This is a genomic window from Halorubrum zhoui, assembly GCF_051194155.1.
Lineage (GTDB): Archaea > Halobacteriota > Halobacteria > Halobacteriales > Haloferacaceae > Halorubrum.
Map to the genome: position 1 here is coordinate 112,323 of NZ_JBLZNJ010000001.1, position 56,067 is coordinate 168,389.

General features: G+C 65.6%; 53 protein-coding genes and 2 tRNA genes (2 of these 55 running past the window's edge). 33 read left to right on the plus strand and 22 right to left on the minus strand.

The annotated features are described in order from the left end of the window. The 5 genes in view from pstC to ACNTAO_RS00570 are tightly spaced (at most 6 nt apart) and all read left to right on the plus strand, a layout consistent with a single transcriptional unit that may run on beyond the window. Positions 1-888 carry the 3' portion of a phosphate ABC transporter permease subunit PstC gene (gene pstC / locus ACNTAO_RS00550; protein ID WP_435159972.1) on the plus strand. The gene continues 246 nt to the left of window position 1, outside the view, so 888 of the gene's 1,134 nt are visible here — the last part of the coding sequence; its start codon lies beyond the left edge, outside the window; it ends in the stop codon at positions 886-888. Next, positions 888-2,516, plus strand: a complete 1,629-nt coding sequence (gene pstA, locus ACNTAO_RS00555; RefSeq protein ID WP_435159973.1) for a phosphate ABC transporter permease PstA — start codon at positions 888-890, stop codon at positions 2,514-2,516. Before pstC ends, pstA begins: the two co-directional genes overlap by 1 nt. A 6-nt stretch (positions 2,517-2,522) precedes the next feature. Beyond that, complete coding sequence (pstB, locus tag ACNTAO_RS00560; RefSeq protein WP_435159974.1) at positions 2,523-3,446, plus strand: phosphate ABC transporter ATP-binding protein PstB; 924 nt, start codon at positions 2,523-2,525, stop codon at positions 3,444-3,446. A 4-nt stretch (positions 3,447-3,450) separates the two neighbouring features. Beyond that, positions 3,451-4,128: a phosphate signaling complex protein PhoU gene (gene phoU / locus ACNTAO_RS00565; RefSeq protein WP_435159975.1), complete on the plus strand. Its 678-nt coding sequence runs from the start codon at positions 3,451-3,453 to the stop codon at positions 4,126-4,128. A gap of 2 nt (positions 4,129-4,130) precedes the next feature. Beyond that, the gene (locus tag ACNTAO_RS00570) at positions 4,131-5,141 is read left to right on the plus strand and encodes an AbrB/MazE/SpoVT family DNA-binding domain-containing protein (protein WP_435159976.1); all 1,011 of its coding nucleotides are present in this window, start codon (positions 4,131-4,133) and stop codon (positions 5,139-5,141) included. Position 5,142: 1 nt separating this feature from the next. On the opposite strand, the gene ACNTAO_RS00575 is transcribed toward ACNTAO_RS00570, so the two are convergent. Further along, positions 5,143-6,321, minus strand: coding sequence for a tubulin/FtsZ family protein (locus ACNTAO_RS00575; protein WP_435159977.1), 1,179 nt, complete (start codon positions 6,319-6,321; stop codon positions 5,143-5,145). A 206-nt stretch (positions 6,322-6,527) separates the two neighbouring features. Between ACNTAO_RS00575 and ACNTAO_RS00580 the strand changes: the two genes are divergently transcribed. Continuing rightward, a complete protein-coding gene (locus tag ACNTAO_RS00580) occupies positions 6,528-8,360 on the plus strand; it encodes an SLC13 family permease (RefSeq protein WP_435159978.1) in 1,833 nt (610 codons plus the stop codon). A 90-nt stretch (positions 8,361-8,450) separates the two neighbouring features. Here the strand turns inward: ACNTAO_RS00580 and ACNTAO_RS00585 are convergent, their stop codons facing one another. The 3 genes from ACNTAO_RS00585 to ACNTAO_RS00595 form a co-directional block, all read right to left on the minus strand. Continuing rightward, entirely contained in the window at positions 8,451-8,633 is a 183-nt protein-coding gene (locus tag ACNTAO_RS00585) for a hypothetical protein (protein WP_435159979.1), read from the minus strand. A 117-nt stretch (positions 8,634-8,750) separates the two neighbouring features. After that, positions 8,751-10,271 carry an MATE family efflux transporter gene (locus tag ACNTAO_RS00590; RefSeq protein WP_435159980.1) on the minus strand — a complete coding sequence of 507 codons (1,521 nt, stop codon included), beginning with the start codon at positions 10,269-10,271 and terminating at the stop codon, positions 8,751-8,753. A gap of 163 nt (positions 10,272-10,434) precedes the next feature. Further along, entirely contained in the window at positions 10,435-11,217 is a 783-nt protein-coding gene (locus tag ACNTAO_RS00595) for an HAD-IIA family hydrolase (protein ID WP_435159981.1), read from the minus strand. A gap of 151 nt (positions 11,218-11,368) precedes the next feature. Between ACNTAO_RS00595 and ACNTAO_RS00600 the strand changes: the two genes are divergently transcribed. Continuing rightward, positions 11,369-12,091 (plus strand): DUF6498-containing protein, encoded by a 723-nt coding sequence (locus ACNTAO_RS00600; RefSeq protein ID WP_435159982.1) that lies wholly within the window; start codon positions 11,369-11,371, stop codon positions 12,089-12,091. Between the two features lie 186 nt (positions 12,092-12,277). Here ACNTAO_RS00600 and ACNTAO_RS00605 read toward each other — a convergent pair whose 3' ends face one another. Beyond that, entirely contained in the window at positions 12,278-12,646 is a 369-nt protein-coding gene (locus ACNTAO_RS00605) for a VOC family protein (protein WP_435159983.1), read from the minus strand. A gap of 112 nt (positions 12,647-12,758) precedes the next feature. On the opposite strand from ACNTAO_RS00605, the gene ACNTAO_RS00610 reads away from it, so the two are divergent. After that, positions 12,759-15,857: an FAD-binding and (Fe-S)-binding domain-containing protein gene (locus ACNTAO_RS00610; RefSeq protein WP_435159984.1), complete on the plus strand. Its 3,099-nt coding sequence runs from the start codon at positions 12,759-12,761 to the stop codon at positions 15,855-15,857. Between the two features lie 419 nt (positions 15,858-16,276). Here ACNTAO_RS00610 and ACNTAO_RS00615 read toward each other — a convergent pair. After that, positions 16,277-16,350 (minus strand) — tRNA-Tyr (locus tag ACNTAO_RS00615). A 118-nt stretch (positions 16,351-16,468) separates the two neighbouring features. Between ACNTAO_RS00615 and ACNTAO_RS00620 the strand changes: the two genes are divergently transcribed. Further along, on the plus strand, positions 16,469-17,308 hold the full coding sequence (locus ACNTAO_RS00620) for a hypothetical protein (RefSeq protein ID WP_435159985.1): 840 nt from the start codon (positions 16,469-16,471) through the stop codon (positions 17,306-17,308). 116 nt (positions 17,309-17,424) lie between these two features. After that, the gene (locus tag ACNTAO_RS00625) at positions 17,425-20,190 is read left to right on the plus strand and encodes an ATP-dependent helicase (protein ID WP_435160217.1); all 2,766 of its coding nucleotides are present in this window, start codon (positions 17,425-17,427) and stop codon (positions 20,188-20,190) included. A gap of 34 nt (positions 20,191-20,224) precedes the next feature. Here ACNTAO_RS00625 and ACNTAO_RS00630 read toward each other — a convergent pair whose 3' ends face one another. Further along, positions 20,225-21,199 (minus strand): formyltetrahydrofolate deformylase, encoded by a 975-nt coding sequence (locus tag ACNTAO_RS00630; protein ID WP_435159986.1) that lies wholly within the window; start codon positions 21,197-21,199, stop codon positions 20,225-20,227. 207 nt (positions 21,200-21,406) lie between these two features. Between ACNTAO_RS00630 and purS the strand changes: the two genes are divergently transcribed. Next, positions 21,407-21,658, plus strand: a complete 252-nt coding sequence (purS, locus tag ACNTAO_RS00635) for a phosphoribosylformylglycinamidine synthase subunit PurS (RefSeq protein WP_435159987.1) — start codon at positions 21,407-21,409, stop codon at positions 21,656-21,658. Further along, on the plus strand, positions 21,655-22,341 hold the full coding sequence (gene purQ, locus ACNTAO_RS00640; RefSeq protein ID WP_435159988.1) for a phosphoribosylformylglycinamidine synthase I: 687 nt from the start codon (positions 21,655-21,657) through the stop codon (positions 22,339-22,341). Before purS ends, purQ begins: the two co-directional genes overlap by 4 nt. Before the next feature lie 24 nt (positions 22,342-22,365). On the opposite strand, the gene ACNTAO_RS00645 is transcribed toward purQ, so the two are convergent. Next, positions 22,366-22,845, minus strand: a complete 480-nt coding sequence (locus ACNTAO_RS00645; protein WP_435159989.1) for a hypothetical protein — start codon at positions 22,843-22,845, stop codon at positions 22,366-22,368. 283 nt (positions 22,846-23,128) lie between these two features. On the opposite strand from ACNTAO_RS00645, the gene ACNTAO_RS00650 reads away from it, so the two are divergent. The 4 genes from ACNTAO_RS00650 to ilvD all read left to right on the plus strand — a co-directional run bounded on the left by ACNTAO_RS00650 (position 23,129) and on the right by ilvD (position 27,457). Then, positions 23,129-23,404 (plus strand): hypothetical protein, encoded by a 276-nt coding sequence (locus ACNTAO_RS00650; protein ID WP_435159990.1) that lies wholly within the window; start codon positions 23,129-23,131, stop codon positions 23,402-23,404. A 1-nt stretch (position 23,405) separates the two neighbouring features. After that, positions 23,406-25,103 (plus strand): histidine kinase N-terminal 7TM domain-containing protein, encoded by a 1,698-nt coding sequence (locus tag ACNTAO_RS00655; protein ID WP_435159991.1) that lies wholly within the window; start codon positions 23,406-23,408, stop codon positions 25,101-25,103. 87 nt (positions 25,104-25,190) lie between these two features. Next, positions 25,191-25,583, plus strand: a complete 393-nt coding sequence (locus ACNTAO_RS00660) for a VOC family protein (protein WP_435159992.1) — start codon at positions 25,191-25,193, stop codon at positions 25,581-25,583. Positions 25,584-25,663: 80 nt separating this feature from the next. Continuing rightward, positions 25,664-27,457 carry a dihydroxy-acid dehydratase gene (ilvD, locus tag ACNTAO_RS00665; RefSeq protein ID WP_435159993.1) on the plus strand — a complete coding sequence of 598 codons (1,794 nt, stop codon included), beginning with the start codon at positions 25,664-25,666 and terminating at the stop codon, positions 27,455-27,457. Positions 27,458-27,466: 9 nt separating this feature from the next. Here ilvD and ACNTAO_RS00670 read toward each other — a convergent pair whose 3' ends face one another. Then, on the minus strand, positions 27,467-27,742 hold the full coding sequence (locus ACNTAO_RS00670) for a DUF7999 family protein (protein ID WP_435159994.1): 276 nt from the start codon (positions 27,740-27,742) through the stop codon (positions 27,467-27,469). Between the two features lie 138 nt (positions 27,743-27,880). Further along, on the minus strand, positions 27,881-28,747 hold the full coding sequence (locus tag ACNTAO_RS00675; RefSeq protein WP_435159995.1) for a sulfurtransferase: 867 nt from the start codon (positions 28,745-28,747) through the stop codon (positions 27,881-27,883). Positions 28,748-28,903: 156 nt separating this feature from the next. Here ACNTAO_RS00675 and ACNTAO_RS00680 point away from each other — a divergent pair, with 156 nt between their 5' ends. The 3 genes from ACNTAO_RS00680 to ACNTAO_RS00690 all read left to right on the plus strand — a co-directional run bounded on the left by ACNTAO_RS00680 (position 28,904) and on the right by ACNTAO_RS00690 (position 31,321). Continuing rightward, positions 28,904-29,776 (plus strand): sulfurtransferase, encoded by an 873-nt coding sequence (locus ACNTAO_RS00680; protein WP_435159996.1) that lies wholly within the window; start codon positions 28,904-28,906, stop codon positions 29,774-29,776. 287 nt (positions 29,777-30,063) lie between these two features. Continuing rightward, positions 30,064-30,687, plus strand: a complete 624-nt coding sequence (locus ACNTAO_RS00685) for a rubrerythrin family protein (RefSeq protein WP_435159997.1) — start codon at positions 30,064-30,066, stop codon at positions 30,685-30,687. Between the two features lie 70 nt (positions 30,688-30,757). Further along, entirely contained in the window at positions 30,758-31,321 is a 564-nt protein-coding gene (locus ACNTAO_RS00690) for an NYN domain-containing protein (RefSeq protein WP_435159998.1), read from the plus strand. Between the two features lie 37 nt (positions 31,322-31,358). Here ACNTAO_RS00690 and ACNTAO_RS00695 read toward each other — a convergent pair whose 3' ends face one another. Beyond that, positions 31,359-32,051, minus strand: coding sequence for a S26 family signal peptidase (locus ACNTAO_RS00695; protein WP_435159999.1), 693 nt, complete (start codon positions 32,049-32,051; stop codon positions 31,359-31,361). A 194-nt stretch (positions 32,052-32,245) separates the two neighbouring features. Here ACNTAO_RS00695 and gcvT point away from each other — a divergent pair, with 194 nt between their 5' ends. Both gcvT and ACNTAO_RS00705 read left to right on the plus strand, forming a co-directional pair. After that, positions 32,246-33,421, plus strand: coding sequence for a glycine cleavage system aminomethyltransferase GcvT (gene gcvT / locus ACNTAO_RS00700; protein ID WP_435160000.1), 1,176 nt, complete (start codon positions 32,246-32,248; stop codon positions 33,419-33,421). Between the two features lie 68 nt (positions 33,422-33,489). After that, entirely contained in the window at positions 33,490-35,217 is a 1,728-nt protein-coding gene (locus tag ACNTAO_RS00705) for a tRNA uridine(34) 5-carboxymethylaminomethyl modification radical SAM/GNAT enzyme Elp3 (RefSeq protein WP_435160001.1), read from the plus strand. Between the two features lie 18 nt (positions 35,218-35,235). On the opposite strand, the gene ACNTAO_RS00710 is transcribed toward ACNTAO_RS00705, so the two are convergent. After that, on the minus strand, positions 35,236-35,466 hold the full coding sequence (locus ACNTAO_RS00710; protein ID WP_435160002.1) for a DUF7860 family protein: 231 nt from the start codon (positions 35,464-35,466) through the stop codon (positions 35,236-35,238). A gap of 119 nt (positions 35,467-35,585) precedes the next feature. Here ACNTAO_RS00710 and rqcH point away from each other — a divergent pair, with 119 nt between their 5' ends. Both rqcH and ACNTAO_RS00720 read left to right on the plus strand, forming a co-directional pair. Next, a complete protein-coding gene (gene rqcH / locus ACNTAO_RS00715) occupies positions 35,586-37,772 on the plus strand; it encodes a ribosome rescue protein RqcH (protein WP_435160003.1) in 2,187 nt (728 codons plus the stop codon). A gap of 37 nt (positions 37,773-37,809) precedes the next feature. Continuing rightward, on the plus strand, positions 37,810-38,187 hold the full coding sequence (locus ACNTAO_RS00720) for a DUF5820 family protein (RefSeq protein WP_435160004.1): 378 nt from the start codon (positions 37,810-37,812) through the stop codon (positions 38,185-38,187). A gap of 82 nt (positions 38,188-38,269) precedes the next feature. Here the strand turns inward: ACNTAO_RS00720 and ACNTAO_RS00725 are convergent, their stop codons facing one another. Next, positions 38,270-38,743, minus strand: coding sequence for a hypothetical protein (locus ACNTAO_RS00725; RefSeq protein WP_435160005.1), 474 nt, complete (start codon positions 38,741-38,743; stop codon positions 38,270-38,272). Between the two features lie 251 nt (positions 38,744-38,994). Between ACNTAO_RS00725 and ACNTAO_RS00730 the strand changes: the two genes are divergently transcribed. Beyond that, positions 38,995-41,052 carry a cryptochrome/deoxyribodipyrimidine photo-lyase family protein gene (locus ACNTAO_RS00730; protein ID WP_435160006.1) on the plus strand — a complete coding sequence of 686 codons (2,058 nt, stop codon included), beginning with the start codon at positions 38,995-38,997 and terminating at the stop codon, positions 41,050-41,052. 259 nt (positions 41,053-41,311) lie between these two features. Here ACNTAO_RS00730 and ACNTAO_RS00735 read toward each other — a convergent pair whose 3' ends face one another. From ACNTAO_RS00735 to ACNTAO_RS00745, 3 genes are all read right to left on the minus strand, one after another. After that, positions 41,312-42,676 (minus strand): restriction endonuclease, encoded by a 1,365-nt coding sequence (locus ACNTAO_RS00735; protein ID WP_435160007.1) that lies wholly within the window; start codon positions 42,674-42,676, stop codon positions 41,312-41,314. Positions 42,677-42,854: 178 nt separating this feature from the next. After that, entirely contained in the window at positions 42,855-43,289 is a 435-nt protein-coding gene (locus ACNTAO_RS00740; protein ID WP_435160008.1) for a PIN domain-containing protein, read from the minus strand. Continuing rightward, positions 43,290-43,541 carry an AbrB/MazE/SpoVT family DNA-binding domain-containing protein gene (locus ACNTAO_RS00745; RefSeq protein ID WP_435160009.1) on the minus strand — a complete coding sequence of 84 codons (252 nt, stop codon included), beginning with the start codon at positions 43,539-43,541 and terminating at the stop codon, positions 43,290-43,292. Between the two features lie 104 nt (positions 43,542-43,645). Between ACNTAO_RS00745 and ACNTAO_RS00750 the strand changes: the two genes are divergently transcribed. Then, positions 43,646-43,792, plus strand: coding sequence for a hypothetical protein (locus tag ACNTAO_RS00750; protein WP_435160010.1), 147 nt, complete (start codon positions 43,646-43,648; stop codon positions 43,790-43,792). Here the strand turns inward: ACNTAO_RS00750 and ACNTAO_RS00755 are convergent. Beyond that, positions 43,778-44,086 (minus strand): hypothetical protein, encoded by a 309-nt coding sequence (locus ACNTAO_RS00755; RefSeq protein ID WP_435160011.1) that lies wholly within the window; start codon positions 44,084-44,086, stop codon positions 43,778-43,780. The two genes, ACNTAO_RS00750 and ACNTAO_RS00755, sit on opposite strands and share 15 nt — an antisense overlap. Before the next feature lie 530 nt (positions 44,087-44,616). On the opposite strand from ACNTAO_RS00755, the gene ACNTAO_RS00760 reads away from it, so the two are divergent. The 3 genes from ACNTAO_RS00760 (at position 44,617) to ACNTAO_RS00770 (ending at position 47,679) form a co-directional block, all read left to right on the plus strand. Beyond that, positions 44,617-45,651: a tyrosine-type recombinase/integrase gene (locus tag ACNTAO_RS00760; protein ID WP_435160012.1), complete on the plus strand. Its 1,035-nt coding sequence runs from the start codon at positions 44,617-44,619 to the stop codon at positions 45,649-45,651. 152 nt (positions 45,652-45,803) lie between these two features. After that, complete coding sequence (locus ACNTAO_RS00765; protein ID WP_435160013.1) at positions 45,804-46,805, plus strand: homing endonuclease associated repeat-containing protein; 1,002 nt, start codon at positions 45,804-45,806, stop codon at positions 46,803-46,805. Between the two features lie 70 nt (positions 46,806-46,875). Further along, positions 46,876-47,679 carry an HNH endonuclease signature motif containing protein gene (locus tag ACNTAO_RS00770; RefSeq protein ID WP_435160014.1) on the plus strand — a complete coding sequence of 268 codons (804 nt, stop codon included), beginning with the start codon at positions 46,876-46,878 and terminating at the stop codon, positions 47,677-47,679. 356 nt (positions 47,680-48,035) lie between these two features. On the opposite strand, the gene ACNTAO_RS00775 is transcribed toward ACNTAO_RS00770, so the two are convergent. Then, positions 48,036-48,109 (minus strand) — tRNA-Ile (locus ACNTAO_RS00775). A 102-nt stretch (positions 48,110-48,211) separates the two neighbouring features. Continuing rightward, complete coding sequence (locus ACNTAO_RS00780; RefSeq protein ID WP_435160015.1) at positions 48,212-48,769, minus strand: FxsA family protein; 558 nt, start codon at positions 48,767-48,769, stop codon at positions 48,212-48,214. 111 nt (positions 48,770-48,880) lie between these two features. On the opposite strand from ACNTAO_RS00780, the gene ACNTAO_RS00785 reads away from it, so the two are divergent. Continuing rightward, complete coding sequence (locus ACNTAO_RS00785) at positions 48,881-49,585, plus strand: DUF1405 domain-containing protein (RefSeq protein WP_435160016.1); 705 nt, start codon at positions 48,881-48,883, stop codon at positions 49,583-49,585. Between the two features lie 25 nt (positions 49,586-49,610). Further along, on the plus strand, positions 49,611-50,657 hold the full coding sequence (locus ACNTAO_RS00790; protein ID WP_435160017.1) for an enolase-like domain-containing protein: 1,047 nt from the start codon (positions 49,611-49,613) through the stop codon (positions 50,655-50,657). A gap of 401 nt (positions 50,658-51,058) precedes the next feature. Here the strand turns inward: ACNTAO_RS00790 and engB are convergent, their stop codons facing one another. Beyond that, positions 51,059-51,679 (minus strand): GTP-binding protein EngB, encoded by a 621-nt coding sequence (engB, locus tag ACNTAO_RS00795; RefSeq protein ID WP_435160018.1) that lies wholly within the window; start codon positions 51,677-51,679, stop codon positions 51,059-51,061. Between the two features lie 24 nt (positions 51,680-51,703). Then, the gene (locus ACNTAO_RS00800; protein WP_435160019.1) at positions 51,704-52,378 is read right to left on the minus strand and encodes a DUF4013 domain-containing protein; all 675 of its coding nucleotides are present in this window, start codon (positions 52,376-52,378) and stop codon (positions 51,704-51,706) included. Between the two features lie 85 nt (positions 52,379-52,463). Here ACNTAO_RS00800 and ACNTAO_RS00805 point away from each other — a divergent pair, with 85 nt between their 5' ends. From ACNTAO_RS00805 to ACNTAO_RS00815, 3 genes are all read left to right on the plus strand, one after another. Beyond that, complete coding sequence (locus ACNTAO_RS00805; RefSeq protein WP_435160020.1) at positions 52,464-53,213, plus strand: 5-formyltetrahydrofolate cyclo-ligase; 750 nt, start codon at positions 52,464-52,466, stop codon at positions 53,211-53,213. A 111-nt stretch (positions 53,214-53,324) separates the two neighbouring features. Next, positions 53,325-54,122, plus strand: a complete 798-nt coding sequence (locus tag ACNTAO_RS00810; RefSeq protein ID WP_435160021.1) for a ZIP family metal transporter — start codon at positions 53,325-53,327, stop codon at positions 54,120-54,122. A 152-nt stretch (positions 54,123-54,274) separates the two neighbouring features. After that, entirely contained in the window at positions 54,275-54,961 is a 687-nt protein-coding gene (locus ACNTAO_RS00815) for a metallophosphoesterase family protein (RefSeq protein ID WP_435160022.1), read from the plus strand. A gap of 23 nt (positions 54,962-54,984) precedes the next feature. Here ACNTAO_RS00815 and ppk1 read toward each other — a convergent pair whose 3' ends face one another. Further along, positions 54,985-56,067 carry the final stretch of a polyphosphate kinase 1 gene (gene ppk1, locus ACNTAO_RS00820; protein ID WP_435160023.1) on the minus strand. 1,437 nt of this gene lie beyond the right edge of the window, so only the last 1,083 of its 2,520 coding nucleotides appear in the window; its start codon lies off the right edge, out of view; its stop codon occupies positions 54,985-54,987.

The window sequence follows — 56,067 nt, forward strand, 5'->3', positions numbered from 1 at the left end:
TACACGATCGCGTTGATGATGACCGTCTCGACGATCCTGATCCTCGGCCTGATCATCGTCTTCATCTTCCGCGAGTCGATTCCGGTGGTCCAGTACGAGAGCGCGACGGTGTTCGGCGTCACGGTCCCGGGGCTCCGGATGTTCCTTCAACCGAACTGGGACGCCGTCTCGCCGCCCATCCGGTACTCGATGGTGCCGATGATCCACGGGACGGTGATGGTGACGCTCATCGCGTCCGCCGTCGCCGCACCTCTCGGCGTCTCTGCGGCGCTGTTCCTCTCGGAGATCGCGCCGACGACCGTCCGTGAAGTCGTCAAGCCGGGCGTCGAGATCCTCGCTGGCATCCCCTCCATCGTCTACGGATTCATCGGCTTCACCGTGCTCTCCCCGTGGGCGTCAGACCAGTTCCAGACGACCGGCCAGGGATCGTACCTGTTCGTCGGGATCGTCGTCGGACTGATGGCCCTGCCGACCGTCGTCTCCGTCGCAGAAGATGCGCTGAGTAGCGTCCCCGAGTCGATGAAGAGCGGCTCGCTGGCGATGGGAACGACCGACTGGCAGACGATGACCTCGATCACCCTGCCGGCGGCGTTCTCCGGCGTCTCGGCGGCGGTGTTGCTCGGGGTCGGCCGGGCCATCGGCGAGACGATGGCCGCGACCGTGATGCTCCGCGGCGTCCCTCGGCTCACGGAACCGCTCGTCAACGTCTTCTACGGCCAGGAGACGCTGACGTCGATCATCGCCCGAAACTACGGCGAAGCCGACGGGCTCCAGATGGACGCGCTGTTCGTCGCCGGCGTGATCCTCTTCATCACCGTCCTCGTCATCTCGGTCGGCGCACAGTACATCGAGTGGCGCATGCACAAACGGCTCGGAGGTGAGGTCTGATGGCCGACGCACGCGCCACCGGCACCCAGCTGGTCGAAGACGAAACGACCGAAGCGGACGCCACCGCGGCGCTGGCCATCGGCGTCTCCGCGACGCTGTTCGCGCTCGCCGTCGCGGCGATGTTCGGACGAATCACCCTCACCGGAACGCTCGCCGGCGTCCAGACCGTGACGCTTCTTGGTGGACTCCTGACCGTGCTCGGTCTCACGGTGATCGCCCTCGGCGCCGGGTCGCGGTTCGGCTACGTCGAGTCCACTCCCGACCCGAGCGCCGGGCTGATCGCTGGCGTTGGCGCTGCGGTCCCCTGGGCGCTGATCGGCGGCAGCGTCGCGAGCGAGACGCTCGGGCTCGGCACGGGTGGCGGGGTCGTCGGTGCCGTCGTCGGCGGCGGCGTCGCGCTCGCGGCTACCGTCCTCCCACGCGAGGACGTGGGGTCGACGGGCCCGCTCGGGGCGCTCCTCGTGGTGACAGGGCTCGTCTTCTCGACCGGGGTCATCGGCCCGACGTGGGTCTGGGAGCTCGGCTGGGAGCAACAGGCCGCCATCACCGCCGACTTCCTCATCCCGGTGGCGACGTTGTTCACCACGCTGTACGGCGGGTGGGCGTCGGCGAAGGCGTACGGCGGCTTCGGCGCCCGCGGCCGGCACATGGGCGCGTACGTGCTCGTGTACCTGAACGCACTCTCTATCGTCGCCTTCCTCTTCATCCTCGTCGCGTACGTCGTCATACAGGGAGTCCCCGGCCTGCTGACGGGATTCGAACTCGGACTCGGCACCGGACCGGAGACGACGATCTTCGGCGTGTCGGTCGCCCTTCCGGTCTCGATCCCGTTCGTGATGAACGGCGTTGCCCTCCTGAACGACTTCCAAGGCGTCCTTCCCGCCATCGTCGGCACCTTCTGGCTCGTGATCGGCGCGGTGCTGTTGGCGGTCCCGCTCGGCGTCGGTGCGGCCGTCTTCCTCACCGAGTACGCAGAGCGCGGTCGCTTCACGCAGGTCGTCGAGGTCGCCACCAACGGACTGTGGAGCACGCCGAGCATCGTGTTCGGTCTGTTCGGCTTCGCCTTCCTCATCCCGCGGTTCGGCAACGGCAAATCGCTTTTGTCCGGGATGATCACGCTCGGCTTCATGCTCCTCCCGCTCGTCGTCATCACCTCCCGCGAGGCGATGCTGTCGGTTCCCGACGAGTACCGGGACGCGAGCGCCGCGCTCGGCGTGTCGAAGTGGCAGACGATCCGCAGCGTGGTGTTACCCGCCGCGCTCCCAGGCGTCGTCACCGGGGTCATCCTCGGCGTCGGCCGGATCGCCGGCGAGACGGCACCGATCCTGTTGACGATGGCCGGCGGGACGTTCGTGCCGGGCTCACAGACGGTCGACGTCGTCGGCAGCTTCCAGTTCACCTCGGCGCCGCCGTTCGTCGCGAACCCGGCGCTGCTCGAAGCCACCTCCGCGCTCCCGTACCAGCTGTTCGCGCTCATCACCGCGGGCGTCGGCCTCGGGAGCAACGTCTCCGATCCGAACGCGTTCCGCTGGGCGACGGCGCTCGTGCTCCTGGTCGTCGTGCTCTCGTTTTACGCGATCGGCATCGTGACGCGCTACTACTTCCGACGGCGGCTAAAACACACCTGATCCACAATGAGCGAGAATCAGAACCCACAGACGAACCAACGCACCGTGACGACGACTGCCGAACAGCCCCGCACCACGACCGCCGGCGAGACGGACGAGCGGACCCGCGACGCGTGGACGGCGTACGACTTCGACGGCGATGCGAAGATGACGGTCGAAGACCTCGACGTCTACTACGGCGACGACCACGCGCTGAAGGGCGTCTCGATGGAGATCCCCGAACGGAGCGTCACCGCACTGATCGGTCCCTCTGGCTGCGGGAAGTCGACGTACCTCCGGTGTCTGAACCGCATGAACGACCGGATCCCGTCCGCGCGGATCGACGGCTCCGTCCGCTTCGACGGCCAAGAGATCTACCAGGACGGCGTGAACCTCGTCGAGCTTCGCAAACGGGTCGGGATGGTGTTTCAGTCGCCGAACCCGTTCCCCAAGTCGATCCGCGAGAACATCGCGTACGGGCCGCAAAAACACGGCGACCTCGACACGGGTCTCCTCGCACGGCTGTTGAACCGCAGCGACGCGGCGGAACGCGACGAACTCGTCGAACGCTGTCTCCGAGACGCAGCGCTGTGGGACGAGGTGCACGACCGGCTCGACGACAACGCGCTCGGGCTCTCCGGCGGCCAACAACAGCGACTCTGCATCGCGCGCTGTCTCTCCGTCGACCCGGAGATCATCCTCATGGACGAGCCGGCGTCGGCGCTCGACCCGATCGCCACGGCGAAGATCGAGGACCTGATCGCCGACCTCGCCGAGGAGTACACGGTCGTGATCGTCACCCACAACATGCAGCAGGCCGCCCGCATCTCCGATCAGACCGCGGTCTTCCTCACGGGCGGCGAGCTCGTCGAGTACGGCGACACCGATCGGGTGTTCGAAGATCCTCACAGTGAACGCGTCGAAGACTACATCACCGGGAAGTTCGGGTAGTGCGATGCCCCGCGATCGCTATCAACACTCGCTCGACGAGCTCCGATCCGACGTCCTCTCCATGGGCGAGACGGTCACCGAGCGACTCGACGAGAGCCTTGAGGCCCTCGAACGCCGGGACGACGCACTGGCACGGGCGGTCATCGACGGCGACGCCCAGGTGAACGAGACGTACCTGGAGCTCGAAGAGCAGTGCGTCGACCTGTTCGCACTCCAACAACCGGTCGCCGGGGACCTCCGGTTCGTGACCGCCTCGTTCAAGATCATCACTGACCTCGAGCGCATCGGCGACCTCGCGGTCAACCTCGCGAACTACGCGCTCGCCGCGAGACAGACGGTCACGCCGGACGTGGAGATCGACGCGCTTGGGACGGCGGCACACGGCCTGGTCGAGCGCAGCCTCGCGGCGTACGAGACGGCGGACGCCGCCGCGTGTAGGGCGGTCGCCGCGGCGGACGACGAGGTCGACGCCCGCTGTCAGCACGCCAACGAACACGTCACCCGGGCGCTCATCGCACGCACCGACGGTGCCGACGACCGATGGAGCGTCGAGCGGCTGTTAGACGACGTCTCGCGGGTGTTGTTGACGATCCGTGACTTAGAGCGCGTCGCAGACCACGCCGTGAACATCGCTGCCCGCACGCTGTACATGATCGAAAGCGATCCGGAGCTGCTGTACTAACCATGGAGACGCGAAAGGTGCAGACCGTCGGAAACGGCACGTACACCGTCTCGTTACCGAAGGGATGGGCCGAGTCTCACGACCTTACAGCCGGCGAGACCGTCACCGTCCACGAGCACCTAGACGGAGTGCTCGCGCTCCAGACCGGAGACCAGTCGGACGGCGAGGTGCCCGCGACCGCCGACGTCGACACGACCGACCCGGCCGTCCTCGAGCGAGCCCTCCGGGCGGTCTACGCGTCGGGCGTGCGTGAGGTCACGATCCACCACGACGGACCGCTCACCGAAGCCCATCGAGACGCCGTCGAACGCGTCACTCGGGAGCGGGTTGGGATGTCGATCACCGCGGAGTCCGACGCGGCGACGACAGTGCAGATCTTACTCGACTCAGCGGAAGTGTCGGTGAGCCAGTCGGTGCGTCAGCTCTCGTTCGCCGTCCGCTCGATCCACCGCGACGCGGTTCACGCGCTCACGACGCCGCCCGCCGCCTCGCCGATCGACTCTCGTCACGACCAGGTCGACCGGCTGTCCGCGATGGTCGAGCGGTCCGTCGCCCGGGGGATGGCGGACCTCGGGGAGGTCGACGCGCTGGGGACGACTCGCTCGGAGCTGTTCGAGTCGTGGACCGCGATGCGAGCGCTGGGCCGCGTCCACGAGGCCGCGACGTCGATCGCAGACGCCGCCGCGTCGCTCGAAGACGCTCCTGTGGACACGCGGCTGGACCAGTGTCGTGCGATCGGCGACGACGCACGCGAAGCCGTGTCCGACGGCGTCGACGTCGTCCTCGGCGACGCGGACGTCACCGACGCCAGGCGTATCGTCGCCGACCTCAGACGGATTCGATGTCGTCTCGACGACTTCGACCGAACGCTAGACGACGCGACGGGTGACGTCGTAGCACTCCGCCGTGTATCCCGCGGACTCCGTCGGACCGCATCGAGCGGCACCGACGTCGCGGAGGTCGGCCTCCGCCGTGCGGTCCGGCGCGGCGACTCGATACGTGACGCCGAGTGATTCACACCGGATCTAGCTGGTCGTCGTCGTCGGTTATCAGGTCGTTCGTGGCCGACTCCCGTAGGGACGCTTGCTCCGCTATCGTCTCTTTGGCGTCGACGGCTTGGGCCTGAAGCGCCTCGACTCGAGGGACGTCGGTGACCGTCGAGAGCAACACGACCGCAGAGAGCACGTCGGCGTTCTCACGTGGATCGTCGCCGGCGAGCACCTCCGCGCTCTCGATCTCCGACTCGACCCACCGACGTCCGGCCTCCAATCCCTTTCGTGACAGCGACGACGGCGGACCAGAGAGGACTATCAGGGCCCGTTCGGCGGTGTCGACGGCAGCCGGACACGTCAATCGTGAGTTGACGGCCTCACGTATCAACCCGGAGACGACCGTCGCAGGGTCGGCGCCGTCGTCTGTGTCCGCATCGCCGTTGCCAGCGAGCCGCGAGAGCAGGCCGCGTCCCCCGGCCGATGGATCGGCCGTCTCGGCGTACGCAATCGTACTCACGCCTCCGCTTGACAGTGTGCGGTTGATGTCGCTGGCGTCCATCGCGTTCTCCGCGAGCGTCGAGCCGTCGACGGTCCCCGCCGAGAGCAACCGCACGATCCGCGTCGAGACCTCTCGGTTGGCCCGCGCGTATCCGGCCTCCAATGAGTCGTCGTTCGCCTGCCAGGCGGCGTTGTCGAAGAGGACGAGGTTGTCGGCCGCGTCGGCGAACGACCGGAGTGACCGAGCCGCGTTCAGCGCTGCGCGACCGCCTTCCGACTCGCTCGGGAGTACGCCGAGCCCGTAGACCGGCGGATCGTATCGGGCGGCGACCTGCTCGGCGACGACTGGCGCTCCACCGCTACCGGTGCCGCCACCGAGTCCGGCGACGACCCAGAACGCATCGACCGCGTACGGCGGCACCCGATCCAGGGCGCGGTCGATCTCCGCTTGATCGCTTCGGATCACGCTCGCCCCGAGGTCTGGGTCCCCGCCTGCACCGTGGCCTTTCACTCGTTCGTGTGTTTGTCCCACGAGAAAGCGGCTCTCCGAGGGCAGCTGCTCGAGGCGCGCCAAGTCCACACGGGCAGTGTTGATCGCTACCGCCGACTCGACGACAGACCGGCTCAGCTCGGCTTCGTGCCGAAGTAGCTCGTCGACGATCTTTCCGCCGGCGTTGCCGAGACCGATGAGCGCGAGTTTCACGTGTCTTGGGTTCCCGTCCGGAAAATTTGTTATGCCGCTACTACCGGCCGTTCTTCCCGGACGTTCTCGTAGGGCGCTCTTACGGAGAATCGAGGAGCAAGCCTCGCGCTTCAGCGCGGGGAGGATGTCAACGCCACTGGGTGACTGCGTCCCAGTTGGTCCCCCCTACTGAAGCCGACCCGCTGCGACTTCCACGTCGTTCCTCGATGGTGCTCGCGACCCCCTCGATGTTCATCGTCTTCGTGATCACCGGGGCGACGCTCGCGCTGCTCGTTACCGAGGTCCTCCCGCCCGATACGGTCGCCATCGGTGTCGCGGTCACGCTCGTGGCCTTGGAGCCGTGGACGGGCGTCGGCCTGGCCGGCGGGCTCTCAGGGTTCGCCAATCCAGCTACGCTCACTGTTCTCGCGATGTTCGTGCTGAGCGAAGGGGTCCGGCGAACCGGTGTTATCCGTCGGCTCAGTGTCGCCGTCGTCCGGTTCACCGGCGGGGATGTGCGACGACTGTTTCTCGCGGTGCTCGGACTCGGTGGCCTTCCGGCTGGCCTCATCAACAATACACCACTCGTGGCGGTCCTCGTCCCGCTCGTGACAGACCTCGCGAATCGACACGATATCTCCCCATCGAAGCTTCTCATCCCGCTGTCGTACGTCGCGATGTTAGGCGGAACGGTTACACTCGTTGGGACCTCCTCTAACCTCCTCGCGAGTGAGCTTTCGAGTGCCCTCATCGGTCGCTCGATCGGACTGTTCGAGTTCACGGGGCTCGGGTTGCTCGTGCTTGCTGTCGGTTGTGTGTACCTCTTTACTGTCGGTCGCCGACTCCTCCCCGCGCGTGTGCCACCAGCCGTCGACCTCGTCCGATCGTTCGAACTCGACGCGTACCTCACACGGCTCGTCGTCACCGACGCGTCACCGATCGCAGGCGAGAGCATCCAGACAGCGATCGAAGGCGGCCCGTTCGACGTCGACATCCTCCAACTCTCCCGCGGCGATGGCCTCGTCGTTGCCCCGCGGCCCGACCAGACGCTCCGCGCCGGGGATGTCCTCACCGTCCGTGCGAGCGAACGAGCGCGGGACGCGTTTGCCGAGGCGGCCGCATTGCGACCGGTACGACGCGGCGGGGCGACGGAGCGAACACTCCCTCGTGGTCACGGCACACTGGCGTCGGTCCTCGTCCCGCCGGAATCGTCGCTCGTCGGGACCGCGCTGGCAACGACCCGCATTCGCGCCCGCTACGCAACGAGCGTACTCGCGATCCGCCGCGCGGACGGGACGCTCTTGCGTGAGGGACTCGAACCGTGTTCGTTCGAAGCCGGCGACACAGTGCTCGTGTACGCCCCGCCGGAGACGATCACGTTCTGGCGGGCGACCGACGAGTTGGTGTTACTCGGGACAGTCGACGGCGATGGACTCGCGGTATCAGACGCAGAAGCCGACCTGTACCGCGGCAACAAGACGCCAGTCGCTCTCGGAATACTCGCTGCGGTCCTCGTCGCCGCGGCAACCGGCGTGGTGCCGTTGGTCGTCGCGGCGCTCGCGGGTGTCGTCGCGGCCATCGCCACGGGCGTCGTGACGCCCCGTGAAGGGTACGCGGCGGTCGACTGGCAGGTAGTGTTTCTTCTCGCTGGGATGTTTCCGCTCGGGCTCGCACTAGATGCGAGCGGCGGGGCCGCCTTCCTCGCCTCGCTCGTCGCTGAGATGTCAGCCGGACTCCCGTCACCGGTCGTCTTGGCGGGCTGTTATCTGCTCACGGTCGCGCTCACGAACGCCGTGAGCAACGCGGTGAGCGTCGTCTTCATGATCCCGGTCGCCATCGACACAGCCTCACAGATTGGCGCCGACCCGTTCTCGTTCGTCCTCGCGGTCACGTTCGCGGCGAGCACGTCGTTTATGACGCCGATTGGGTATCAGACGAATCTGATGGTCGTCGGTCCTGGCGGCTATCGGTTCGTCGACTTCGTTCGGGTTGGCGCGCCGCTACAGGCGCTCCTCACCGTCGTCGTTACCGCGGGAATCGTGCTCTTCTGGGGCGTGTGATCTGAGCTTGGAGGCGGTTTGGTATCGATATTGAGGCGCTACGCTGGGTGTCACTCACCGATCTTCGTGACGCGTGATTAGTGACGTGTCTCACGCCGAGTCGACTTGCCAGTCGATGAACCGCTCGAACCCGTAGGTGAATCCAAGAAACATCCCGACGAACACCACCCACCGAAACACGTCGAACGTTCCGGTGAACGCGAGGACGTTGAAAATATACGCTATCGATGCCCCAACGGCTGCGGCTGTGTACAGATTGCGGCGGCGGTTCATAGACGACTCTCTCTCATGGTGGGTCGGCTCCGGTAAGGTACCTCCCTTGTCTCTCACAGACTGATACGTCCACCGGTGGTGGAGGCGATCGTCTGAGCCCGGCGTTGTTGACGTCGACTACTCGTCGCTGGTGGCCCCAGGTGGTCGATTTCCGTCTTCAGCTACTCCCGTCCCCGCCGACACCGTTTCTGTCGTGTCAGCCGCAGCGTGATCCGGCTCCTCCGACGTGAGGTCTCCACCACGCCAGCCGCCTCGTTCGAACCACCCTGCCGCGAACACGGCGGCGATGACGCTCGAGACGGCGAACGCGAACCAGATGCCCGTCGGAGACGGCGACGCGAAGAACCACCGGTCGATCGGAACGAGCCCCTGGGAGGCAACGTACGCGATCGGGAGTCTGATGAATCCGAAGAGCACGACGGCGATGGTCGCCGCGGTGAGCGTCTTCCCGGCGCCGCGGAAGCCGCCGCTGTACGCCCGTATCACACCCACGAATCCGAACGTGAGCGCGATCCACCGCAGGAAGCTCGCGCCTTCGGCCACCACCGCCGGCGAGTCGTCGAAGACGCCGATGATTTGCGGGGCGGCGAGGAACGTGACCACGCCGAGGACCGAAAACAACACGAACGACGCCTTGGCGGCGAAGCGATTCGTCGCGACCACCCGATCGTCTCGTCCGGCGCCGATGTTCTGGCCCGTCATCGCTTCGACCCCGCGGTCGATGGCGATGGCCGGCATGAAGATCATCGAGAACACGCGGATGCCGACGCCGAACGCCGCGACGACCGACGTCGAAAAGAGCGTCACGATCACCAACACGGCGTTGACCGAGATGGCCCGGCCCGTGTTCTCGATCGACGCGGGGATCCCGATTCGGAGCAGCGTGCGGCTGTAGCCGAGGTCGGGAACCATCTGTCGGGGGTGGATCTGGATGCCGTGTGCGCCACGGAGCATGAGCCACATGCCGACGACCATCGCCGACCCACGGGCGAAGACCGTGGCGACGGCCGCGCCCTCGACACCCAGCTCGGGGAGCGGCCCGACACCGAAGATGAGAAGCGGGTCGAGCACGACGTTGAGCACGACGGTCCCGAACATGACGAGCATGGGGGTGACGGTGTCGCCGGCCCCGCGCATCAGCGCGATGAAGATCGTGAATCCGAACAGGAACGGCAACCCGAGGCTGATCACCTCCATGTACTCGGTCGCCAGCGTCAACACGAGCGGCTCGGCGCCGAACACTTGCAGGAGTTCGGCGACGAAGCCGTAACCGACGGCACCGAGTCCAACGCCAGCGAGCAGCGTGAACACGACCGCCTGTGAGGCGGCGTACTCGGCCCGCTCGGGCTGGTCGGCTCCCGTGTGTTGGGCGACGAGCACGCTCCCGGCGACGGTCAGTCCCAGCCCGAGTGAGATGAACAGGTACACCAGCGGGAACCCGAGGCTAATCGCCGCCAGCGCCTCGGTGCTGTACCGGCCGAGCCAGAAGGTGTCGGCGAGGTTGTAGCCGACCTGCAGGAGATTGGTGACGACGATCGGAAAGGACAGGTAGAACAACGACTGCGGGATGGGGCCGCCGGTCAGGTCGAGTTCCGACTGGCTCTTGAACAGTCCGCGTAGGTGCTGTCGCAGGCTCATCGGGAGTCCACGGGGTGACGACTCACGGAGCCGAACCGAGCGGTGACCGCATTCATTTGTTCGATACCGAACCAAGCGCCTCGCCGGCTAAATATCCACTCGTTGCCGTCGGTCATCGGTTCGCCAGGTGCCCCCTCGCCGCGTCCACGGGTCGCCAGCGCGCCTATATCTCATCGACCAGCGACTCGATCGACGCCGCGACGTGGTGTGGTCGGTACGCGAACTGCGTGACCTCGTCGCGTTCGGTCGACCCGGTGAGCACGAGGTAGGTCGTCAGCCCGGCTTCGATGCCGGCGACAACGTCCGTGTCCATCCGATCACCGACCAGTGCTGTCGACTCGGAGTGGGCCGTGATCTGGTTCAGCCCGCTCCGGATCATGATCGGATTCGGCTTCCCGACGAAGTACGGTTCCGTGCCGGCCGCCTCGGTGAGCAGTGCTGCGACGGACCCGGTCGCCGGAACCGGTCCCTCCGGTGAGGGGCCGGTTGCATCCGGATTCGTCGCGACGAAGCGCGCGCCGTCCTCGAGCAGCCGAACGGCCCGCGTGATCGTCTGGAACGAGTACGTCCGGCTCTCGCCCAACACGACGAAGTCCGGGTCGGTGTCGGTGAGCGTGTAGCCCACGTCGTGCAGCGCCGCTTTCAGCCCCGCCTCGCCGATGACGTACGCCGAGGCGTTCGGGACCTGCGAGGAGAGGAACCTCGCCGTCGCCACGGCCGACGTCCAGATCTGGTCTTCTGCGACGTCGAGACCGGCACCAGAGAGGCGAGCGGCGAGGTCACGCCGGGTGAACATCGAGTTGTTGGTGAGCACGAGGAACTGCCGATCCCGTTCGTTGAGGCGGTCGACGAACGCCGTCGCCCCCGGCAGCGCGACGTCCTCGTGCATCAACACGCCGTCCATGTCGAGCAGCCACGCGTCGGGTCGACTCTGTTGGTCGGACATACGCTCTGTGATCTCGTCTCTACGTCTGGTCGTCTGCAGGTTTGAAGCTTCGCGACGGGCGTGCGGCGGCCATGGCGGGCACGCGCCGCTCTCGAGTGTCGTCGACGGGCGGATCGGTTTTGTGGATCGGTCGAATACGTCCACCGTATCGATGTCGCGGTGGGGAGCGCGTGGCGAGCGGATCCTCGAGGCCGCACGAGCGTCTCGGCCGTTCCTGCCCGGGTTCGTGCTCAACGCTGGCCTCGTCGTCGCGGTCGTCGTCTTCGGCTGGAGCCTGCTCGAGATCGCGGTGGTGTACGTCCTCGAGGTCGCGGTGATCAACCTGGTGTACCTCGTCGTCGCGTTGTTCACGCCCCAGCCGATCGAGGACCTCGACGAGGACCGGTGGCACACGGCGCCGACACCGATTCAGCCGATCGCACAGATTCCGCCGGTGTACCCGCGAAACGTCCGGTTCGTCCTCCGGTACGTGGCGTTCGTCGGCGTGCTCGTGCCATTCTTGTTACACCGACTCGTCTCGACGTACAGGCTCGAGTCGTTGCACACGGCGTCGATCGGGATCGCGGTCGGGGGTATCGTCCTGTTCGAGCTGTCCCGCGTGTGGCGGTACTTCCTCAGAGACCGGTCGTATCGAGCGCAGTCGCCGATGGACGCGATCACCTTCGGGTTGGTCCCGCTCACCGAGCTGTTCCTGTTAGTGGTGTACGTGGTCGTCCCCGTCACGGTCGGGCTGGTGATCGTGGGTGTCGGATTCGGCATTGAGTTCGACACGCGCAGCGCGCTGGTGATCTATCTCGTGCCGATGGGCGCGGTCAGGGTGTGGATCAGCGGGCTCGACCCGCAGACGGACGACATCGAATTCAGCGTCTCGTGAGACGGAGGGGTGCGTGAGCGTCCACTCGGTCGTCGTGCGCACGATCGACGAGCACGGCCGGCCGATCCGGACCGCACGCTCTCGGGGCGATTCGCGCGTATCCGATGGTAGCCGACGGCTGAGGAACACGGTCGGACACGCGCGGCTCACTCATCGGCTGCCCGCGAGGACCGATGCGGTACACGCTCACAACGGCTCGATGAGCTCGACCGCGTGCCCGTCCGGGTCCTTCACGAACGCGGTGCGTGCTCCGGCGGCCGGCTGGTCGGCCGGCGGCTTCACGACGCCGTGGTGGTCGATCGACTCGAACGTCGCGTCGACGTCTGCGACGCCGACGGCGACGTGATCGTATCGGTCGCCGTTCGCGCGCGGCTCCTCGCCGTCCGTGTCCGAGAGCTGGAACTCGACGCCGGCGTCGCCGGAGACGTACACGTTCCGCGTGTTGCCGTCGGGGGTGGTAAACTCCCACGAGCGCTCGAAGCCGAGCTGTTCGACGTACCAGTCGGCGGTGCGATCGGCGTCGGCCACGTTGAGACACGTGTGGAGAATCTCCATGACCCCGGAGTCTCGCCGCGACGAGATAAATCCCCATGCGCGGTCGAATCGTAGCCAGCGCGAGACTATCATGAACAAAGGTTTTATTCTGACGTCGCTCCCCGGTAGTAGCATGGCAAGCGAGCCTGCACACGGGAGTGATGCGCCCGCCACCGACACCTCGGCGGCCGCACTCGGTCACGAACGACCGGACGTGCCCGCGTATCGGGCGCTCGCGAGTGACCTCCGCGAGCGCGTCGACGGCGAGGTGCAGTTCGACGAGTACGCACAGGTGTTGTACGCCACCGACGGGAGCATCTATCAGGCGCGGCCGGCCGGCGTCGTGAGCCCGTGCTCAGTCGCGGACGTACAGGCGGTGATGCGCGTCGCCGCCGACCACGGCGTCCCGGTCATCCCGCGAGGAGCGGGCTCTTCGCTGGCCGGTCAGAGCGTCGGACCCGGCTGTATCGTCCTCGACTTCTCGACGCACATGGACGACATCGTCGACGTGCGATCGGACGAGCGCCGGGCGGTCGTCCAGCCGGGCGTCGTCCAAGACCACCTCGACGACCGGCTCGCCGAAGAGGGGCTGAAGTTCGCGCCCGACCCCGCCTCCTCGGCGCGGGCGACCGTCGTCGGCGGCATCGGCAACAACTCGACCGGCGCGCACTCGGTGCGGTACGGGATCACCGACGCGTACACCGAGGAGCTGAAAGTGGTGCTCGCGGACGGGTCGCTCGTCCACACCCGCGAGGTCGTCCTCGACTCGCCGGAGTACGAGGAGATCGTCGCGAAAGACGACCGCGAGGCCGCGCTGTACGAGACGACCCGCGCGCTCGTCACGGCGAACGAAGCCGAGATCGACGAGAAGTACCCGAATCTCAAACGCTCCGTCTCCGGATACAACCTCCACAAGGTCATCTACGAGAACGACGCCGGCGAGGCGGTGATCAACCTCTCGAAGCTATTCGTCGGCGCAGAGGGGACGCTCGGGACGATCGTCGAGGCCGAGGTGTCGCTCGTCACCCGCCCCGAGGAGACCGCGCTCGCGCTTTACACCTTCGACTCGCTGGTCGACGCGATGAAGGCGGTGCCCGAGGCGCTGGAGTTCCCGGTGAGCGCGGTCGAACTGATGGACGACGAGGTGTTCTCGCTCGCGGCCGGCTCACAGGAGTTCGCGCAGTACGCCGAGCCGATCCCGGACCGCGCGGCCGCCGCGCTCATGCTGGAGTGGGACGACGAACTCGTCGACGACTTCGAGGCGGCCGTCGCCGACACGACCGTCCACTTCGTCGAGGAGGGCGACGCGTTCGACGTGTTAGAGGCGTACACGGACGACGCACAACACGACCTCTGGAAGCTTCGGAAGGCGGCCATCCCCCTCCTCATGAGCATGCAGGGCGACCCGAAACCGTACCCGTTCATCGAGGACGCGACGGTGCCGCCGGAGGAGCTCGCCGAGTACGTCGGGGAGTTCGAGGAGGTGCTCGAAGCGCATGGCACCTCGGCCGCCTACTTCGCACACGCCGGGTCCGGAACCTTACACATCCGCCCGATCCTCTCGCTGAAAGCCGAGGAGGGCGTCGAGACGATGCACGCCATCTCGGAGGACGTCACCGACCTCGTCGTAGAACACCACGGGGCCTTCTCGGGCGAACACGGCGACGGCCTCGCACGCACCGAGTTCAACCCGAAAATGTACGGCGAGTCGCTCTGGAGCGCGTTCCAAGAGCTCAAGTCGACGTTCGACCCCGAGTGGCGGATGAACCCCGGAAAGGTGGTGTACGTCGACGGCGATACCGCCGCCGAGCGGGGGTACCCAGACACCGCCGCCGACACAGACATGCGCGAGAACCTCCGGTACGGGCCGACGTACCAGTCTATTGAGCCGCAGACGACCCTCGACTTCTCCGAGGAGGGCGGCTTCTCACACCTCGTCGAGCTGTGTAACGGCTGTGGCACCTGCCGGGAGACCGACTCGGGCGTGATGTGTCCGACCTACCGCGCCTCCGAAGAGGAGATCCAGTCGACTCGCGGCCGCGCGAACATGCTCCGGGCGGCCATCAGCGGAGAACTCGACGACGACGAGCTCCACTCCGACCGGTTCCAAGAGGAGGTCCTTGGACTCTGTGTCGGCTGTAAGGGGTGTAAAAGCGACTGTCCGACCGGCGTCGACCTCGCGAAGCTGAAAGCCGAAGTCAAACACGAACATCACGAGACGGCGGGGTCGAACCTCCGCGAACGGATCTTCCGCGACATCGATCGGGTTTCGGCGCTCGGGAGCGCGCTCGCGCCGGTCTCGAACGTGGCGGCGAGAGTCCCTGGTGCCCGTGCGGTGATGGACGCGGTGGCCGGCATCGCCCCGGACCGCGAACTGCCGACCTTCCGCGCGGAGAGCTTCGAGGAGTGGTTCGCATCCCGCGGCGGGTCGCGCGTCGCCCCAGAGGCGGCGGTCGACACGGTCGTGTTGTTCCCCGACACCTACACCAACTACAGCTATCCGGCCGCCGGCAAGGCCGCCGTCGCGGTGTTGGAGGCGGCTGACGTCCGCGTGGAGGTGCCAGAAGACCTCGCGCCATCGGGCCGAGCGGCGTTCTCGACCGGCTTCCTCGACGAGGCCCGCGAGCGCGCCGCGGCGAACGTCGCGGCGCTCGCGCCCCGCGTTCACGAGGGGCAGTCCGTCGTCTTCGTTGAGCCCTCCGACGCCGTGATGTTCCAGGACGAGTACCGCGACGTACTCGACGGTGACGACGTGGCCGCGGTGTCTGCCGCCGCCTTCGGCGTCTTGGAGTACCTCGACGCCAAACGGGTCGACGAGCGACTGGCGTTCGACGCACCCGCAGAGTCGCTCGCGTACCACGGCCACTGCAATCAGAAGGCGACGAACAAAGACCACCACGCCGTCGGCGTGCTCCGTCGCGCCGGCTACGCGGTGGACCCCCTCGACACTTCGTGTTGCGGAATGGCGGGGTCGTTCGGCTACGAATCAGAGCACTACGACCTCTCGAAGGCGATCGGTCGCATCCTCTTCGACCAGGTCGACGAAAGCGACGGCGAGACGGTGACTGCGCCGGGGGCGTCGTGTCGCTCCCAGCTTGGAGACCGTGACGGCGCCGAGAATCCGCCGCACCCGATCGAGAAGGTCGCCGAGGCGGTGACCGGCCCGGCAACAGACGCGGCGGTCGACGCGAGTGCGATCGGAGCGACGACTTCGTCGCCGGCCGACGACTGAGCCGGCAGTAGCGATCAACTCACTCTTCGGGTCGGGTGAAGTCCGCTTCGCGAGTCCCTCCGGAGCCGACCGGTCGGCCGCGGCTGGGATAGACTGCTGTACGTGACTGACACGGGTGGGACACGACTCAGATTCGAATGACTGGCCGTCGCCGGTTCGTTCGGCTGTACGCGAACGCACGACGGCGGTCACCCGAGTTTGGTGCCCTGTTTAATCAAAACGGGGCGAGATAGAATCGCCCGACAACGCGGTCCGTCTCGGCTCTGGTTCGACAGGTACCGAACATCCGCCCTCCCCGATTTGAACTCGCCGAGACAGTCCGGGCGTGCGGCTCGCTGCGCTCGCCGTTCCGGGCTGTGGCTCGGCTGCTCAAATCGAGTCAGTTGGATTGTGACTGCTCACTGTGTTCACAGCAAACATCCGCCCTCCCCGATTTGAACGGGGGGCAAGCCGATCTACAGTCGGCTGCTCTACCAGGCTGAGCTAAGGGCGGTCACTTCTACGTAGCCGATGGACGCATCTTAAGCGTTCTCTTTTGAGAGCGGGCTGGCGATTTCACGGCGCCTAGCGGGCAACCATCCCTTAAGTCGGTCGCGCCGAGAGCGGTTGCCATGAGCGACGAGCGCCCCGACAGACAGGCCACCTTCGGACGCGACGGCAGCCTCGAGACCGAGACGACACCGGCGGCCGTCGGCGAGAACGACTTCGGCGAGGAGAAGGACGCGAACGAGACCGACGGCGGGTACAGCCGCTATGCCGTCTCCAGTCTCCTCCAGAAGGCGGTCCGCCGCTCCGACGAGGAGACCGCCGCCTGGGCCGCCTGGGAGCTGGCGCGGTCAGGGTACGCTTGGAACCTCTGGGACCGCCTCCACCTCTACGTCGTCGAGGACCTTCGCGCGGGCGACGAGGTCGCCCTGCTCGTGGAGCGCTACGAGACGCTCGCCACGGAGCGATTCGAACCGAGCGAGTGGCGCGGCCGACTGTGTGCGATCCACGCCGCCCTCGCGGCCGCCCGTGCCCGGTCGACCCGCGAGGCGGCAAACGCGGACGCGTACTTCTCCGCGCTCGCAGCCGACCGGGCCGAGGCGGCCGACCGTGGCGAGGAACCAGCTCACGAGAGTCCTGGCGCGGAACTCGAACCCGGCGGCACCTTCGACGTCGCCCTCGACGGGCACACCGGTGAGGGCGCCCGACTCGACCGTGGCACGCGCTTTTTCAAGACGCGCGGAGCGCGCGTCGGCCCGACCGGTGAGGACGACCAGAGCGCCAGGTGGCAGCGAATCGCCATGGAACTCGACGACGACGTGGCGTACACTCCGGAGGAGCTCGCCCACGCCGTGACGCCGGTGGACCCCGACGACCCATGGAAGGAGCCAGCATCGATCGACACGGACGATCGGTCACGCGGCCGTGGTGAGGACTCGGAGTCGCTCTCTGCGTTCACCGAGTGAGCTCGAGCGGGCGAGGTGGATCGGCTCACGTCTCTGAGTTCGATCGGGCGTACACAACGGCTTTGCAGCCGGCCCTCCTGTGATCGCCCGTGACCGACCGAACGGACGCCGAGGCGATGGCACGTGACCTCCTCGTCTCGGCCGACGCCGACTGGGCGTTCGATCCGGAGACCGTTCAGATCGACGACGCCGACGTCTTAGCGGAGCTCTCACCGCCGGTTCGCCGGTGGTGGGTCGACGCCTTCGGGGCGTACCTACAAGAGAACGGCGGGTTCTTCACGCCGCCACAGCGCGAGGCGATCCCCCACATCGACGCCGACCGACACTGTCTCGTCGCCTCGCCGACCGGGAGCGGCAAGACCCTCGCGGCGTTCACGGCCGTCCTCGACGACCTCTTCGCCCGCGAGCGCCAGGGCGACCTCGAGAACGCAGTGTACTGTCTGTACGTCTCACCGCTGAAGTCGCTCGCGAACGACATCGCACGCAATCTCGAGGCACCGCTCGAAGGGATCGCAGCGCGGATCGCCGACCGGACCGGCGAGGAGCCGACCGTTCGTCAGGCGATCCGTCACGGCGATACGAGCGACGCCGACCGCGCCGCGATGCTGGAGGAGGTACCACACGTGCTCAACACGACCCCTGAGACGCTCGCGATCCTGTTGAACGCCCCGAAGTTCCGTGAGAAGCTCCGCACCGTGGAGTACGTGGTCGTCGACGAGATCCACGCGCTCGCGGCGAACAAACGCGGGACCCACCTCTCGGTGTCGCTCGAGCGGCTCACCGACCTCGCAGACGCCACCCCGACGCGTATCGGATGCTCGGCCACCGTCGAGCCGCTCGAGACGATCGCCGACTTCCTCGTCGGCCGCGAGCGCGTCGTGGGCACGGTGGGTGACGTCGACGGGCTCGCCGTTCGTCCCCGGGAGATCGTGGACACCCGGTTCGTTCGAGAGTTCGACCTCCAGCTTCGGACGCCGGCAGCGGACCTCATAACGACACCCCGCTCGGTCGTCACCGACCGGTTCTACGACGCGCTTCACGAGCTCATCTCGACGCACACGAACACGCTTGTGTTCACGAACTCTCGGTCGGGCGCAGAGCGCGTGCTACAGGGACTCAGAGAGCGGTTCGGCTACGACGAATCGAACTCGGGCTGTCACCACGGCAGCCTCGGCGAGCGCCAGCGGGTTCGCATCGAGGAAGGGCTCAAATCCGGCGACCTCGACGTCGTCACCACCTCGACGAGCCTGGAGCTCGGCATCGACATGCCCCACCTCGACCTCGTCGTCCAGGTCGGGTCGCCGAAGTCGGTCGCGGCGCTGTTACAGCGGGTCGGTCGCGCCGGCCACAGTCCGGGAGAGACCGTCGAGGGGCGCGTGTTCGCGCTCGACCGCGACGAACTCCTCGAGTGTGCGGCGACCCTGGCACGCGCGGAGGCGGGGTTCGTCGACCGCGTGTTCGTCCCCGAGAACGCCGCCGACGTCGCCGCCCAACACGTGTACGGGATGGCGATCGCACGGATGCGTCCCGACCGCGAGGTCCGCGAGGTGCTCCGACGCGCGTGGCCGTACCGCGAGTTCGGCACCGACGCGTACGAGTCGTTGCTGCGCTACCTCACCGCCGACTACGATGGACTCACCGACAAGAACGTCTACCCGAAGGTGTGGCGCGACGAGAACGACCCGCCTCGTGGCGAGCATCACCACGAGTCGTTCCCGGTTGGGGAGACGCTGGTCGGCAAACGCGGCCGGCTCGCGCGGGTCATCTACATGACGAACATCGGTACGATCCCCGACTCGTTCAGCTGTGACGTCTACACCCGCGACGACGAGTGGGTCGGCACGCTCGACGAGACGTACCTCGATACGATCGAGTCAGGTGATGTCTTCACGCTGGGTGGCGAGCGGTTCGCGTTCCGGTATCGACGCGGCTCGAAGGTGTACGTCGACCGCACCACGGAGCGCGCGACCGTCCCGAGCTGGTACGCAGAGCGGCTGCCCCTCTCTGTGGACCTCGCTCGCGAGGTGCTCGGCGTCCGTGAGCGTCTCCTCGACCGCTTGGCGGACGGTGGACCACCGGCCGCTCGCGAGTGGCTCCGATCGCTCCCACTCGACGAGAACGCGGTGCGGGCGATCGCACGAATTTACGACGAACAAGTCACCTACGTCGGAGTCGATGGCGTCTCGACGACGAACCGAATCGTCGTCGAAGAGGTGCTCGACCGTAGCGCGTACAAGCGTCGATTCTACGTCCACACGCTGTACGGTCGACGAGTCAACGACGGTCTCTCCAGACTCGTCGCGGCCGCCTGCGCCGATCGCACCGACGCGAACGTGGCGGTCGCGGTCGCAGACGTCGGCTTCAGCCTCTCGCTGCCGTTGAACCGAAAGGTCGACGTCCCAGGCGTTCTGGCCGACCTCGACCCGTCGACGGTTCGAAGCGATCTCCGGGCGGCTATTCAGGGGACCGACCTCCTGAAACGCGGCTTTCGCGTGAACGCCGAGCGGGCGCTCATGATACTGAAGCGGTACAAGGGGTACGAGAAGTCCGCCGCCCAACAACAGGTGTCAGCAGAGATGCTGCTCTCGTTTGCGGCCGAGCTCGAAGACTTCGCTCCGATAGAGGAGACGTACCGACAGCTGCTCGAAGACGACCTCGCGGTCGACGAGATACGCGCCGTGCTCGAGGGCGTCGCCGACGGCTCGACCGACGTGGCCCATCACGTGGTCGACTCGCCCAGTCCGCTCTCGTTCGGACTCGCGACGCTCGCCGACTCGGACGTCGTACTCGCCGACGACGAGTCGGCCGTCTTACAGGAGTTTCACGATCGCGTCGTGGCGGCTATCGAGGCGGACCGAGAGACGAGCGACCACGACGACTGACGACGGTGACGACGTCAGGCCGTCGAACCCGACCCTACTCGGAGGTGGCGATGGACGACCGCGACAACGGCTCGCCGTCGACCGGCTCGTCCGGGTTCGCCGCGATCGCCGCCGGCGAGAGCCCGAGATCGGCGTCGGCGTCGACCTCGTCGCGGACGTGGACTGTGCCGCGGTGGACCACGATCGCGTCGGCCAGGTGGAGCCGGACGGCCGTCAACAGCACTTCGGCCTCGAGCGGCTGTCCGCGGCGTTTTATGCCTTCGACGTCGGCACCGTCGGGAACGTCGAACGCGCGCTGGGCGATGACGGGCCCTTGGTCGAGGTCCGTCGTCACGTAGTGCGCGGTGACGCCGGCGATGCGGACCCCAGCGTCTTTCGCCTGGCGGTACGCCTCTGCGCCCGGAAACGCCGGCAGCAGCGACGGGTGGACGTTGATGATCCGACCCTCGTATCGGAAGACGACCTCCGGTGAGAGGATGCGCATGTACCGGGCCAACGCGATCAGATCCACGTCGTACTCCGCCAGGAGGTCGAGCAGTCGCGACTCGTCCGTGCTTCCGCTCCCGTCGCCCACGTCGTAGAACGGCTTGTCGTACCGTGCCGCGAGCGACCGGAGATCGCCGCGATTGCCGATGACGACCGGGATCTCTGCGTCGCCGTCGGCGGCGAGGTCCCCGTTCGCCTCGGCCTCGAGCAGTGCCTCGGGCGCGTGCGTCTCCTTCGTGACGAGCAGTGCGACCCGGCTCGCATCACGGTCGCTCGGGAACCGGACCTGGATGTCGACGTCGAGTTCCCGCGCGAGCTCGGCGAGCGCCCGACGGAGTTCACCACGGGACGTCGTCATCTCGGCCGTGTCGACCTGCGTTGTCATGCGGAAGACGCCGTCGCGGACCGCCTGGTCGAGCCCCTCGATGTTGATTCCGCGTTCGAACAGCAGCGAGGTGACTCGCGCGATGAGTCCGGTCTCGTCTCCCCCGATGACCGTAATCTCGGTCAGCTCGCGGGTCACGCACCGATCACCTCCGCAGGTTCGAACGTCTGCATACGGCCGTACGCAAGCTCCGGAGGGGTTTGCCCCTTTCGTTCCGGTTCGTCTATGTGTCGCCACGACACTCGACACAGACCCACACGCACGGCTACCCGAGTAGTATCCACGAACGTGATCAAACACGCAGTTCCAAAACGGTTTTTACGCACGACCCCGCACGCTCGAACGATGACCGAATTCACCGCGACCGTGACCGTCCGGCTGAAGCGGGGGGTGCTCGACCCGGAGGCCGAGACGACGAAGCAGGCGCTCGAGCGGCTCGGGTTCGAGCTCGACGCGCTGCGCGTCGCCGACCGGTTCGAACTCGATCTTGAGGCGACAGACGCCGGGGCCGCCGAGTCGCGGGCCGACGAGATGGCCGAGCGACTGCTCGCGAACCCGACGATCCACGACTACGAGGTCGCGGTCGCGGAGCGATGACGGTCGCCGTCGTGCAGTTCGGGGGATCGAACTGTGACCGCGACGCCGTCCGCGCGCTCGAGCACCTCGGCATCGACGCCGAGCGCCGATGGCACGGGGACGGACTCCCGGCGGACCGAAGCGACCTCGACGGGATCGTGCTCCCTGGCGGCTTCTCGTACGGCGACTACCTCAGGGCGGGCGCGATGGCGGCTCGCGCGCCGGTCCTCGAGTCCGTTCGGTCGGCGGCCGCCGACGGCGTCCCCGTCCTCGGCGTCTGTAACGGCGCACAGGTGGGCTGTGAGTCCGGACTCACCCCTGGCGCGTTCACCACCAACGCCTCCGCGCGGTTTCAGTGCGAGCCGGTCCACCTCCGCGTCGAACGCGCGGACACCCCGTGGACCGCCGCCTACGAGCCGGGTGACGTGCTATCGATCCCGATCGCACACGGCGAGGGTCGCTTCGAGATGGACGACGACGCGTACGACGACCTCGTCGCCGACGATCGGGTGCTCTTCCGCTACTGCGACGCCGACGGGGCCGTCACCGACGCGGCGAACCCGAACGGGTCGACCGGTAACGTGGCCGGCGTGCTCGGCGAGCGCGAGACGGTGGCCGTCCTGATGCCGCACCCGGAGCGAGCGACGCTTCCCGACGTCGCGAGGAGTACCGACGGCGCCGGGATCCTCGAGGCGTTCGCGTAGACGGGACACCCGGGCGGAACAAGTTCACTCGCGTTCGGCCGCCTCCTCGCTGGAGCGCCCGCGGGTCGTTTCCGCCGATCCGCACCGCTCATACCCCTCGTCGGCCCCGCCAAGTTCGCGCTCGAGTGCCGATTCGAGCGCTGCCTCGGTGAGATCACCTCGTGTGTACGCCGACCGGATCGCTTCGATCCTGTCCGTTTTGATGTCGGGTGAGTCACCCGATGCGCGATCCGGTCGGTCCGTGTGCCACCGCCGCCGACCGACGTACCCGAACGCGACCGCCGCACCGACGAGTGCGAGCGCCGCGGGCCAAACCGTCGGTGTCGTGCTCACCGGCCCACCACCCATGCCGCCGTGCCCGCCCATGCCGCCGTGCCCGCCCATCGCCGGCTCCATGGTGCTGGTCGCCGGCACGCCGACGAGGATCAACGACCCGAGTCCGACGAGGAGTGCGACGATACCCGCTGCCGCGACGACCACGTCCCGTCGTTCGAGTGCCTCCATACCTGAACGGTGGGCTCGTCATGGCATATATACTGATCGACGACGCTACGCCTACTACAGGGTGAGGCCGACGAACCGTTTCCACTGTGTGGCCCACGACCGGCCGGTGTGGGAAGCCGCTGACGACTCGCTGACCGTCGCATGCTGAGGTTTCAACCGCTTCGAGACGCGCGTGCGGTGCGGACACAGGGATCGTCGAGAATCGCCGAAACGTGGGGTGTCTGTGCGCGTCGCAGTATCAACCGCTGGTCGATTTTCGTGAAAGCTATATGTACATTTAAACATGATCTATACTATCATACACAATTCTTCTCTCGACACCGTTCGACAGCTGATCAACGGCGCCATAGAGAAGGAGAACGATGCTGCGATCAACTACAGGCTGCGCACCGCCAGCCAGCTCGTGGACGCGATCGAACATCACGAAGAGAGGCTGTCAGAAACGCTCGAAAATGCCAGCTTCGACGACGATATAGAAGCCGATCTGCACAACATGGGTACATTGAGTGATACGGTCACCACCACACTTATTCAACCACTCGTGTTCTCCGTAGCGTAGCATGAGTATACCCCCGTTCGACGTGATTTTATTCGGGGTTCCCGCTCTCATATCTGCCGGTGTTGCGTCGTCTGCGTGGCGACATCGGGCAGACCCCGGGGGCATGTCGCTCGTTCTCCACGGGCTCGGGTCAGCAGTCTGGATACTCAGTTATGGAGCGGGTACCCGACTTGACGACCAGCTGATCGTGTCGGGTATGCTGGGTGTTTCGTGGCTCAGCGCGGTCATCGTGGCCTTCTCCGGTATGTACGTCGCCGCAGAGTACACGGAACGAATGTGGCTCAAACGGCCAGTGGGGCTGGGTATCGCCGGTGGATACGTCTGTCTGGAGGCACTGCTCATTGCGTTCAATCCCGCTGACCTGTTTTATACCCGTACGCCGACGGTCGTTCAAGGCGGGCCGCCGGTGTACGAGTTTGGCGTCTGGTGGACGGTTCATCTCATCGTGACGTTCGCCGCGGCCGCTGCTATGCTAGGGATGTTCCTCGAGGCCTATTCGGCCCAACGCGGCGGATATCGCCGACAGGCCCGTGCGATAGTCGCTGGCATCGTCGTTAGTTACGTGACGCTCATCGTCGAAGTGGCCGGACTCGAACCGTATCCCGACCTGTTGTACAATGCGACGATGGCTGGGAGTACGGTCCTTTCTGTGACGTTCCTCTGGGCGCTGTTTTACGCTGACTTCCTGAAGGTGACTCCCATTGCACACCGGACGCTATTGGCGGATATCGAGGACGCAGCGATCGTTCTCGACCATCGAGACCGTCTCGTATACGCCAACCAAGCTGTCAAAGACGTGTTCGGCGTCGATCCGAAGGATACGGGTACGTCGGCAGACGACCTCTTCGACTCGATCGCGGGTGAACGTCCCGATCGGGTCAGGGATATGGCCGGCAGCGAAGTAACGGTCGCGACCACACCTGACGGCGAGAGACGATGTTTTTCGGTGTCGGTGTCGGCGGTCGGTGACGACGAGAGGGGCCGCGCGTTCGTGTTCCACGAGATCACGGCGCAAAAACAGCACGAACGACTGGTCGAACGACAACGGGATAACCTCGAGACACTCAATCAGGTGTTGAGACACGACATCCGCAACGATCTGCAGTTGATCACGGCGTACACCGACTTTCTCGACGACGAGTGTGAAACAGCAGACAGCCAACGGTACGTCGACACGATCAGTGAGAGCGCCGACCACGCCGTCGAACTCACACAGACGGCGCGGGAGCTGTCTGCGGTTATGCTCTCGACGGGTGTCGAGGAGCAGCGAGTTGCGCTTCGAACGATGCTGATAAACGAAGTCACCGACGTGCGAGCCTCATATCCCGACGCGACGTTCGAGTTCGGGACAGAGATACCGTCGATCACCCTCACAGCAACCGAGATGATCTCCTCGGTGTTTCGGAACCTGTTGAAGAACGCCGTTCAACACAACGACAAGGACGCGGCCGAAGTGACCGTCTCGGCGACCGATCGGGAGGGTGCAGTAACCGTCACCGTCGCCGACAACGGTCCTGGCGTCCCCGACGACCAGAAAGAAACGATCTTCGGGAAAGGAGAGCGGGGACTGGACAGTTCTGGCTCCGGGATCGGACTCCACCTCGTCAACACGCTCGTCGACGTACACGACGGCGACGTGTGGGTCGAGGACAACGACCCCGTGGGAGCGAGGTTCGTCGTCGAACTGCCGACCACGTAGGTGGTTCGGCGTGACCGCTCCGTACTCGTGTACCCGCGAATCGGCGAGAGCCGACGCTTTTTCTCCGGTCACAGCGAACGATCTCGTGTGAACGCACGCCACCTCGACCACCTCACGCTTCGGATTCCAGACGACGGCGAAGATGCGGCACGGGCGTTCTACGGTGAGACGCTCGGCTTCCCGATCGAAGACGCGTCGTACCGCGCCGGCGAGACCCCGTTCTTCGACGTCCGGCTCTCGCCGACCGCGGTCGTCCACCTGCGGCCGACCGCGGCGTTCGATCCGCCGAGCGACGCGAGCTACGACCACCTCTGTGTCGTCGTCGAGGAGTCGCTCGAGGCGATCGAACGCGAACTCGAGCGTGCCGATGCCGACGTCGAGCGCACGCTAGATGCGCCAGTGGGGGCGACCGGTCGCGCAGGAGCCGTCTACGTTCGTGACCCGTTCGGGTACCGAGTCGAGCTGAAGACCCTCGCGTGAACAGGGTCACACCTAGTGCGGCGTTCCAACGACGTGGCGTCGGTGGGGTCGCTTAAGACCCCCGGGCGACAGGTAGAGGTATGAGCGAGCAGCAGCCACCGTCGTCCGATCCGGACGCGGGGCATCGCCGGGGTGGAGACGCCAACCGATTCGCCGGAACCAAGGACCCGGACCTCCGGAGCCGGGACGTGACCGAGGGCGCAGACCGGGCGCCACACCGCTCGATGTTCCGGGCGATGGGGTTCGACGACGACGACCTCTCGTCGCCGCTCGTCGGCGTGCCGAACCCCGCGGCGGACATCACCCCGTGTAACGTCCACCTCGACGACGTCGCGAACGCCGCGATCAACGGGATCGACGCCGCAGGCGGGATGCCGATCGAGTTCGGGACGGTCACCATCTCGGACGCCATCTCGATGGGGACGGAGGGCATGAAGGCCTCGCTCGTCTCTCGTGAGGTCATCGCCGACTCCGTCGAACTCGTCTCGTTCGGCGAGCGGATGGACGCGCTGGTCACGGTCGCGGGCTGTGACAAGAACCTGCCCGGGATGATGATGGCGGCCATTCGCACGGACCTCCCCTCGGTCTTCCTCTACGGTGGCTCCATCATGCCCGGCCACCACGAGGGACGAGACGTCACCATCGTGCAGGTGTTCGAGGGCGTCGGCGCCTACGCCGAAGGCGACATGAGCGGCGACGAACTCGACGAGCTCGAACGCCACGCGTGCCCCGGTGCCGGCTCGTGCGGCGGGATGTTCACGGCCAACACGATGGCGTCGATCTCCGAGGCGCTCGGGCTCGCCCCGCTCGGCTCGGCGTCGGCACCCGCGGAGGACCCAGAGCGGTACGATGTCGCCGAACGCGCCGGCGAGTTGGTCCTCGACTGCATCGAGCACGACCGGCGCCCGTCTGACATCCTCTCGCGGAAGTCCTTCGAGAACGCCATCGCCGCACAGACCGCGATGGGGGGTTCGACGAACGCGGTGTTACACCTGCTCGCGCTGGCGGCCGAGGCGGACGTCGACCTCGCGATCGAAGACTTCGATGCGATCTCGAAGCGAACGCCGAAGATCGCCAACCTCCAGCCCGGCGGCTCTCGGGTGATGAACGATCTCCACGAGATCGGTGGCGTCCCGGTCGTGATCCGTCGGCTGCTCGACGCCGGGTTGTTCCACGGCGACGCGATGACCGTGACCGGCCGGACCGTGGCCGAAGAGCTCGCGGAGCTCGAAGCGCAGGGCGTGCTTCCAGACGACGACGCGATCGAGGCCGACTTCCTCTACACGGTCGACGAGCCGAAAGAAGACGAGGGCGCGATCAAGGTCCTCGACGGGAACCTCGCACCCGACGGCGCGGTGTTGAAGGTGACCGGCGACGACGCGTTCTATCACGAGGGACCGGCTCGGGTCTTCGAGAACGAGGAAGACGCGATGGCGTACGTGCAGTCCGGACGAATCGAGTCTGGAGACGTCATCGTCATTCGAAACGAGGGTCCCGTCGGCGGCCCTGGCATGCGCGAGATGCTCGGCGTGACCGCGGCCGTCGTCGGCGCGGGCCACGAAGAAGACGTCGCGTTGCTCACCGACGGGCGGTTTTCGGGAGGGACCCGCGGACCGATGATCGGCCACATCGCGCCAGAGGCGGCCGTCGGCGGCCCAATCGGACTCATCGAAGACGGTGACGAGATCACGGTCGACATCCCCAACCGCGAACTCTTCGTCGACCTCGCAGACGAGGAGCTGAAGAAGCGCGCCGAGGGATGGGAGCCGCCCGCGCCGCAGTACGAGGGCGGCGTCTTCGCCAAGTACGCCCGTGACTTCTCGTCGGCCGCAATCGGGGCGGTGACGAATCCGCGGCTCACCCCGGACGAGTAGCGCGTTGTCTCAGGCGGCCGAGGGAGACTCGACCTCGGCCGCGTCGGCGCTCTCGCTCTCCCCGACGTGGACGGACTCGGCACACCAAACGTTGCTCCGACGGCCAGCCCGAGAGAGCTCGAGCCGAACGACGGCACCGGCGGGAACCGCACCGAGCCGTTCGCGGGTGGTGCCGTCGGCGTAGTCGACGATGTGGAACGTCTCGTTGCGGGGATGTGCACGTACCGCGGCGTGATCGTGATCGTTCTGTTCGGAAACGACGGTGTAGGTGTTCGTCTTCGACATCTTGATTCGATTTTGTGGAAGAACGTATTTGAACCCTCCGTATCAACACTCGATACCGTCAAAGGCGATACGATCTGTATAAGGACCACGCTCGAAGCGCCGATACGCACGCGTAGCTGCCAGGAACGCTTCGATCGGTCACGTCGACGGGTGACCGTCTGTGGCGTCGCCACCCGACGACTCCTCGGCGTCTGTGCCCGTCGCGACCGGCCCGCCGGCTCGCCGCCACTCGGTGAGACTTCCCTCGTAGAATCCGACGTCTGAGTACTCCAGCGTCTCGAGGAGCACGTACGTGTGGCTTATTCGACGCGCGGTGTTGCAGTAGAGGATCACGCGCCGGTTCGGGTCGATTCCTCGCTCGGCGAGGATCGAACGCAGCTCGGCTGTCGGGCGGACGGTTCGGGCGTCGGTGTCGACGAGCGCGCGCCAATCCAGCTGTACGGCCCCCGGGAGGTGGCCGGTTGCGTACTCGTCGGGCGTACGCGTGTCGACGAGGGTCGTCTCGGGATCGTCGATCGCGGCCGATACGACCTCGCGGTCGACGAGCGGACCGTCCGCACGAAACGACGCGGGGTACGTCACGCTCGGCGTGCGCCTCTCGGCGTCGGCGTCTGCGGTCGATCGCGTTGTCGGCTGGGTGCGACTCCAGACTGAGTAGTCGCCGTCGAGGAGGTGGAGCCGCGACGGGTCGTGGCCGTACAACTCGGCGGTGACGAGGAACCGGGCGGCGAAGACGCCGTGGGTGTCGTCGTACGCGACGACGTGGTCGTCGGGGGCGATACCGGCTTCGCCGGCGAGCCGGGCGAACGTGTCCGCGCCGGGGAGCATCCCGGCCTCGCCGGCGGCCGGTTCGTCTGCCCGGAACGAGTCGAACGGGACGGAGACCGCCCCTGGAACGTGGCCGATGCCGTCGTACTCCCAGGCGTCACGCACGTCGACCACGACGACGTCGGACTCCTCGAGTCGGTTCGCGACCCAGTCGACGGTTACGAGTCGGTCGTTCATACCGGTACGACCACCGCACCGGTGCTGTCCACTCGGGTTCCGTCAACGACCGCCCCTGCTCGTCGACTCGCGCAGATGTTGCCGGGACGGGAGAGGAGCGGCCGACCGTGCCGTGAGAATCGTGCTTATACGGTCACCGCGTGTGGTTTGGACTGCATGAGTGACTCCGACTCCGAGTACGCGAACGACGTGCTCGTCGACGCCGACTGGGTCGCCGACCGACTCGACGCGTTCGAGCGCGACGATCCCGATCACCGACTCGTGGAAGTCGACGTCGACACCGAGGCGTACGACGACGAACACGCGCCGGGTGCGATCGGCTTCAACTGGGAGACAGACCTCCAGGACCAACAGACGCGAGACGTGCTCTCGAAGGCCGACTTCGAGGCGTTGCTCGGCGCACACGGCATCACCGAGGACTCGACGGTCGTGTTGTACGGAGACAATGCCAACTGGTTCGCGGCGTACACCTACTGGCAGTTCAAATACTACGGGCACGACGACGTCCGGCTGCTCGACGGCGGCCGCGAGTACTGGCTGGACAACGACTACCCGACCACCGAGGCGGTACCGGAGCCGTCTCCAGTCACGTACGAGGCGTCGGGTCCGCGCGAGTCGATCCGCGCGTATCGCGACGACGTAGAGAACGCGATCGACCGTGGACTCCCGCTCGTTGACGTCCGCTCGCCGGAGGAGTTCCGCGGCGAGGTGCTCGCTCCGCCGGGACTCAACGAGACCGCACAGCGCGGCGGGCACATCCCGGGCGCACAGAACGTCTCGTGGGCGGCCGTCACGAACGACGACGGGACGTTCAAAGCTGCCGACGAACTCAGCGAGCTCTACGCGGGGTACGGCATCGACGGCGAGGAGACGACGGTCGCGTACTGCCGGATCGGCGAGCGGTCGTCGGTCGCGTGGTTCGCGCTCCACGAGCTGTTGGGCTACGACGACACGGTCAACTACGACGGCTCCTGGACCGAGTGGGGGAATTTGGTCGGTGCGCCGGTGGAGACAGGCGAGGCCGAGTGAGGGACGAACGAGGGCTCGAGAATCGACCGGGGAACAGCGTGACCCGTGAGACAGGCGAGGCCGAGTGAGGGACGAACGAGGCCTCGAAGCGGAACGGTGAGGGTTAGAGCCGTGGAGCAGGGCGAGGCCGAGTGAGGGACGAACGAGGCCTCGAAGCGGAACGGTGAGGGTTAGAGCCGTGGAGCAGGGCGAGGCCGAGTGAGGGACGAACGAGGGCTCGAGAATCGACCGGGGGCGTAGACGGCCCCGACCATCAAGTACGACAGCACACCAAAGAGAACCTACCGATGGACGCAACCGCGTGCGTGCAGACGATCCGCGAGACGAACGAGACCGAACTCTCCAGGCTTGGCTCCTCGAAGTCGCTGTTCGCCGACACCGGCGGGGAGATGGAGTCCGCGGCGGTCCTTGAGGCCGCGGCGACCGCCGAGTATCACGCCGCAGCGACGTACGACTCGTGGGCCGAGACGGAGACGGGGACCGTCGCCGAGGCGTTCGCCACCACGGCGGCAGAGGAGCGTTCCCACTACGAACGCGTGACGGCCGAACTCGACGCCCACGAGCCGGGACCGGTGCCCCCGATACAGTCGTCCCTCCGGGACCACGAGGAGACTGTCGAACGACTCGGGGGGTTCATCGGTCGTACCCTCGCCGCCGAGGGGTCGAAGACGCAAATAACCGGCTTCTTCGTCGGGAACGCCGACCCCCAGACGGCGAGCCTGTTTCGCGAGATGGGCGACGACCTCGACGCGCAACTTGCCCGGGCGCGTTCGTGTCTCGACGAGGTGTGTGACGACGACGCGGCCTACGAGCGCGCCGCAGAGGCCGCGAGCGCGGCTATCGAGGTCGCCTACGAGACGTACACCGACCAGCTCGAGTCGCTCGGGGTCAATCCGAAGCCGGTCTGTTGACTCCGGCAGTCCGAACCGACCCACGAGCGGAATCAGCACGGCTTTCCACGAGGCTCGTGTACGAAGACGTATGGAGACCGAGAGCAGAGACGACCGAGGCGGCGTCGCGCTGTTCGTCGACGGACCGAACGTGTTGCGCGACGAGTTCGACGTGGATCTCGACGACGTCCGCGAAGCCGCTCGGGCCGAGGGGCCGCTCGTGACGGCGCGGCTGTATCTCGACGAGCACGCCACGCCGGGACTGATCCAGGCGGCCGAAGCGCGCGGGTTCGAGGTCGTCGTGACGAGTGGCGACGTCGATGTGAAACTCGCGGTCGACGCCGCCCGGTTCGCCGCCGAGTCCCGCATGACGACGCTGGCGATCGCCTCACGGGATACCGACTTCAAGCCCGTCGTCGAGACGGCGAACGGCTACGGGATCCGGACCCTCGCGATCGCGCCGGGCGAGCTGGGCCGGTCCGACGCCCTTCGCAACGCCGCCACCGACTCGGTGACGCTCGGTGAGTGTACGTCGGGGGACGACGAGGGAAACGGAGACGGTCGGGACGCCACGGCCGGGGCGGAGACCACGACCGAGGAGGAGCCGGCGACGCCGAGCCGTGGTGGCGGTGAGGGGTCGGCGGCCGGCGGGTGAGTCGCTGATCCACGCGCGAGACGGCTGGCGAGCCGCCCTACCCGTCTTCTCGACGCGTCCCACGGCGTTGCCATCCGTCTCGAAGCCGGCCGACGGCGAGCGCGAGCACTCCACTGGCGATCGAGACGACGACCGCGACGAGTGCCATCGCGGGGATGAGTCCGTGGCGCTCCACCGCGGCGTCGACAGCGAGCCGTAGGTGACCGACGGCCGGGATCGCCACGAGAGCCTTCGCGTGGATCCGGTCCTCGCGAACGACGGGTGCGATTCCCACGCTCTGGTCGTACCGGCCGTTTGCGTCGCCGTACGTCACGCACCCGTCGTACGGCGCCGGACAGGTGCTGAGGTCGTCACACGTCTCCTCGACCATCGCCGGGTCACCGCGTTTCGTCCAGTCTTCGCCCGCCGAGACGTGGAACGCAACGCGGTGGAGGATCGGTCGGTCGCGGCCGACCGGAGCGGCGAAGACGACGACGTCGCCTGCGCGGCCGAACCGCTCCGGTGGGGCGCTGCGGGTATCCTCGATGGAGTCACTCCCTACGGGTTCGTTCCACGGGAATCGGTCGGCCGCCGTGACGACGACGAGGTCTCCGCGCTCGACAGCCGGTGACATACTGCTGCTCTCGACGGCGACGAGCGGCGGCCAGGTTCTGGTCACGACGACGAGGACGAGCGCGACGAGCACCACGACACGGACGGGGCCGAGCCGATCGCGAACGCGACGAGACACGTACAGATACCAGACAGGATCGATCTTGAGCGTGTCGACGGTGTCGTCTCGGCCACTCCGTCGAACGAGCGTGGTGTCGACGCCGGAGGGCAGGCGTGCGTCGGCCGGGTCTGCCCGAGCGTGAGAACGACTCAGCACCGTGCACAGCGATCCCGTGTCACAAGACATTAGACCCGGCTCGGTGTTCTCCGATCGTGACCGACCGACTCCCGCCACTGTACGACGTTCACGAGGATCGCGGCGCGAGGTTCACGGACTTCGGCGGCTGGCAGATGCCGGTTCAGTACGACTCGATCCGCGAAGAGCACGCCGCCGTCCGCGAGACGGTCGGGATCTTCGACGTCTCACACATGAGTGAAATCGAGGTGTCGGGACCCGACGCGACCGTCTTGATGGACCGACTGACAACGAACGACGTGGCGGCGCTCGACCCAGGCGATGCACAGTACGCAGGGATCACGACCGACGACGGCATCCTCCTCGACGACACCGTGGTGTACCGACTTCCCGACGGCACCGAGGCTGGTTCTGCGAGCGCGGTGCTCTCGGATCTCGACGACGGGCTGTACGAGCCGAGCGGTGAGCCGGCATACTTCTTCGTACCGAATGCCGGACACGACGACGAGATGCTGGATCGCTGGGTCGACCACCGCGGCGCGGACGACTTCGACGCGACGGTCGCAAACACCACAGACGCGTGGGCGATGGTAGCCGTCCAAGGGCCGGCAGCAGCGGACGCGATGGAACAGGCGATCACTGACGAGGGCGCTGCGGTGTCGGTCGACTCGCTGTCACCGTTTCAGGCAACCGTTGCGCCGGTCGCGGACGTGCCGAGCTGGGTGGCCCGTACGGGGTACACCGGCGAAGACGGCTTCGAGATCGTGTGTCCCGCAGCCGAGGTGAAGGCCGTGTGGAACGCCTTCGACGCCCAGCCGTGCGGGCTCGGCGCGCGCGACACGCTCCGGATGGAGATGGGATTCCTCCTCTCCGGACAGGACTTCGACCCCGACGACGAGCCTCGAACCCCGTACGAGGCCGGTATCGGCTTCGTCGTCGACCTCGACACGCCGTTCGTCGGTCGGGACGCCCTGGCGGCGGCACGAGCTGACGGAGACGGGCCGACAGAGACGTTCACTGGTATCCGACTTCGCGATCGCGGGGTGCCGCGAGCGGGCTACGCCGTCACTGACGGCGACGGGACCCGGATCGGCACGCTCACCTCCGGGACGATGAGTCCGACGCTCGGAGAGCCCATCGGACTGGGGTACGTCGAAGCGACCCACGCCGAGCCGGGGGCCGACGTGGCGGTCGTCGTCCGCGGCGATCAGAAAGCGGCGGTCGTCACCGCACCACCGTTTCTCGGCCGATAATCCGTCAATCGCCGGGTGCTCGGCCGTCCCCGACACGCTTAACAGTCGAAGCCACACATCGTACTGCAATGCGTACCGATGCGCCGAGCGACGCGACGTCCGGCTCCGAGACCGACGAGACGGCCGAGTCGCGGGCGTTCGCGAGGACCTGTGAGGCGCTCGTCGACCAGATCCTCGCCGGAGAGATCGACCGCGACGACCTCGAGTCGGCCAAGCTCGACGCCTGCAGCACGTTCTCTGCCTCGCGCGTTCCGAAGAACACGGACATCCTCGACCACGCCCCGCCGGAAGCGCGTGAGGACGTGATCGAGGTCGTCCGTCGCAAGCCGGTTCGGACGGCCTCCGGCGTCTCACCGGTCGCGATCATGACCTCGCCGAAGCTCTGTCCGCACGGGAAGTGTCTCTACTGTCCCGGCGGCCCCGCCTCGGAGTTCTCTTCGGCGCAGTCGTATACGGGCCACGAGCCGGCTGCCGCCCGCGGCGAGCAGAACGACTACGACCCGTACGGCCAGGTGACGCTGCGACTCGAGCAGTACCGGAAGATCGGCCACCCCGTCGATAAGGTCGAACTGATCCTCATGGGTGGGACGATGACGGCACGCTCACACGACTACCAGGAGTGGTTCGTCAAGCGGGCCCTCCAGGCGATGAACGACTACGACCTCGACGCGGAGCCCGAACCCGCAGAGGGCGTCTCGTTCGCCCCGAGCCCCGAACAGACCGAGTTCGAGTACCTCGAAGACGTGATCGCCGAGAACGAGACCAACGCGATCCGGAACATCGGGACCACCTTCGAGACGAAGCCCGACTGGTGTGACCCCGAACAGATCGACCGCATGCTAGACCTCGGCGGCACCAAAGTCGAGGTCGGCGTCCAGACCACCTACGAGCGCATCAACCGCGAGATGCACCGCGGACACGGCAACGAGGCCTCCCGAGACGCCAACCGACGGCTCAGAGACGCCGCGTTCAAGGTGGGCTTTCACATGATGCCCGGCCAACCGGGGATGACCCGAGAGATGTGTCTCGAAGACTTCCGCCAGCTGTTCGAGAACCCCGACTGGCGGCCGGACTACCTCAAGATCTACCCCACGCTCGTCGTCGAGGGGACGCGCGTGTTCGACCGGTGGCACCGCGGCGACTTCGACCCGCTCACGAGCGAGGAAGCGGCGGACCTCGTCGCCGAGGTCATGGCACACATTCCGAAGTACACCAGACTGCAACGCGTCCAGCGTGACATCCCCGCGGACTTCATCGACGCCGGCGTCCAGAAGTCGAACCTCCGCCAGCTGGCCGACGAGCGCGCCGAGACGAAGGGGATCATCCAGCGCGACATCCGCGCCCGCGAGGTCGGCCACAGCGACGAGACGCCCGAGCCCGACGACGTCGAACTCAACGTGCTCACCTACGAGGCCGCCGGCGGGACCGAACACTTCCTCTCGTTCGAAGACCCCGTCCGAGACCTCCTCGTCGGCTTCTGTCGGCTCCGGTTCCCGTCCTTTGCGGACGGCCAGCCGGGCGCTCCCGGAACCGAGTCCGACGCGATTCGACACGAACTCGAAGACGCCGCACTGGTCCGCGAGCTCCACGTCTACGGGAGCGAGGTCGGACTCGGCGGGGACGGCGACTGGCAGCATCGGGGATACGGCCGTCGGCTGATCGAACGCGCCGAGTCGCTCGCGCGTGAGGCGGGCTACAGAAAGATGGCTATCATCTCCGGCATCGGCGCCCGCGAGTACTACCGACGAAAGCTCGGCTACCACCAGGACGGCCCGTACGTCTCGAAGCGGCTGTGAGTCGGAGATCTCGGTGGCTCACTCGGTGAGCGGGAGAAAAATACCAAAGACGAACGGCGACAGAAGCGCTACTGCAGCTCCAATGAACTCGAGATCGACGAGGAGTGCCTGCTCCCACGCTGGAATCTGCGTTCCAGTCGCGTTAACAAACACCATTCCAAGCGTGCCGATCAAAAACAGTCCGACACCAGTGGCAAAGGCTCGTTTCGTCAGCGTCGGGTAGTCGATGGTTCCGTATCGTCCGGCCATATGTGAAGCGCCGTCGAAGCCAGTATATATCTTTTGCTCGCCGCGTGACGCGGTGTGTTCGGGTGCCAACACACGCACCACAACGACACGCCTTTTCCCGGCCCGCGTGTGTGACGCGTATGGACGCGAAGCGGGAGCTCTCGAGCGTCGACCTGCGGGCGCTCGTCACCGAACTCGGTCGGTACGAGGGCGCGAAAGTCGACAAGGCGTACCGCTACGACGAGGATCTCATCCGGCTGAAGCTCCGCGACTTCGACCGTGGGCGCGTCGAACTGTTGATCGAAGTCGGCGAGGTGAAGCGGGCGCACGTCGCCGACCAGGAGCACGTCGCCGACGCGCCCGGGCGCCCGCCAAACTTCGCGAAGATGCTCCGCAATCGCCTCTCCGGGGCGGACTTCGCCGGCGTCTCACAGTACGAGTTCGACCGGATCCTCACCTTCGAGTTCGAACGGGACGATGAGAACACGACGCTCGTCGCGGAGCTGTTCGGGCAGGGCAACGTCGCCGCGCTCGACGAGACCGGCGAGGTCGTCGGGTCGCTGTCGACCGTGCGGCTCAAATCGCGCACGATCGCTCCGGGCTCACAGTACGAGTATCCGGCTTCGCGGCTCAATCCACTGACGGTCGGTTACGAGACGTTCGCCCGCCACATGGACGACTCCGACACGGACGTCGTCCGAACGCTCGCTACCCAGCTCAACCTCGGCGGACTCTACGCCGAGGAGGTGTGTTCGCGCGCGCGCGTCGACAAGGAGCTTCCGATCGCGGAGGCCGACGAGTCGGTGTACCGCGCGCTCCACGACGCCCTCGACCGGATCGGCACGCGACTGCGCGCCGGCGACATCGACCCGCGCATCTACGAGGAGCCGCTCGAATCTGCGGCCGCCGACGAGGGCGCCGATGCCGGCGATCGACCCGTCGTCGACGTCACTCCGTTTCCGCTTGCAGAACACGAGAACCTCCCGAGCGTCGGGTTCGACTCGTTCAACGCCGCGGTCGACGAGTACTTCTATCGGCTCGACCGCACCAGTGAGGCCGCAGACGAGCCGCCGGCAGACGCCGCCCCGTCCCGACCGGACTTCGAGGCCGAAATCGCCAAACAAGAACGGATCATCGAGCAACAACGGGGCGCGATCGAGGGATTCGAAGAACGGGCCGCAGCGGAGCGCGAGCGCGCCGAGCGCCTCTACGCGCACTACGACCTCGTCGACGAGGTGCTCTCGACGGTCCAGACGGCCCGGGCGGACGACGTGCCGTGGAACGAGATCGAGTCCACGCTGGCGGCGGGAGCCGACCGGGGTATTCCGGCGGCCGAGGCGGTCGTCGACGTCGACGCCAGCGCGGGGACGGTCACCGTCGAGCTCGGAGACGACGGGACGCGGGTCGAACTCGAAGCCGACGACGGCGTCGAGGTGAACGCGGACCGACTCTACCGCGAGGCGAAGCGGATCGAAGCGAAGAAGGCCGGCGCCGAGGAGGCGATCGAGTCGACGCGTCGGGAACTCGAGGCCGTCGAGGCGCGAAAGGCCGCCTGGGAGGCCGACGACGGCGACGAGGGGCAGCGTGGCGAGGGTGAGTCGGCGACCGACGACGACGAGGAGCCGGCGGCGTCGACGGCCGACTGGCTCTCCCGGTCGTCGATCCCGATCCGGGCCCCGGAGGACTGGTACGAGCGGTTCCGATGGTTCCACACCGCCTCGGGATACCTGGTCATCGGCGGGCGAAACGCCGACCAGAACGAGGCGATCGTCAAGAAGTACATGGGCCCACACGACCGCTTTTTTCACACCCAGGCACACGGCGGGCCGGTGACGGTCCTGAAGGCAGCGGGCCCGTCCGAGTCGCCGGAGCCCGTCGACTTCGACGACGCGACCCTCCGTGAGGCGGCCCAGTTCGCGGTGTCGTACTCCTCGGACTGGAAGGACGGCCGCGGCGCGGGCGACGCGTACATGGTGTCGCCCGACCAGGTGTCGAAGACGCCAGAGAGCGGCGAGTACGTCGAGAAAGGGAGCTTCGTCGTTCGGGGCGACCGCACGTACTTCGAGGACGTACCGTGCCGGGTCGCGGTCGGCGTCCAGTGTGAACCCGTCACCCGCGCCATCGGCGGGCCGCCGTCGGCGATCGAAGGCAGGGCGGCGACGGCGGTCACACTGGAGCCCGGGATGTACGCGCAGAACGACGCCGCGATGATGGTGTACCGCGAGCTGAAGTCGCGATTTACAGACCAGTCGTTCGTGCGGAAGGTGGCGAGCGCAGACCAGCTACAGGAGTTCCTCCCGCCGGGCGGCTCCGACGTCGTCGAGTGAGCGCGAGGCTTTCATTCGTCCGCCCCGGAAGCGGAGCATGAGCTTCGAGACGCTTCCAGACGGCTGGCAGGTGTGGAACGAGGAGCCGAGCGGGCGCGCGATCCTCGTGTATCGCCCCGACGTCTTCGGCGGCGACGACCTCCCGTCCGCGTGTCTCCCGACTATCTACCTGACGAACGGGTCGCGCCGCAAGCGCCCGGGTGCCGGTCAGTACGCCACCGACGAGTGGCACGTCGTGTTGTACCTGGAGCCGGAGATCGAGGCGGTCGCCGAGACGTACGACACGCGTGAGCAGGGAGCCCACGGGGCCGTAGACGTTGCCGAGCGATTCGCCGACGGTGGTGTCGACTACCGCGGGGCGTACCAGGTCCCGCGTGACGCGTACTTCGAGCGACTCGACGAGTACGTGGGTTGACTTCCTCCCACGACTTCAGTCCTGTCTTTTACCCACAAGTCGTCCCGACGAGATGGGCGGGGCGAAGCGGTAAAAATTGCTTTCATCGTCGGGAGTGGGGAGTCTCATCCCGAGCAACCGGGTATGCCGACGACGAGTCGACCCGGTTTGAGCAGCCCCTGTGACCCGATCGGCAATCCCGGTCGGTGTCTCGGTCCGTCAGGATTCGTCTCAGATCCTCCTTGATAGCGGCTAAAACGCCACATTGGGATGTTGTGGACTTATGGGTAAAAGACAGGACTTCAGTCGTGGGCTCTCTCCTCTGTTCTCTGTAGTGAAGCCTGTCGGCGTGGAACCGCGAGACTTCGGCGACGAAGTCCGACGAGCAGTGGTCCGGACGCGCGTCTTCGGTGTCCGCGTGCCCGTCCGCTGCCGACGCCGGCTCCGTGCCGGTGAGGCGCCGTACGCTGTCGACGTCCGGTGCCAGACCGTACTCGAAAAACGCCGCTTCGGCACCGTCGACGACGTCTAGGAGCGCGTTCCGATCGGGTGAGACGAGACTGAGGTGTGTGGCCATCGCCATGGGCAGGAGTGAACGGGCCGCATCGGGTCTTGGGCAGCGTTCGCGGACGAGTCGTGAGACACCCGGACGCCGTCCGGTGCGCACCAGTCCATACTGTCGTGTCCGGCGCTGTGCGGATACCCGTCACGGCTCGTCACCGATGTTCCGCGTCCCGGTCGCGCGGCCGACGCGCCGGTAGCGACTCTCGTCTCCGGCCAAGCCGGCCGACGGATTGAAACGGCGCCTCGGCGTCTATACGCGTGTGAATGCCGGGCGAGACCGACCGCGAGACCGACCGTTCGGCGTCCTCGGGTAGCGGCGAACCGTCGTGGCCGACGAGTCCGCTGACGGCATCAGTTCCACCTCCAGACGCGGTCTGTGACGTCGAGCGTCCGACCGGTATCGTCGTGTGGCACCGGAAGCATCTCCGCGTCGAAGACCACCTGGCGCTGTCGCGTGCCGTCGCCGACGGCGACGCGGTCTGTCCGCTGTTCGTGTTCGACCCGACGTTCTACGAGGACAGCGGCCTCGCGTGCGACGCCCGGATCCGACTACTCGAGGAGGCGGTCGCGAGCCTCGACCGGCTCTACGCGGCGGCGTCTCTCGATGCAGTGGACGTGGACGCGACGGGGCGACTCACCGACGAACTGGACACCTCGACGTCCGCGACCGGAGCGGCCGATAAGCCGCCGGACACACTAGAGCGTTCGGACCCACCGGGGTTGACCTTCGGGTACGGCGATCCGGTCGAGGTCCTGTCTCGATTCGTCGACCGCGGCTGGCGTGTCGTGACGATGGCGACACCTACGAGCCGCTACGGCAAACGGCGAGACGAGCGCGTGCGGGACGCCTGTGGCGACGCCGTCACGTTCGTCTCCGGCGACGGCCTCGTCCGCGGTGAAGCGTGGCCGCGGTCGGACTGGCAGACACGAGTCACCGAGTGGCTCGCAGCCGATCGACACACACCGGGGTGGGAGGACCACGACACGGTCCGCGTCACGATCCGCACCGGCGTCACGCCGGCGGCAGTCGACCGCTGCTTCGAGATCGCTCCCGCGAAGACGCAGGTTCCGGAGGGGACCCACCGCGCGGCGACGACTGCGCTACGAGCGTTCGCCGACCGGGTCCAGTCGTACCCGAGTAACATCTCAGCGCCGCAGGACGCTCGCGACGGCACGAGTGGGCTCTCGCCGTACCTCAACTTCGGTCTGCTCTCGGTCCGGCAGGCACACCAGTACGTCGCCGACACCGCGCCGTCGTGCAGAGGAGCGGATATGTTCGAGAGTCGGCTCGTCTGGAACCTCCACTACAATCAGAAGCTCGTCGACTGGCCGGGGTGGACGGAGCAGGCGGTCAACCCCGCGTTCGAAGGCCGCAACGAAGCGTCTCACGACGCGGACCTCGTGAGCGCGTGGAAGCGTGGACGAACGGGATTCCCGATGGTCGACGCGTCGATGCGATGTCTTCGACAGACCGGGTGGCTCAACTTTCGAATGCGCGCGATGTGTGCGTCGTTTTTCACGCACGTGCTCCACCAGCCGTGGTGGATCGGCGCGGACTGGTATCACCACCACCTCATCGACAGCGACGTCGGCATCAACTACACGCAGTGGCAGAGCCAGGCGGGGCTCATCGGCAAACCGTCACAGCGCGTGTACAACCCCCGGAAGCAGGTCCGCGACCACGATCCCGAAGGCGACTGGATCACGCGGTGGGTCCCCGAGCTCGCCGACCTGCCCGGCGCGTTCCTCGACCGACCTGAAAGGACGCCACTCGCCGTCCAGCGGGCGTGTGGGGTGCGAGTTGGCGAGACGTACCCACGCCCGGTCGTGGAGTTCGAGGCGCGTCGTGAGCGGTTCTGGTCGCAGTACGAAGACCGGCGGCCCGAGGCCGCACGGGAGCTTCGACGCCCGGAGATCGCGAAACGCGCCTCGTTCTCCGGCGGTTACGCCGCCGCACGGGCCATCGCGGACGAACACGGGGCGGCCGAGAGTGACGCGCCGGACGGAATGCAGCTCTCGCTCGATGACCTCGCCGAGACAGACGGTGTCGTCGAGACAGACGGTGTCGCCGAGACCACGGGAACGGCGACGCGGTCTGTGACCGACGCGAGGAAACCGGTCGATCCGCCTTCACCCGACCAACGAGCAGCGAGGACACAGACGACCGTTCCGACCGGAGTGGGACAAGACATCGGTGAGCCGTCACCAGACGATCGTGCGGCCGCGTCGAGCCAACGCCGAGACGGCGAGGAAGGCGGTGATCCTGATCAGAAACGAGACGTGCGCCACACCGGACAAACGCGATTCCAAGACTTCGAGTGACCGGTCCTACGCGCGCCGAGCGTGCAGCCGAGCGACGCTGCCGTCGGTACGGGTACGAAGTGCCACCGACGTCCACCGGTCCGATACCCAGTGCACCGCCTCGGGGCCACGTCTCGAGGTACGCGTCTCGGACGTCGCGAACTCGCTTGCGAGCCGTGCCGGTTGCGGCAGCGGTGAAGCCACTCCTGTGACTTCGCTCTCGCCCGTCTCGTTCGCACTGCAGATGATGGTCGCTGTGCCGGCATGCACCCGAGCCCGATCAGACGATGCCGACGATGACCAGTACCCCAACGACGAACAACAGCGTCGCGAGCACACCTCCTAAAACTAAGGGTCTGTTCTCCATCGCCTTCTCGTGAAGCGGCATGGCGGCGTACTCCTCGCGGAACGCGTCGAGGTTCTCCTCGTCGTAGAAGTACTTCGTCTTCAGTGCGAACCGTTCGGTCACCGCACAGCCGGTACAGACCGGCTTCCCTTCGAACCGCTCGGTTTTGCTGTGGGTGGCACAGGCGATCGCCCCGCAGTTCGGACAGTAGGTGTACGGCTCGTCTGTGCCGCTCGTCTCACAGTGGACACACCGGTGGATCCCGTCCTCCAGAGTGACCCGTGAGGGGCCAGCAGCATAGTATTCGTACGGATACGAGTACTCCAGCATCTCTGTCGTCTGCCGAACTGCAGGTAGATACACCGGCTCGATCGATCGCACTGAGACGTCCGAGCGATTCGGCTCACACGTCTTGTTGTACGTGACGTTGTTGTCGCCGGTGTAAGTCACCGTCGTCGTGTGGTACTCCTGGAGGCGGTCGACAGCCCACTCCTTGTACTCCGTTTGGGTCTGGCCGAACCGTCGTTCGTCGACGTCGTCGAAGACCTCCCCGAACTGCTCGACATCGAGGTCGACCGTCGCGTGGAAGTTCTCGGTGACCAGCGTCGCGACATCGTCGTCGGCCACCTTCGGATGGCCGCGCTCAGCGTGGACAACGAACTGTGTGCGGTCGTTGATCCGGTGGATGACACCGACGGAGGTCTCGAAGACCGCGTTCGTGTCGGCGGTGATCGCAACCACCGGTCGGAACGTCACCTGCGAGTGCGGCACCGGCAGATCCGCGGCCTCAATGTTCTCGATGTCGCGGAACGCCTCCTGGACAGGTGCGTCGACATCCGCCGCCGGATCGTACGGTCGGAGCGTCTCGTCACAAAGTATCTCGATGCGCCCGTTGTAGAGATCGAGACCGATTTCGTCGGCGATCTCCCGAAGGCCCTCGCCGTCGATCAGCTCGATGGGATAGGGATCGTCGCTCCGCTGGAGCCGGTCGGCGTACTCCTCGGCAGGGTTCGTAAATCGACCAGTGGTGGCGACCATCCCGCGCGTTGGGCCGTCGAAGTCGAACGTCGCGACGGCCGAGTGCAGCTTCTGGACGACCGGCCGGCCGACCGTCCCGGTGTGCTTGCACTCGACGATGATCGCCCGTCGCGTGCCGTCGACGACCTCCTCCATGATGACGTCGCGCCCCTCGTCGGCCGTCCGCTCGGCCTGGCGGACGTTCTCGTAGCCGAGGTTGCGAAAGACGTCCTCCATCACGTCCTCGAACTCGAATCCAGAGAGGTCGTCCAGTACAGTCATCCGAACGTGCGTAGACAGCAACGTCCAGTACATAAACGTCGCGTGGTGGGGTGCGTGGCGGCGACGGTCGAACGCTACTGCTTCAGCGGTATGACGCCCGCGACCGGCCGGAGGACCAATCGCGGTCGTTCGCGTCGGCGTTGACGACCGCGAGCGAGTGACATCTACTGTCGCCCGGTCACTCCGGCTGGTACGGGTCGGTTGCGACGTCGAGACGGTACACGTCCTCGTCGGCGTCGAAGCCGGCGTCGAACGCGTAGAGGTAGCCGAGCCCTTCGACCTGCATGTACGCGACGATGCAGGCGTCGACGAACGAGAACTGTTCGTGCTGCCGGAAAATGCCCTTCGCGGTCGCGAACGCGTCCGCCGTCAGCGACTCGACGTGAAGGCGCGTGTTCTCCTCCACCCGATCGAGGAAGTCGACGGCGGCGTCATGGCCCGCATGCGTCGTCAGGCCGTTCAGTGTTTCTCCGAGTACGTAGTCCAGAATCACCGCTTCAGGGAGGTCTGCGGTGTCGATGCCGCGGAGGATCGGGAGTGCACTCTCATGCGCGCTGTCCCGACGGTACGCCGCCGCGAAGAGAACGCTCGTGTCGACGAGTGCCCGAGGCATCTACTCGGAGCCGACGCCCCACGCGTCGTGTTCCGTCTCAACGTCGGTTTCTTGAGCCCCGTCGTATCCGTCGAAGTCGCTGAACGTCCCGTTCCGCTGTTGGACAACTCGCACACGGAGTGTTCCGTCATCCTCGATCTGCCAGCGGAGCTTGTCACCGTCGTCGATCTCCATCTCCCGACGGATGTGCGCGGGGATGTTCGCTTGGTTCCCCGAGACTTTGCTCTCGGAATCAACGCTCTCACTGCTCATAGCGGGGGTACGCGACCGCCCTCAATAAACTTAGTGTGGTCACACACTACTCTCGAAGCCACGATACCGAACACGCCTACTCAGGACTGTGGTGTCGGCGCAGTGTGGTCGACGCCGACGAGACTGTACCGCTTCGAACCACGATCCTGCTCGACGTCGACGAGGTTGTACTGCTCCAGCTTCGGCAGGTGGTTCTCTCGGAGGTACCGCAGCGTCACGGGGTCGTCATGCTCCTCTTAGTGCCCGACTGAACCGGGATCGTCTCGGTTCTCACGACGCTCGCGACGCTCCTCTGCGCGTTCCGTCATGTCGTCGACCTGGTCGTCGCGGTAGATCCGCCGGAGGATCGCTTCCGCCTCGTCGAGGACACCGAGCGAGGGAAACACGACGAGAACCAGGTTCGAGACCTTCTCACAGACGCCGATTTCCGTGAGTCGAGAGACGTGGTATCGGATCGTCGAACGAGCGAGTCCGGTCCGCTCTTCCAGCGCGACGAAGTGAGCTTCACGACCCACTCGCGGCCGGACGTCGGAACGTCGAGCCACGGGAGGTCCTCGTGAGTCACCTCCGCAGCAATCCCAGGCTCCTCGTCACGGTCACCGACGACGTCGTACCACAGCTGGTGGACTGCCGAGTAGAGCGCGAGGTCTCGGTCAGCATCGTTGAAACCGGCCTGCGCGGCGGTGCCGTGTGCTACAGGACGGGGCGCGACCCGATTCTCGATTCGCGGGCCGGGAAGCGTCCCGATTGTAGCGTCGGACGTGCTTGGAATGTCGACGCTCACGCGGACCCACCTCCTGTGCTGGAAACCCGGAGACGGCTCTGGGGGTCGCTACGTTTGTCGTTTGGACAGCGAGAATCGCCCCTCTCTGGAAGTAGCGTAAGTACGGAAATTAGGTGGCTGGGGAGTTGTACGGCCCCAACCGCGGTGGCATAACGCCGACCGCTTCTGAGGTGGGCCAACACGGATTTGAAACCGTGGACGAGAGAGCCTGAAACGCAACGAATCAGGCAATTAGGCCTATCACTCCATCGCTCATTGCGGCGAGCAATTGGAGGAGCGCATAGGCGATTAGTGGAGCAAGCCTTGACCAAAGACAACCTCGAACCGATGACTCCGACAGACGCAAAGGAAATGTACCTCTCTCAGCGTGAGAGCGAAGTCTCACAGAGTACGATTCAGGCCCATCACTACCGTCTCAAACACTTCGTCCGGTGGTGCGATGAGGTCGCAGAGATAGACAACTTGAACGAACTGACGGGACGTGACTTACAACGCTACAAGATGTGGCGGCGCGATGACGGCGACCTCAACAACGTCACGATGGTCACTCAGTTATCGACCATCCGCGTTTTCGTCAAGTGGTGCGAGAATATCGACGCGGTGGCGAGCGGGACACACGAGAAAATATTGTTGCCCTCTCTCGGGAAGACCGAGGACCGGCGAACAGCGATGCTCAGCGAGGAGGCGGCAAAGCAACTGCTTGAGTATCTTCGTCAATTCGAGTTTGCGACCCGAACTCACGCGCTCATCGAGGTGCTGTGGCATACTGGCATCCGAATCGGAGCCGCACACAGTCTCGATGTAGAGGACTACGATCGAAAGGAACAGTATCTCGAACTTCACCACCGTCCCGAGACAGGTACGCGGCTCAAAAACAAGACCGGAGGTGAACGGTACGTTTCTCTGAGCGCCAACGTGTGTGACGCGCTGGATGCGTACCTCCAATATAACCGCGAGGAGGGCGAGGATGACGAGGGACGAAGCCCACTATTCTCCAGCCCGAGCGGTCGGCCTGCTAAATCCACGCTTCGAGATAGCATTTACCGTATCACACGACCCTGTGAATATACTGGGGAGTGTCCCCACGACCGCGAGATAGACTCCTGTGAGGCATTAGAGCGAAACAAGGCGAGTACCTGCCCATCGAGCGTAAGTCCTCACGCTATCCGCCGGGGTGCAATAACCCAGCACCTCTCCAAAGATGTTCCCGAGAAAATAGTGAGTGACCGGATGAATGTGGGACTCGATGTGCTTGAGAAGCACTATGATCAGCGTGGAGAGCGTGAGAAAGCGGATCAACGCAGGGACTATTTAGAGGATATATAAGACGCCATACCTCTATTAAAATCCTCAGGAACTGATACAAACTGGGTGCTGAATATAGAAGATGGATTTTGCTGGTAAATAATACACTGCTCGTTTTTATTATCCACTGGCTTTTTTAGAGATCCATCTCCGTTCTGTAGTCGTGGAAATAGATGGTAAAAAAGATCGATAAAGACGATCTTATCGATGATCTCCGCCGTGTTTATCAGAAACTGGATTCACCACCGTCTGAATCCCAGTATAACGAACACGGCCAGTACTCCGCATCTGTTGTCCGGAACCGATTCGGAAAATTCACTGAAGGACGAGCAGCAGCCGAGATCCCCAATCCCGATATGCGGGGTGGAAACAATCGTATCCCACGCGAAGATCTCTTAGATGAACTACAACGTCTTGGTGAAGAACTCGGGAAGACCCCTACTCGAAAGGAGATGGAAGAAGCCGGTGCCTATGCCGAAAACCCCTACCGCCGTGAGTTCGGAAGTTGGTCGGAAGCACTGCTGGCTGCTGGATACACCTATGACGAACTCAACCGTCCGGGTACGCACGTCGCAAAGCGTGTAACCGTCGAATGTACGGTTTGTGGCGACACCGATCAACGACTACAAAGCGACATTGCGGGGAAACAAAACACGTTCTGCTCTCAAGAATGTCTACATACATGGCGAAGCCAAGAGTTTACCGGCGATGCGCATCCGCTGACAGAGAGAATTGAGGTAAAATGCGAATGGTGTGGTAATTCGATGCAGCGGATTCCAGCGGTGGCTGAGAGCCGGACATATCACTTCTGTAATTACGATTGCATGGGCGAATGGCGATCAGAGTACAGAGCAGGAGAGGATGCGCCAGCATGGGAGGGAGGGGTAGGACTATATCGAGGGCCGAATTGGTTGACGCAGCGTAAGCGGGCTGTAGAACGCGATGGACGACAGTGTCAGCGCTGTGGCTGTACTGAGGCTGAACATTTTGACGAGTACGGGCGAGAGTTGAGCGTCCATCATCTCACCCCCGTCCGAGAATTTTATCGAAAGGCCGACGATGAAGAGCCGAACTTCAGCGAGGTGAACACACTCGATAATCTGATTACACTCTGTATTGAGTGCCACCGTAGAATCGAGAAACTACCCGTAGTACCACAGTTTGACAGCTCTTAGCAGAGCAGCGCTATTTATTAGCGCAAATTCAACACAGGATTTTTGTTGAATAAACCTTATCTCTTGTCTGATGGGCGAGGAAACGCAGTGTCCCACTTGCGACCGCGCGGATTTCGCATCTGAGCGTGGACTGAAGATACATCATAAGACAGCACACGGTGTTTCTTTGAAACCACGCGTCGAATGCGAACAGTGCGGCGACGACTTTTTAGTGAAACCACGGCGGAAACAATCGGCAAGATTCTGTTCCAACGAGTGCCAGCGTTCTTTTTTTGATGAAAACCACCGCAAGACCGTGGTTTGTGATTGGTGTGGCGAGGAGTACGAGGTGAAGGCAGCAGTTGCTGACACCACGCGATTCTGTTCACAGGAATGCCTGAGTGAATCTCGAAAAGAGGCCTTCACCGGTGAGACAAATCCGCGCTGGAAAGGAGGATCCCGAACGGTTTCCTGTGAGGTATGCGGCGAAGAGTACGAAGTACGCGCGGCAAAAGAAGCACAGACTCGTTTTTGCTCTTACGAATGCAAAGGCATCAGGTACCAGGAAGAACGACGTGGGAAAGGAAATCCGAGTTGGAAAGGCGGATTTTTCGATATAGCATCACGGGTGCGGTCGTTGCTGGGAGATACGGATTGGGACCGATTAGCACCCCAGGTCCGGGAGTCAGAGTGTGCGTGTTGCGGAGCTGTTGCGTCCGAGGACGATCGAGCGCACCACGTTCATCACATCATCCCCATATTAGCGGGCGGAACTAATGAGAAATGGAATTTAATGACGTTGTGTCCTGAGTGCCATCGCCGTGTAGAAGAGTTCACGAAAACTTTCGTAGATCGGGTACTGGTCGATTTCTCTTCTGATGAGATAACTCCTTGAATTTCTCAAGGTGGATACGAGCTGTTCTCCGTGGTATTAGAACGCATTGAGGCAGGCTGGAATCCACAAGGTAGCTTGTTGTCTCCCGTGTTTTCTCAACCGACCGCTGTTGAAGCGGCTGTTTATCTATAAGGCGCGGCTAAATATTTCACTTATTGAGTAGTAAAATAATATTGAAGGGACGTTTCAGCAAAGAGAATCGCATGAAGGCAGGGCCTTGTAGTGCGATTCGGGAGGAGCACGGTTGAACTGATCAGAAGATGCTTCTCTCAGGGGGTAGCAGTAGAACGGAATTAGGTGGCTGGGGAGGACTCAGCCCCTAATACGCCACGGCCAGAGACCGTGGACGCTGTAGGTGGGCCAACACGGATTTGAACCGTGGACCTCCCGGTTATCAGCCGAGCGCTCAACCTGACTGAGCTATTGGCCCAGGCGAGCGCATCTGATGATTCCTGCGGTAGAATGTTAAGCGTTTCCTTTCGACACTTCGCCGCCGTCTCCCGGTTTCGTACACTCCCGGCGAACGGTTCGACTACCGATCCTCGTCTTCGACGGTGTACTCGACGTCGACGACGTCGTCGTCTGAGCCCTCGTCCCCGTCACTCGGGCTCGACGGACCGGTCCCCGGGCCGCCGACGCCCCCGCCGAATCCGCTTTCCCCGTCTCCGCCGGGGAAGCCACCAATGTACACGGAGCCGCTGGCGAAGCCGTCGGTCTGGCTGTCGACGTACGGCACGACGACGTACCGCTTGACGCCGAGCCGAATCGGGACGCGGGTGATCGGCAGTGCGAGCAGGAAGCCGAGCGCGTCCGTCACGAGCCCGGGCGTGAGGAGGAACGCGCCGGAGGCGATGAGCAGGCCGCCGTCGAGCAGCTCGTCCGTCGGCGGCTCCCCGCGAGCGAGCTTCCGCTGGACCCGCGCGAGGGTCGCGCGTCCCTCTGCGCGCAACAGGAGCATCCCGAGGATCGCCGTCAACACGACCAGCGCGACCGTGAGGGTCCAGCCGAGCCGAGTCGCGACGAAGACGAGAAACAGCGCGTCCGCCAGGGGGACGACGAGCAGCAGCGCAAGCAGCGTTCGCGGGCGCATACGTTTCCGTTCCAACCGGGTCCCCATAGCCCTTTTCGTCGCCTGTCACGCGCACTCGTCGAGCCGGGTACGACCGTCACGGCTTTGCGTGCCGCTGCCGACCGCAGAGGCATGGACGACACCGCCGCGCTGGGGCGCGATCCACCGGAGCGCCATGGAGGCCGCACGGACCTTCCCCGGTGGGTCGCGCCGCTGCCGACGGCGCTCGAAGACGTCGCGTACCGCTTCGTGTGGCCGATCGTCGTGATCAACCTCCTCGGGACCGCCTTCGGGTTCTGGTACTACCGGTTTCAGTTTCAGCGCGTTCCCGCGGAGATGTGGCTCTTCGTCCCCGACAGTCCAGGTGCGACGCTGCTCATCGCGCTGGCGCTGGCGGCGTGGGCGGTTGGCCGGCATAGCGACGTCCTCGCCACGCTGGCCTTCTTCGGGAACATCAAGCTCGGACTGTGGACGCCGTACGTGCTCGTGGTGTTCTTCCCGGCGTTCTACGCGAACGCGGGACCGGCCCTGTACGCGTTCCTGTTCGTGAGTCACCTCGGGATGGTCGTCCAGGCGTTCGTGCTCTATCGGATCACGACGTTTCCGTTGCGTGCGGTCGGGATCGCGACCGCGTGGTACACCGTCGACCTGCTGATGGACTACTTCGTTCCGATTCGCGGCGGAGTGACACACACCACGCTGCCGTATCCCGACTCGGCCGCGTGGTTCACGACGAGCGTGCTCCAGGTCGCGGCTGCCGGCGCGGTCGTGCTCACGGTCGTGCCGTTGTTCCTCGCGCTCGCGACGCACGTCGAGACGATCCGGGTGCGTGATTAAGCGCACCGAGTGCGTGTTAGTACGTATGTCCGTCTATGACCGGATCGCGTCGCTGCCAGTCACGATCGAGTCGGTCGACCGACGTCGATACGTCGCAGCCACCACGAGCGACTTCGAGCGAACGACGACCGAGTTCCGGCTCACCGGCGACGGGGTCGTTGGCCGCGGTGAAGACGTCACCTACGAGGCCGCTGACCACGATGCACTCGCCGGAACCGACCCGATCGACATCGAGGGCGAGTGGACGATAGACGAGCTGTCGAGAGCGCTCGACGATATCGACCTCTTTGCGGCCGCGCCACCCACACGTGAGGCGTTCAGAAACTATCGACGGTGGGCCGTCGAGAGCGCCGCGTTGGACCTCGGCCTTCGGCAGGCAGAGACGAGCCTCGGTGAGTACCTCGGGATCGAACCTGAGCCGGTGCGATTCGTCGTCTCGACGCGACTCGGTGACCCGCCGACCGCGGACCGAGTGGTGGCGTTGCGCGACGTAGATCCGACCCTCGAGTTCAAACTCGACCCGACGCCCGACTGGCCGGACGACCTCTTCGTGACGCTGCGTGAAACCGGTGCGGTCCGCGTCCTCGATCTGAAAGGCTACTACGAGGGGACCGACGTCGACGTCCCCGCCGACCCCGACCTCTACTGTGACGTACTCGCCGCGTTCGCCGACGCCGTCGTCGAAGACGGCGCGTTCACGCCCGCGACTCGCCCCTTCCTCGAGCCGCAGGCCGACCGGCTCTCGTTCGATTACCCGGTGGACAGCGTCGAAGCGCTCGAGTCGTTACCGGTCGATCCTGGGTACTGTAACATCAAACCATCTCGGTTCGGCACGCTCGAGTCGTTGTTCGAGGCGATCGAATACTGTCGCGTGAACGATATCACGATGTACGGTGGTGGGCAGTTCGAGCTTGCGAGCGGTCGGGACGCGATCCAGACGCTGGCTGCGCTGTGGTACCCAGCGGGACCGAACGACGTCGCGCCCCGGGTGTTTAACGACCCGGCGGCAACCCCGCCGTATCCGCGGAGTCCGCTCAAGCCGAGCGACGACCCGCGTGGGCTCGAGTTCTAGCGCACGACGGCCCCAGATGCCACCACGCCGCGCGTACATCCGCGGTTGGCGCGCGCCTCGTGAGCGCGCCGGAGGCGGGCTCGCGAGCGCGCGCGAGGGATGAGCGAGGTGGCGAAGCCACCGAGCGAATCGGCTGGGGAGGGTGTGGCTGAAACTCGTGTCCGGGTGCCGCGGAGTCGTGTCGCTCACGCAGTCACATATGTACAGAATCGGCTGGGGAGGGTGTGGCTGAAACTCGTGTCCGGGTGCCGCGGAGTCGTGTCGCTCACGCAGTCACATATGTACAGAATCGGCTGGGGAGGGTGCGGCCAATCGGTGCCCAGACATCTCGCGGAGTCGTGTTGATGACACGGCCGCCGTCACACACATCTCGAGGAGGAAGTCACCCGTGTGTCCGAGTCTCACGAGACGAACTTCAGCAGGTCGTCGCGGCCGTGTTCGTGGAACCGATCACGAAGACACGCCTCCAAGGCGTCGATGTCGCCGCGTTTCGCACAGATCGGTGCGATCGTGTCCGACCACTGCTGCCACGGCGGGTACAGGCCGAGTCGGTCACCGATCGCGTCCAGCCGCTCGTCGAGGTCGTCGATCTTGTCGGTCTTGTTCACCGCGACGATCGGGTTGACGCCGACGTCGTCTAAGAAGTGTACCATCTCGACGTCGTGCGGGACGTTGCCACGCTCCGTGTGCCGGTCGATGATGTCGACCGCGCTCTTCCCGTCGAGGACGACGACGCCCGCGAGGAGGTGGTCGGCGTTCGTCTCGACGTACTGCACCACGTCCGTCTTGATCGCCTCGCGTCGCTCGGCTTCGACGCCGGACATGAACCCGAACCCGGGAAGATCGGTGAACACGAACGACTCGCTCGCCCAGTCGTAGTGGTTCGGCTGGCGCGTGACGCCGGGCGTCCCGCCGGTGTCGAAGTCGTGGCCCGTGAGCTCGCGCATCACGGTCGACTTCCCGACGTTCGACCGACCGACGAGGACGACTTCCGCGTCGCGGTCCGGACGGGCTTCGAACATACCGGCCGTGCGCGGCCGAGCGGGTTAAACTGCGCGTCGCGTGCCGGGTGACCCGCGCGCTGTGGCGAACGCGGCCCCGAACATCCGAAACACGGCGACCTGGCCGTAGAACTGGACGAACGGGACCAACAACAGCCCGACGATGGTCACCGCGAGCACCGCAGTCACGACCCACAACAGCACCGCGACGACGAGGGGAGCGAGCACCGCGATCAGGTACTCGGAGCGCAACACCACCGGCCGCAACACGGAAACGTCGAACGCGGCACCGATCGACCCCTGGGTCGCGTACGCTGTCAGCGCTGCCGGGACAGCGTAGTACACCACGAGCACGACCGGAATCAACCCGAGCGCGGCGAGGACGCCCGCGACACCGACGAGCGCTCCCACGTCTCCGCTGATGATCCCGCCGGCACCGAAGAACACGGTCAGAACGACGAGGTACGCGAGAACCGGCACGAGCGTGTACGCGATGACGATCACGCTCGCGACCACGCCGCGGACGAGGAGGGCAGTCCAGTCTTCGAACGCGGGCGGTTCGTCGGCTCCCTCGACGGTCGTTTCGAGCACGCGAACGAGGTACCCGAGCACGACGACTGTGGGTATCACGAACACCGAGAGGAGTCCGAGCACGCCGCCGATGAGCGTTCGCCCGAGCCAGTCGCCGCGCACGGGATACGAGAGGCCGTCTTCGAGCATACGACGACGTATCGTACGACACACATATACTGTCGGGTCCGGCCGCGAGGGATGGCTTCAACCGCACTCGTCGTCTTCGGGTCATATGGACAAACAGGCGGTTCGTGAGGCGGTCTGGGACGACCTCGAAGCGCGCGGCGTCGCACGGTTCCCGTACCCGCCGCACGGCCGTATTCCGAACGTCGCGGGCGTCGACGAGGCGTGTCGACGCCTCACCGAGACGGCGGCGTGGCGCGCGGCTAACACGCTGAAAGCCAACCCCGACGCCCCACAGCTGCCGGTTCGGCGGGCCGCGCTCCGAGCCGGTAAGACCGTGTACGTCGCCCAACCGCGGCTCCGCGACCCGGAGCCGTTTCTCCGGCTCGACCCGGAGGCGATCGCGGACGTCGACGCCGCCACGACGGTGTCCGGTATTAGCGAACACGGGGTCCCCGTCGGTCCCGACGCCGTCTCGCACGTCGACCTCGTCGTCTCCGGCTCGGTCGCGGTCACCACCGACGGGATGCGCGTCGGGAAGGGAGAAGGCTACAGCGACCTCGAGTGGGGCGTGCTCTCCGAACTGGGCGCGGTCGACGACGACACCACGGTGGCGACGACCGTCCACGAGCGACAGGTCGTCGACGAGCCGCCCTCGCCGGTCGACCCGTCGGCCGACCGCCCAGCTCCCGAGGACCACGACGTGCCGCTCGACCTCGTCGTCACCCCTGACCGGACCATCGAGGTAGACCGAACGCGGGACCGGCCGATGGGTGTCGACTGGGACCTACTCACCGACGAGCGACTGGCCGAAATCCCCGTGCTGGACGCGCGCACGCCAGCGGACAGCGACGAATAATCGTTCTGTCGACAGCGACGTGCCGGGTGTTAGCCTGAAATCATCGCGGCCGTCCCACGTCCCGACGACGGTCGACAGGGCTAAGATCCCGACGTGAGAAGGATCTCGTAGATGACACTCGTTGGAGAGCTCGGGTTCGTCTTCGTCGCCGGGCTGATCACGGCGCTCGCGACGGGACTCGGCGCGATTCCGTTCTTCTTTTTCGACGACATCAGCGCCCGCGGAAACGTGGTCCTCTGGGGCGTCGCCTCGGGCATCATGGTGACCGCGTCGCTCCTCGGACTCGTCGACGAGGGGCTCGCCGAGGGCGCACTCTGGGAGGTCGGCGTAGGGGCCGTTCTTGGCGTCGCGCTCGTCGTTCTCGCACACGAGGTGCTCGTCGACGCCGACGTGGACGCCCGCGACTACGAGGAGGCGGACTTCAAGAAGCTCCTGTTGATACTGGGCGTGTTGACGGTCCACAGCTTTCCCGAAGGAGTCGCCGTCGGCGTCTCGTTCGCCGATCTTGGACTCGAAGGCGGCATGCAGCTGTTTGGCGCCACGATTCCCGCGCTCGCGGTGTTCATGACCGTCGCCATCTCGATCCACAACGTTCCCGAGGGGGCCGCCGTCTCGATCCCACTGCGCGCGCTGGGGGTCCCCGAGTGGAAGATGGTGTGGTGGGCAGTGTTCTCCAGTTTACCGCAGCCGATCGGCGCCGTGATCGCGTTCGCGTTCGTCCGACTCGCCCGCGACGTCCTCCCGATCGGCTTCGGCTTCGCCGCCGGCGCGATGGTGTACCTCGTCGTCTCCGAGTTCCTCCCGGAGGCGCTCGCGGTGGGGACTGCGCTGCCGTACGGCGGCAAGCGCGAGCTCGTCGCGGGCGTCGCGCTCGGCGTCGCCGTGATGCTCCCGCTCGCGTACGTCTAGCCCGCGAGCGCCCGACGCTGCGGGTGTCGCCCCCGAACCCTCACGGGAGCGGAAGGGTCGACTACATAGGCGTACGTGCTCCTCTTAGTAACGAATTACATCGATGCGATACGACATCGGTGTACGACCGACCCGAGCCGCACCCCGACACCATGGCCACGACCCCTCACTTCAGCGACACCGTCGAACCGCACCACCACCGGCTCACGATAGACGACGCAGACGACGTCTACGTCGTCGGCGACGTCCACGGCAGCCGATCGGCGCTCGAGTCGTTGCTCGCGACGCTCGACCTCGGCGACGACGGGATCGTCGTCTTCGTCGGTGACCTCGTCCGGAAGGGCCCGGACAGCCCGGGCGTCGTCGACCTCGTTCGCGACGACGACCGCCTCTTGAGCGTCCGCGGCAACAACGAACAGAAGATCCTCCGCGGCGACAAGACGCCCGACTGGCTCCGCGCAGGCGACCGCGCGTACTTCGAGTCGCTCCCCGTGGCGATCTCCTTTGCCGAGTGTCTCGTCGTTCACGGCGGCGTCGACCCCGACCGGCCACTCGACGAGCACACCGCCGAGGACCTCCTCACGATGCGGGCGCCGCGCGGCGACGGCTACGACGGCCCCTTCTGGTACGAGACGTACGACGGGCCACATCGCGTGTTCTTCGGCCACACCGTCCACGAGGCACCGGTGGTCGATGACCACGCCGTCGGGCTCGACACCGGCTGCGTCTACGGCGGGTCGCTCACCGCCTACGACTACCACGCGGACGACGTCGTGACCGTCGACCAGTCGACGACCCACGAAGAACGGACCGACGCGAAGATCGTCACCGTCGGGTGACACGCGACGACCGATCGACCGTCTCAACCGTTCGTCTCGTATTCCGACAGTAGTCGCTCTCGGGCTCCCTCGCGAGTCGTGAAGTACCGTCGCTCGCCGTCCGTGGTTCGCACTGCCCACGCGTACGTCTCGCTGTCGGGCCGGTACCACCGGTCTGCATGCGCGTCGAACACCGACTCGTCGTTCGCGCCGTCGCCATCGTCGCCGTCGCCCTCGTCATCGCCATCGTCGCCGTCGCCCTCGTCATCACCGACACAGCCGTCGCCCTCGTTATCGCCATCGTCGCCATCATCATCACCGCCACCGTCGTCGCCCTCGTCATCGCCATCGTCGCCATCATCATCACCGCCACCGTCGTCGCCGCTATCGCCGTCGCCGCCACCGTCCCCGTCGTTCTCGAGCGACTCGACTAATAGCTCCTGGTCGGTCGGTGCGGCGTCGACCGCCATTCCCGGGCCGTACCCGCGGTCGACGGCCGCCTCCGTCGCCTCCATGAACACCGACTGGCTGTCACACACCGGGTCGTCGCCGGGCGTCACCTGCGTGTACTCGCCGTCGCTGTCCATCACCCACCGCCGTCTGTTGTCCACGAGCGACGTCTCGAGGATGAATCGCAGCTGCCGCCGAAGACTAACGTCTGTCACCGGCGTTACGGCCTCGACGCGGTGATCGAGGTTGCGCGTCATCCAGTCCGCAGAACCGATGTACCACTCTGGGTCGCCCGCGTTCTCGAAGTAGAAGATCCGCGAGTGCTCGAGGAAACGACCGACGATCGAGTGGACCGTGATCGTCTCGCTCAGCCCCTCGATGCCTGGGCGTAGCCGACAGATGTCCCGGACGACGAGGTCGATCTCGACGCCCGCCATCGAGGCCCGATAGAGTGCCTCGACCATCGCTGGATCCTCGAGGCCGTTCACCTTCACGACGATGCGTGCCCGTTCGCCGGCGCGGGCGTGGGCGGCCTCCCGGCGGACCATCTCGGTGAATCGCTCGCGCATCGTGACCGGAGCGATGAGCAGTCGGCGGAACCGGTCGTCGAGCGTCGGCCCGGTAAAGAAGTTGAACACCTTCGTCAGGTCCTGTCCGACGTCCCGGTCGGCGGTCAA

What these genes read in the sequence shown, in the direction of transcription:
- ACNTAO_RS00790 (WP_435160017.1), top strand. Translation starts at nt 49,611, where the DNA reads ATGTCCGTCTATGACCGGATCGCGTCGCTGCCAGTCACGATCGAGTCG.
- ACNTAO_RS00610 (WP_435159984.1), top strand. Translation starts at nt 12,759, where the DNA reads ATGGCAAGCGAGCCTGCACACGGGAGTGATGCGCCCGCCACCGACACC.
- ACNTAO_RS00580 (WP_435159978.1), top strand. Translation starts at nt 6,528, where the DNA reads ATGGTGCTCGCGACCCCCTCGATGTTCATCGTCTTCGTGATCACCGGG.
- ACNTAO_RS00675 (WP_435159995.1), bottom strand. Translation starts at nt 28,747, where the DNA reads ATGAACGACCGACTCGTAACCGTCGACTGGGTCGCGAACCGACTCGAG.
- ACNTAO_RS00745 (WP_435160009.1), bottom strand. Translation starts at nt 43,541, where the DNA reads ATGAGCAGTGAGAGCGTTGATTCCGAGAGCAAAGTCTCGGGGAACCAA.
- ACNTAO_RS00650 (WP_435159990.1), top strand. Translation starts at nt 23,129, where the DNA reads ATGATCTATACTATCATACACAATTCTTCTCTCGACACCGTTCGACAG.
- ACNTAO_RS00770 (WP_435160014.1), top strand. Translation starts at nt 46,876, where the DNA reads ATGGGCGAGGAAACGCAGTGTCCCACTTGCGACCGCGCGGATTTCGCA.
- ACNTAO_RS00815 (WP_435160022.1), top strand. Translation starts at nt 54,275, where the DNA reads ATGGCCACGACCCCTCACTTCAGCGACACCGTCGAACCGCACCACCAC.
- ACNTAO_RS00710 (WP_435160002.1), bottom strand. Translation starts at nt 35,466, where the DNA reads ATGGCCGGACGATACGGAACCATCGACTACCCGACGCTGACGAAACGA.
- ACNTAO_RS00680 (WP_435159996.1), top strand. Translation starts at nt 28,904, where the DNA reads ATGAGTGACTCCGACTCCGAGTACGCGAACGACGTGCTCGTCGACGCC.
- pstB (WP_435159974.1), top strand. Translation starts at nt 2,523, where the DNA reads ATGAGCGAGAATCAGAACCCACAGACGAACCAACGCACCGTGACGACG.
- ACNTAO_RS00740 (WP_435160008.1), bottom strand. Translation starts at nt 43,289, where the DNA reads ATGCCTCGGGCACTCGTCGACACGAGCGTTCTCTTCGCGGCGGCGTAC.
- ACNTAO_RS00730 (WP_435160006.1), top strand. Translation starts at nt 38,995, where the DNA reads ATGCCGGGCGAGACCGACCGCGAGACCGACCGTTCGGCGTCCTCGGGT.
- purS (WP_435159987.1), top strand. Translation starts at nt 21,407, where the DNA reads ATGACCGAATTCACCGCGACCGTGACCGTCCGGCTGAAGCGGGGGGTG.
- pstA (WP_435159973.1), top strand. Translation starts at nt 888, where the DNA reads ATGGCCGACGCACGCGCCACCGGCACCCAGCTGGTCGAAGACGAAACG.
- ACNTAO_RS00685 (WP_435159997.1), top strand. Translation starts at nt 30,064, where the DNA reads ATGGACGCAACCGCGTGCGTGCAGACGATCCGCGAGACGAACGAGACC.
- ACNTAO_RS00595 (WP_435159981.1), bottom strand. Translation starts at nt 11,217, where the DNA reads ATGTCCGACCAACAGAGTCGACCCGACGCGTGGCTGCTCGACATGGAC.
- ACNTAO_RS00765 (WP_435160013.1), top strand. Translation starts at nt 45,804, where the DNA reads ATGGTAAAAAAGATCGATAAAGACGATCTTATCGATGATCTCCGCCGT.
- phoU (WP_435159975.1), top strand. Translation starts at nt 3,451, where the DNA reads ATGCCCCGCGATCGCTATCAACACTCGCTCGACGAGCTCCGATCCGAC.
- ACNTAO_RS00605 (WP_435159983.1), bottom strand. Translation starts at nt 12,646, where the DNA reads ATGGAGATTCTCCACACGTGTCTCAACGTGGCCGACGCCGATCGCACC.
- ACNTAO_RS00705 (WP_435160001.1), top strand. Translation starts at nt 33,490, where the DNA reads ATGCGTACCGATGCGCCGAGCGACGCGACGTCCGGCTCCGAGACCGAC.
- ilvD (WP_435159993.1), top strand. Translation starts at nt 25,664, where the DNA reads ATGAGCGAGCAGCAGCCACCGTCGTCCGATCCGGACGCGGGGCATCGC.
- ACNTAO_RS00810 (WP_435160021.1), top strand. Translation starts at nt 53,325, where the DNA reads ATGACACTCGTTGGAGAGCTCGGGTTCGTCTTCGTCGCCGGGCTGATC.
- ACNTAO_RS00800 (WP_435160019.1), bottom strand. Translation starts at nt 52,378, where the DNA reads ATGCTCGAAGACGGCCTCTCGTATCCCGTGCGCGGCGACTGGCTCGGG.
- ACNTAO_RS00670 (WP_435159994.1), bottom strand. Translation starts at nt 27,742, where the DNA reads ATGTCGAAGACGAACACCTACACCGTCGTTTCCGAACAGAACGATCAC.
- purQ (WP_435159988.1), top strand. Translation starts at nt 21,655, where the DNA reads ATGACGGTCGCCGTCGTGCAGTTCGGGGGATCGAACTGTGACCGCGAC.
- ACNTAO_RS00590 (WP_435159980.1), bottom strand. Translation starts at nt 10,271, where the DNA reads ATGAGCCTGCGACAGCACCTACGCGGACTGTTCAAGAGCCAGTCGGAA.
- engB (WP_435160018.1), bottom strand. Translation starts at nt 51,679, where the DNA reads ATGTTCGAAGCCCGTCCGGACCGCGACGCGGAAGTCGTCCTCGTCGGT.
- ACNTAO_RS00785 (WP_435160016.1), top strand. Translation starts at nt 48,881, where the DNA reads ATGGACGACACCGCCGCGCTGGGGCGCGATCCACCGGAGCGCCATGGA.
- ACNTAO_RS00805 (WP_435160020.1), top strand. Translation starts at nt 52,464, where the DNA reads ATGGACAAACAGGCGGTTCGTGAGGCGGTCTGGGACGACCTCGAAGCG.
- ACNTAO_RS00735 (WP_435160007.1), bottom strand. Translation starts at nt 42,676, where the DNA reads ATGACTGTACTGGACGACCTCTCTGGATTCGAGTTCGAGGACGTGATG.
- ACNTAO_RS00585 (WP_435159979.1), bottom strand. Translation starts at nt 8,633, where the DNA reads ATGAACCGCCGCCGCAATCTGTACACAGCCGCAGCCGTTGGGGCATCG.
- rqcH (WP_435160003.1), top strand. Translation starts at nt 35,586, where the DNA reads ATGGACGCGAAGCGGGAGCTCTCGAGCGTCGACCTGCGGGCGCTCGTC.
- ACNTAO_RS00570 (WP_435159976.1), top strand. Translation starts at nt 4,131, where the DNA reads ATGGAGACGCGAAAGGTGCAGACCGTCGGAAACGGCACGTACACCGTC.
- ACNTAO_RS00720 (WP_435160004.1), top strand. Translation starts at nt 37,810, where the DNA reads ATGAGCTTCGAGACGCTTCCAGACGGCTGGCAGGTGTGGAACGAGGAG.
- ACNTAO_RS00645 (WP_435159989.1), bottom strand. Translation starts at nt 22,845, where the DNA reads ATGGAGGCACTCGAACGACGGGACGTGGTCGTCGCGGCAGCGGGTATC.
- ACNTAO_RS00655 (WP_435159991.1), top strand. Translation starts at nt 23,406, where the DNA reads ATGAGTATACCCCCGTTCGACGTGATTTTATTCGGGGTTCCCGCTCTC.
- ACNTAO_RS00780 (WP_435160015.1), bottom strand. Translation starts at nt 48,769, where the DNA reads ATGCGCCCGCGAACGCTGCTTGCGCTGCTGCTCGTCGTCCCCCTGGCG.
- ACNTAO_RS00725 (WP_435160005.1), bottom strand. Translation starts at nt 38,743, where the DNA reads ATGGCCACACACCTCAGTCTCGTCTCACCCGATCGGAACGCGCTCCTA.
- ACNTAO_RS00620 (WP_435159985.1), top strand. Translation starts at nt 16,469, where the DNA reads ATGAGCGACGAGCGCCCCGACAGACAGGCCACCTTCGGACGCGACGGC.
- ACNTAO_RS00600 (WP_435159982.1), top strand. Translation starts at nt 11,369, where the DNA reads ATGTCGCGGTGGGGAGCGCGTGGCGAGCGGATCCTCGAGGCCGCACGA.
- ACNTAO_RS00690 (WP_435159998.1), top strand. Translation starts at nt 30,758, where the DNA reads ATGGAGACCGAGAGCAGAGACGACCGAGGCGGCGTCGCGCTGTTCGTC.
- ACNTAO_RS00625 (WP_435160217.1), top strand. Translation starts at nt 17,425, where the DNA reads ATGGCACGTGACCTCCTCGTCTCGGCCGACGCCGACTGGGCGTTCGAT.